This is a genomic window from Nocardia sp. NPDC051929 (genome assembly GCF_044548645.1).
GTDB lineage: Bacteria > Actinomycetota > Actinomycetes > Mycobacteriales > Mycobacteriaceae > Nocardia > Nocardia sichangensis.
In genome coordinates this window covers 1-57,671 of sequence record NZ_JBIUCG010000020.1, presented here as the reverse complement: position 1 = coordinate 57,671, position 57,671 = coordinate 1, and the positions used below count along the sequence as shown (strand labels likewise).

Here is a 57,671-nt window from a genome sequence, read left to right as displayed (position 1 = left end):
CAGACAGCAGCTGGCCGAGGGCTTCCGGATCGACGTGCGCGGTGTACCCGCGGATCACACCGCGCGCCTCTAATCGGCGGACCCGTGACTGCACCGCGGACACCGACAGACTCGCCTTTTCGGCCAGGTTCGACAGAGTGGCCCGTCCATCGGCCATCAGTTCACGAATCAGCAGGCGATCGATGTCATCGAGTACGGGTCTTGCCGGTGTATCCGCCATCAGCGAAGGCTAACTCAGGCAGCCCGCCTCGTGTCCGGAACCTGACCTCCACCCTCCCGCTATGTGGGACAGACACGCCGCGACGCGGCCGAAAGGTATGGCGGAACAACAGATGACCGATGTACTCGACGACCAGGCCACCCAGCGACTCGCCGCCCGCGCGGAAGCGGTGCTGCGCCAATTGGGCGCGCCGCCATCGGAACCCGGCGATCTGCCCGCACGCACTCCGATCACCGGAGGGCAGCTGACCACCGTGCGATCCAGCTCGCTCGACGAGGTCGACGCCGCGATCAGCCGGGCCGCTACCGCCTTCCGCGCCTGGCGCGGGGTTCCGGCGCCCGTCCGGGCCGGGGTCGTGCGCAGCCTCGGTCGGCTGCTCACCGCGCACAAGAGCGACCTGGCCGAGCTCGTCACGCTCGAGGCGGGCAAGATCCCCGCCGAGGCCGCGGGTGAGGTACAGGAGATGATCGACGTCTGCGAATTCGCCGTCGGTCTGTCCCGGCAGCTGTACGGCCACACCATGCCCTCGGAGCGTCCTGGCCACCGGTTGATGGAAACCTGGCATCCGCTCGGTGTGGTCGGGGTGATCTCGGCGTTCAACTTCCCGGTCGCGGTCTGGGCATGGAATACGGCGATCGCGCTGGTCTGCGGCGACACCGTGGTGTGGAAGCCGTCGGAGACGACGCCGCTGACCGCGCTGGCCTGTCACGCGCTGCTGCGGCGGGCGGCCCGCGAAGTGGACGCGGACCCCGAGATCCATCAATTGATCCAGGGTGCGAGCGCCGTCGGCTCCCGCCTGGTCGACGACGAGCGGGTAGCGCTGGTGAGCGCGACCGGCTCGGTGCGGATGGGTCGGCTGGTGGCGCCACGGGTGGCCGAGCGGCTCGGGCGCTGCCTGCTGGAACTGGGCGGCAACAACGGCGCGATCGTCACCGCGTCCGCCGACCTCGACCTCGCGGCGCGAGCCATCGTGTTCGCGGCGGCGGGCACGGCCGGGCAGCGCTGCACGACACTGCGCAGGCTGATCGTGCACCGAAGCGTGGCCGGCCCGCTGCTGGACCGACTCGAACGGGCGTACCGGCAACTGTCCGTCGGCGATCCGTTCGACGACGGGGTGCTGGTCGGGCCGCTGATCGACGGCAAGGCATACACCGGAATGCGCGCGGCGCTCGACAAGGCCGTGACCGACGGTGGCGAACTGGTCTGCGGCGGCGAGCGAGTCGATGGGTTCGGTGACGACGCCTACTACGTGCGGCCCGCCATCGTGCGCATGCCCGCCCAGACCGCGGTGGTGCGGGAGGAGACCTTCGCGCCGATCCTCTACGTGCTCACCTATGACGACTTCGATCGCGCGATCGCCCTGCACAACGAAGTGCCGCAGGGCCTTTCGTCCGCCGTCTTCACCACAGACCAGCGCGAGGCCGAACGCTTCCTCGCCGCCGACGGATCTGACTGCGGGATCGCCAATGTCAACATCGGTACCTCGGGCGCCGAGATCGGCGGCGCCTTCGGCGGCGAGAAGCAGACCGGCGGCGGCCGCGAATCCGGCTCGGACTCCTGGAAGTCGTACATGCGCCGAGCCACCAATACCGTGAACTACTCCACCGAACTCCCCCTCGCCCAAGGCATCGAGTTCGGCTGAACGCCACACCCCTCCCCGGCTGCCACATCTGCGGCGGCTGCCACATCCTGACCGGCTCGGCTGCCATGCGGGTGCCATAAACCGCATGGGCCGACGTTTCCCGAGCCCAGCGGGGGCACTATGGGATCCGCTGTGGGTGGGCAGCCCGGTTCGGACGCCACCCGGCCACCGGGCGGTAGCGCGCCCGAAGTCATTCAGGAGGGGAACTATGCGATCCATCATCCGCGCGGCCGCGGCACCGTTGGCCGGCTTCGCCATTCTGCTGTCCGGCATACCGTTCGCGGCGGCGGCTTCCGCCGTCGTTCCGGGCGCGAGTTCCGCCGTCGTCCTGAGCGAGCGGCCCGCGACGGTGACCGAGATCGACTTCGACGCGGTGGCGGGGCGCCGCCCCCACTACATCGCGGGATACACCGATCACGCACGCCAGCGAATGGCCGAGCGCCGGATCAACGAGGATCAGGTCGAGTCCGCCATCTACAGCCACTACGAGGGGCAATGGCAGCCCGAGCACCGCACCTGGCTGGTGACCTGGGGCGGAGTCTCCGTGGCGATCAACGAGGACGCCTACATCGTCACGGTGATGTAGCGGTCTTCCGAGCCGGCAACTGCCGATGACAGCCCGCATGTGTGTGGCGCTCGCGGCACCCGATGGCGAGTTCCCCGGAAAGGCTCGCCTCGAAGGACACCCGGATGGGGACGTACGACGAAAACCTCAACCGGATTGGTGACTGACTTGGATCGTCCGAACGACCGGATCCCGGCTGCTCCGGCCGCCGCCGGAACGTGGCAAATACGCTTCGAACCGGGGATCACGAAGGAGAACGTCGAGCGTATCGCGGATTACGCGGTCGCAGAGGGCATGGCCCCCGCGGACTCGGCGGCTTTCCTCCGGACGGGGCGAGACCCGCGGTTCTGGTTTTCGGGCGTCCTCGACAGCACCGAAGTGGATGCTTGCCGCCAGGTCTTGCGCAAGGTGGTGAACAACGAGCCGACGGCCGACCAGGACCTGGCACCGATCCGCGGGCTCATCCAACGGTTCGACGACTGGTTGCGAGACCTGGCGTATCCGCGCGAGGAAATCTATGACGCGGACGACAGTTTCTTCGACTTCGACTGACACGATTGGAGCACCATCATGGCCGAGCCCGCAGCGCAACGGTGGCAGATCCTCTTCCCGGACGGCCTGACCGAAGTGCAGGTGGCCCGGTTGGCCCGGTTCGCGGCCGACAACGGCATCGACGAGCCGATGCACGGCATCGACGACCGGGCGACGTTCCGCTATGACTACGACCGGGCGACGGTCGAGCTGTACCGCCACATCTTCCAGAAAGTCCTCGACGGCGCCGCACTCACCGCGAGCAATCAGCTCGTTCTCATCGACTTCCTGGCGGAACTCGACGACTGGCGCACGGCGTCCATCGCACCGGACTGACTCGCCCGCCCCGCGGGCGCTGACCGCGCTCGTCGGCACCGGCGAGCGCAGGATCGAGATCGAATGACGGTGATCATCGCTGCGCAGCCGCGTCAGGAACAAGACGATGCCCCGGCGGTGCGCGCGTGGCACCCACTGACGCGCATCGCACTCCGCTTCTGTTTCGGCTATTTCGCTCTCTACTGCTTGTGCACCCAGGTGATCAGCCCCTTGCTCGGGTTCGTGAGCAGACCGTCCGCGGGACTGAGCGCAGGACTGCTGCCCGCTCCCCTCGTGGACTGGGCCGCCGCGCATGTCTTCGGCGTGCACGAACCGCTGGTGCACGAAGCGACCGCGAGTAGCGACCGGACCTACGACTGGGTGCTGCTGTGCTGTCTGTTGGTCATCGCTGCCGTGGCCACCCTCGTCTGGTCCGTTCTGGATCGCCACCGAGCTGCCTACCCGGCGCTGCTCGTCTGGTTCCGGCTGTTTCTGCGGTTCACGCTTGCGGGGCAGCTGATGCTGTACGGCACAGCGAAAGTGTTGTTGACGCAGATGCCGTCACCACCGTTGACCACGCTGGTGACGCCGTTCGGCGAGCTGACGCCGATGGGGTTGCTCTGGTCGTCGGTCGGCGCCGCACCTGCCTACGAGATCATGATCGGCAGTTTCGAAGCCATCGGCGGCATGCTGCTCGTGCTGCCGCGTACGACGACCCTCGGCGCGCTGCTCGGCACCATCGGCTTGACCCAGGTCTTCGTGCTGAATCTGACCTACGACGTACCGGTCAAGTCGATGTCGTTACATCTGTTGTCGATGAGTGTCTTCCTGCTGGCGCCAGACCTCGGCAGGCTGCTGAACGTGCTCTTGTCCCATCGACCGGTCGGGCTGTCGACCCTGCCTGCACTGTTCGAGACCCGCCGATTGAACCGCATGGCATTGCTCGGACAGATACTGCTGGGGCTGTGGATCGCGATCCCCATTGCGCAGGACTGTATGGCCGCGTGGAGCGAACATGGCGGAGGGCGACCGAGGCCTCCGATGTACGGAATATGGCAGGTGGATCGGCTGGTATCGGACGGCCGTGAGGTGCCGCCGCTCGTCACCGATGACCGACGCTGGCGGCGCGTGTTCTTCGAATACCCCAGCGAGTTCAAGGTGCAGCGTATGGACGACTCCATCACCGTCTACCGAGCAACCGTCGACGTGGCCAACCATCGGTTGGATCTGAGCCGGTACGACTCGCCGAACGTCATCTCGACGCTGACGCTCGAAATCCCGACAGCGGACAGCGCGCGATTGTCCGGCACGCTCGAGGGTCACCGCGTGGAGATCGGGCTTCGGCATCTCGACACAGGCACATTTCCATTGCTGAGCCGCCGGTTCCACTGGGTGCAGGATTACCCGTACAACCCGAACAGCCGCTGAGCCACCCGACTTCCTAGCCCGCGAACTTGCAAAGCGCCAGCGCGCGGCTGCGCAGGGCGCCGAGACTGATCTTGTCGCCCCCGGCACCGTTCGCGCGAAGGGGTTCGATACTGGCCAGCCCGGCTTGTTCTGCTCTTTCGTTGAGCGCGTACGCCTTTCCGTCCGGAGCGACGAACACCGCAACCTCGCCCGCGCGGCATTCGATGGTGCCGTGCGCGATCGTGAACGGCCACAGGTAGCCGAGGTTCTCACTGGCCACCGCTTGGCTGTTGGATGTCGGCTCGGGCACCGGAACCGGATTCGGATGATCCGGGTCCTTGGCCCCCGAACCGCCACCACACGCCGCGACGGCCAATACACCGCAGGAAACCACACCGATCACTAGACGCCGAATCATCGTCCCCTCCTCCGAGCACAGTGGAATTCTTCTATCCATAACGTTGCGCACTGCCATCTTTCGGTTCATGAGCGGCGATGGCAGCCGCGGCGAATAAGGTCGAGAACAGGCCCCACCCGACCCAGGAGAGTTGTTGTCCGTTCACCGGCCGTCCCGGATCGATATCGTGTGCGCGACGTTCAACCGTTCCACGGCGATCCGGGCAACGATAGACAGCGTACTGGCGCAGACCGTCGCCGACTGGACGCTGCTCGTCGTCTCGGACGGCTCCACCGACGACACCGACGACGTCGTCCGCGCCTATCGCGACCCGCGGATACAACTGCTGCGCGTCGGCCCCTACGGGCACCCCGGAGGGCCGCGCAATGCGGGGGTCGCGGCAGCGACGGCGCCGTATGTCGCGTACCTGGACCACGATGATCGGTGGTCACCGACCCACCTCGCGACACTGCTCGGGCTGCTCGACGGCGGCGCCGCACTCGCTGCCACCGGCTGCATACGGGTCGACGAGTCCGACGCGGAGCTGGATCGCAGTGGCTTCACCGATCTGATCTGGCATCCCGAATTGCAGACCACCAATGCCATGTTCGAGCCGACCCGCGTCGGTCACGTGCGAAAGCTGCTGGCGGAGGTCGGTTACTGGACGACCGAACACGCCGGATACGAGGACTGGGATCTGTGGTTTCGCTCGGCCCGGCACGGCTTCGACTTCGCGGTCGCCGCCGAGCGCACCGCGCTCCTCACGGTCGGCCCGCACACGAGGCGCAACGGACTTCGCCCGCCGCAGGCGGTCGTACTGCAGTGGGTGGACAGCCAGGCCGAGGCCGAAGCGGTTCTGCAGGCCATCGGAACGGACGAACACCGCAGTGCCGCCCGCGCGATTCATCTCACCGAACTCCGCGATTGGTATGCGGCTCTTGCTGATTCCAGCCGCTACCGCACGGCAGAGGGCATAGTCCGCGACGAGGTCGACGACAAGCTACGCGAGTTCTTCGTTCAACAGGGGAAACACTGTCTGCTGGAGGAGCTGGCTAGCACGGCCGTGGGCGGCCGATACGCCATCCTGCTTCCGCTGTGGTGCGCCACCGACCAGCACGCACAAGCGATCGGTGGTGTGCTGCGTGCCCGGTTCCCACGTCAGCACGCTTACCTGAGGACACTCACCGGCGGCGCGACGGCGTGATCACGGCGTCCCCGCCCTGGCGGTTCGCAGCAGAGCGATATAGCCGTCGTCCAAGGTCGGAGCAACCGGACGCGAGCCGGGCGGCGGCGTCGGTCCGACGATCCGGTACTCCGGTCCCTCGGCGGTGCTGGTGACGTTCACCACGGTGAAGTCGCCGCGCGGCTCGTGGGAGGCGCGCACCAAATGCGTCCGGCCCTCGGCCAGGGCAACCAATCCGGGCGTCGTGCCGTGATAGGCCATCCGGCCTTCGGTCAGCACGGCCGCCATCGGGCAACTGTGCGCCACGTCGTCGAGGATGTGGGTGGAGAGGACGACGATCCGATCGCCGCCGAGCCGGCCGAGCAGAGCGCGAAAGCGAATCCGCTCCTCGGGGTCGAGTCCGGCCGTCGGTTCGTCCACGATGATCAGCTTCGGGTCCCCGAGCAGTGTCTGCGCGATACCGAGTCGGCGTTTCATGCCACCGGAATACCGGCCGATCCGTTGCGCACCGGCCGAATCCAATCCGACCCGCTCCAGCAAGCTGTCGATCTGGGACCACCGGTTCCGTTTGTCGTCGATGCCTTTGAGCAGAGCGACGTAGTCGAGGAACTCTCGTCCGGTCAAGTCCGCGTAGAGCGTGAGCTCTTGCGGCAGATAACCGAGCAGCCGCTTCGCGGCGGTGCGTCCCGCGGTGGTGGACAGGTCGTGGCCGCAGACCGATACCGTCCCCGAGGTCGGCCGAATGGTTCCGGTCAGGATCCGGATCAGGGTGGTCTTGCCTGCTCCGTTGGTGCCGAGCAGTCCGGTCATGCCGTCGAGGACGGTCAGGTCTATCTCGTGCAAGGCGACCGTGCCGCCTCGATAGACCTTGGTGACGTTGCGCAGGGTGATGGTCATCCGAACTCCATTCCAGCTCAACGGTTCTCGGCCAGCAGCAGATGGCCGACGAGAAAGGCGAGTGCCGTGGTCGCGAGGGTGATTCCGAGCGCGGCGACTCCATGGAGGAAACCGGGCGCCGGATGCAGCCAGTCGCCGTCCTGACGGGCCAGCGTGACGTCCAGCCATTGCGCCGCTTGGTAGTCGCCGAGCGGGGACAGCACTGTCCTGGCCACCGTCGGGAGAGGGATCAGTGGCGTCAGCACCGTAGCCCAGTACCAGAACGGTAAGAGCAGCACGCGGACGACGGTGCTGGGCAGCAGCAGGCTCGCGACGTTGGCCAGGACGGTGAGCAGCAGCGATCCCGGCGCCACGATCGTCAGCAGTCCGACTGCCGCCGCAACCGACAGCTCCGGCTCGCCGGTGGTGATAGTCAGCCACGCGCCCATGGCCGACAAGACGAGCGCGCTGGGAATCGACGCGACCAGCCATGGCCCGAGAAGGACACCGAGAGACCTGATCCCACCGCCTGCTGGGGTGGCCCCGAACAATTCACGCAGACCGGGTCTGCGCTGCCCGGCCAAGCGGTCGGCCAGCGCGATGGCGATGCCGAGGGAACCGAGGAAATTGATCAGCAGAGCGGTGTCACCGATCGCGGCCATCTCCCCGCTTCGGTTCCGGCCGTGCGGAAAGCCGCCGAGTACCATGATCAACGCGGTGAGCGGGAGCAGCGACAACCACAACACCCGCTGCCGGAGTGCGAGCGTCGCCTCATAGCGGATGGTCGCGCCCAGCCCCAGGAAGGCGCTCATCGGTGTGCTCCGCGCAACTGTGCCTCGCTGTCGGTGACGCGCAGGAGGGTCGGCCGGACGCACGACGCCGCGAGGGCGAGCAGTAGCACCGCCTGAGTGTGCCGCGCGACCTCGCTCAGCAGCAATAGTTTGACCAACCACACCGTCGTGACGACGGCGGAGGCTCCACTGGTGGAACCGAAACCGGCGCCGACCCAAGTCGCGATGCTGATCAGCGCGAGCGCGAAGACCAGATTGCCCGCCAGGACGGCGGGCCCATCGGTGATCATCGCGGACAGGCCGCTCAGCACCACGGCGCAGGCCGTCGTACCGAGGACGAGTGCGACCCGCCGCCCGACGGTCACCGGGTACGGCGTCGGCACACTCAGCTGCACCTCGATCGACCGCTCTCGCCCTACGGCTGTCGCACAAGCCAGTCCCGCCACCAGCGGGATGGCTTCGAACGCGGCGCTCCACAACACTTCGTCGGCGCCGAACACGGCCGACGCGAGGGCGATCAACGCGGCCACCAGCAGCGGAAGGGCCAGCACACCTCCCCCGCAGCGGCGAGCTTCGTACAGCCAGATCGGATTCATATCGTGGTGGTAGCGGGTCGGCGCGAATGGGTTCATCCGACCACCGCGTCGTATCGCGGCCTGCTCATCCCGACCGCGGCGACAACCAGCAGCAGCGCCGCGAGCACGAGCGATGCCGTCGAGGTGGACCACAGTGGCTCGATCAGCGCGCCGATTCGTCGCGCCGGACCGGCATCCGAGGACGCGGCGGCGCCGAGCAGCCATACGACTGCCCCGGCCACGGCCCCGATCTGCGCGGAACTCCAGACCGCGCAGACGACACCGACCGCCGAGGCGAACATCGCCGGACCGAGCCAGCCCGCGATCATGGCCGAGACGTCCGACGCCGCGCCCAGGCGGTTCGCCAGCACGGAGGTGAACAGCGCGAGCGCGGTGTCGGCGAGCAGAACCAGCACCAGCCTGCACGCGAACACCACGGCGGGCGGGATGGGCAGAGTGCTGAACAACTCCAGCCGCGGATCCGATCGCGATCGGCACGCGGTCAGGGTTCCGGCCTGGAACACCAGGGTTACCGCAAGGCCGAACACGGTCGGCGCGGACTCGCTTCGCTTCGTCAGCACGGCCCCGACGACGCACCCCACGAAGCCGAGCACGCTCAGCACGAGCAGCGCGCGCGGCAATAGGCGCAGCTGTGCGCGCACCAGCGCCGCGGCCACCGACAGCGCCCCGGGCCATCCGAGGGCCCGCGCTCGCCTCGGCGTGGACCACGGCATGCCGAGGGCATCGCCGAGCAGCGCATCGAAGGAAGGGGTGCGGAACACACCGGCCGATGCGGCGGAGACCTGCCGCGCGGCGACTGCCACGTTCTGCCAGCCCTCGGCGCGGGCCTGACAATCAGGACAGGCGCTCAGGTGCGCGGCGGCGGCATCGTCGCGTCCACCGACCAACTGGTCATCCGAAAGATGCGGCCCCCATGAGATCGGGGAAGTCACTTCTCACCTCCATATCGGGTGGACAGGTCGGCGGTGGTGCCGGCCAACGCCAGCGCCAACCGCTTACGGGCATGGGACATCCGGCTCTTCACCGTGCCGACCGGGATACCGAGGATCGCGGCGACGTCCGGATAGGACAGGTCGTCGACCAGGACGAGCAGCAACACCTCACGCAGATGCTCGGGCAGTTCGCGGATTCCCGCGACGAGATCGCCCCTGGCGGCATTGGCCAGGACGATGTCTTCGACGGTGCCGGTCCGGTCGGACAGTTCCGCGGTCTCGTCCAGATCGACCGTCACCAGCACGGACTTGCGCAAGTAGTTGTGGGCCTGACGCTTCGCGACGCCGAACAGCCAGCCGCGCGCCGACGACTCGCCGCGGAAGCTGTCCGCCGAGCGCCAGACGGCGAGCCAAGTCTCCTGCAGGATCTCCTCGGCGACCCCGCTCTGCGTCGTCATCCTGCGAACCAACCGCAGCATCGTCGGCGCGTGCCGCTCGTAGAGCACGCGCAAACATGCCTGGTCCCCCCTTGCCACCGCGGCCAGCAGCGCTTCGTCCGAGTCCACACCCACTTGTGTAGCGGTCGGGTTCCGAATGGTTCAACCGCGGCGGGGGCGACATCCGCGCGGCGGTGCCCGGCGCATGTTGGCAGCCCACGGCGCGGCTGCCAGATACCGATCGCGACGTTGTACCGCCGCAGGGGCGCTGCTTTTCTCGATACCCGGGGGGACAGCACCGGCCGCAGGGCCCGGTGGGATCGCTGGGCCTCCCTCGGCCGAGTCGTTCGATCGGCCGGGCACTCGCCTCAGAAGGGAGAACACCGTGAGTACGGCGTCTGTGGAACCGGTGGAGACAGTGGAAACCGTCGACCTGTTCGATCTCGACATCCGTGTGGGTGTCGGCAACATCCAGGGCAACGCGGCGGTCACCAGCTGGTCGTACTGCACCCCCGGCTGCACCAGCTCGGGTGGCGGCAGCGGCTGCAGCCACTGCTGTTGATCCGGAGGTCCGGGTCGAGCACCGCCGCTCGGCCCGGACACCCCACATCGTCGAACACTTCGAAGGAATTGGGCTGGTGTCGGATTCGATCTTCCGCGCATGGGACGTCTTCCTGCTCCGGGCTCCGCTGCGCGTCGGGGGCAGCGGTTTGCCGACGACGGGCAGCCACCTCGACATCGTGCGAGCCGCGGTGGCGGACCACGAGCTGCGCGCCGCGATCATGCTGGCGACGCCGAGTCTCGGCCGCCTGCTCGATCGCGTCCACCGTGGAGAGCACGCGGAGATCAAGGCGAGCCAGTTGCGTCGCGCCGCCCTGGCGGTGCTGCGCTACGACATCAGAACACGCACGCGACCGACTCCGTTCGGGGTTTTCTCCGGTGTGGCGGGCGGGCGCTTCGGCTCGTCGGCAAAGCTCGATCGCGGCACCGCCCACCGCACCAGGACGCACCTCGACATGCAGTGGCTCCTCGGTGTCGTGCACGACTTGCAGGACCTTCCGGAGTTGTTGCCCCGCTTGAGTGTTCGTGCCCACCCCGCGCTGACCCGCCGCGGCGAGCGGGTCGTGCTCGATTGTCCGTCCCCGCTGGGTGCGCCACTGGACGGAGCGACCCGATCGGTCGTCTCGATACGCGACTCGCCCGTGGTGGAGGTGGTGCTCAACGCGGCCGCGCGCACCGTCGCGGTAGGTGAGCTCACCGCGACGGCCGCCACGCGGTTCGGCGCCCCGCCGACACGTGTCGCCGAATTGATCCGAATGCTGGTGGAGCAGGAATTCCTGCTTACCGATCTGCGGCCGCCGCTGGACGGCGGCGATCCGCTGTGCCATGTGATCGAGGTTCTCGCCGAGATCGACCAGCCTGCGGCGCCGATCGCGAACGCGTTGCGCGCACTGCGCGACATCGACGAGCACCGGCGGTCGAGCGACCGGCTACCACTGGGTCCCGGTACCGCACGGCTGATCGAGACAGCCGACTTGGCGCGCGAATTCCACGCCCACGAGACGCCACTGCACATCGACACCGCCTTGGATGTCGAGGTTCAGCTCCCCGACGAGGTACGCACCGAAGTCGAGCGGGCGGCGGCGCTGATGTGGCGGATGTCGGCACCCAAGCTCGGGCTCGCAGCGCTGCGGGACTATCACGAGAAGTTCCTGGAGCGCTACGGTACCGATCGGATCATCGGCATCCGTGAACTCCTCGATCCCGCCCGGGGCCTGGGTGCGCCCGCCGGATACAGCTGGCCGAACAGTGAAGAGGCGGCGGAGCGGGCGATCGACCGTGACGCGTCCCGGATTCGGTTGTTGCACCGCCTGATCGGCACCGCCCTGCGTGATGGCGCCCGTGAGATCGAGCTGTCCGACGAGCTGCTCGACGAGCTGATTCCCGGCGACGAGCCAGCCGCCGACGTACCGAACTCGTGCGAGATCACCTTCCACGTCATCGCACGATCGCTGGACGCGTTGTCCGCCGGTGACTTCCGTGTCGTGGTAGCCCCGAGTCCAGGCTCGCACCACGCCGGAGCGACCCTGGCCCGGTTCGCGGACCTGCTGCCGCCGGACCTCCGCGCGGACGTCGCGGCGGAGTCCGGCGCGATTCCGGTCCATGTCACGAATGCGGCCCGGGTCGATCTGTCCTTCATGCCCCGGTCCGGCAAGGCCGCGAACCTCGCGCATTCCACGGCGCACAGCGGTGTCCGGATCAGCGTCGGTCTGCCCGATGCTCCCGGTATCGACGAAATCCCGCTCGCCGACGTGGCCATCGGCGCGACGACGGAGCGAATATGCGCGATACATTTGCCTACCGGCCGCGAGATCGTTCCAGTGCTCAACACCATGATCAGCCCGATGACGCAAGCGCCCAACGTCTCCCGGCTGCTCTGGGAGATCGGGCTCGAAGGCCAACGGTTGTGGGAGCCGTGGACCTGGGCCGGCTTGTCGGAGCTGCCGTTCGTGCCGCGCGTCCGGCACCGCCGCCTCGTCCTCGCGCCCGCGGTATGGCGTATGGACGCGCTGATCGATGTGCCCGAATCGGAATTCGCCGCCGCGGTCGATCAGTGGCGCCGCGAATGGCGGGTGCCGGATCGAATCCTGGCCGTACAGATGGATCAACGGCTGCTGTTCGACCTGACCGATCCGGCGCATCTGGAACTGCTGTGGGACGAGCTGCGCAAGGACCCGGCCATCGTCGCCCACGAGGTGCCCGGCGACGACGACTTCACCGACGGAATCCACGGACACGCGATGGAGGTGGTCGTCCCGCTGTCGCGCCGCGATGCACGACCGGCCCGATCGCCGCACGGCGGGTACCTGGAACCGGACCGCCGACCGGCCGGACTCGGAAGCGACTGGCTGTCTCTCGCGTTGTACCTGCCGGCGTCGCGCCAGAGCGACTTCCTCCGCGTTCACTTGCCGGAACTGGTCGAGCAGGCACGCGGGCATGGTTGCGACCGCTGGTTCTTCATCCGGTACACCGACCCCGACGGGCCGCATCTACGGGTTCGCTTCCACGGCGTGCCGGACGAGATCTGGGGCGCCGTCGTACGCCCGCTCGGCCGGCGACTCGACGACTTGCACCGCGGCGGTCTGATCCGAGCTCATCGCCTCGACCAGTACGACGCCGAAACCGAACGATACGGCGGTGCGGCGGCGATGGCCGCAGCCGAGCGGGTGTTCGAAGCCGACAGCGAGGCCGCGATCCGCTTCCTGGATCTGGTCGAGGAGCCTACGTGCACCCATTCGCTCGACGCATTCGCGGCGGTTTCCGTCGCTGCGATCGCTGACGCTTTCGGGTTGCCAGAGGCGGACCCGGCAGGTCACGGCGCCCGGAGCGACGACGCGGCGATGGCCTGGCTGTCGCTGACGGGCTCACGCAAGACCCTGCCCGGCACATACCGGCTGGATGCGCAGCGCTGGCGCGGGATCGTCGACCCTTACGGCGGGTGGAGCACGCTGCGCGCCGACCCGCACGGGGCGGCGGCGCTCGAAGCACTCCGGCCACGAGACGCGGCCGTCGGCGAACTGCGCCTCGCGTCAGCGGGCAGCAGGACACGGCCCCACCGGCTCATCGGCAGCCTGATGCACATGACCTGCAATCGGCTCTTCGGTGGGGACAGCGATCGGGAGCGGGCAGCCGTCGCCATCGCCCGCGGAGCGGTGCAGGACAACTTCAACAGGAGGAACTACGCGCGATGAGCAACGTCGATCAGCGGCAGGTCGGCTCGGTGGCCGAGCGGGCCGCCGAAATAGTGTCGCTCGTTGCCGCCCGTCTCCGCGACCCCGCCGCCGTCGCCGGCATAGCCGGCCGTCCGGACAACCGCGATCCCATCTACGGCGCCGGCATGTGGGGCCCGACGACCTTGTCCAACGGCCTGCCGGGTACGGCGCTGTTCTACGCGGAGTTGGCCGCGAGAATTCCCGATTGGTTCAGCGTCACTCATCGGCATGTGCAAGCGGCGGGGGCCGTGCTGCCCGATCAACCGAGCCGGGGCCTGTACGCGGGACCGGCTTCCTTGCTGGCGGCCACCCAGACCTGCCGCGACCACTATCCCGGTCTGCGGCGCAGGCTCGCCGCGTGGCTCGCCGCTGATCAACTGACCCGGCTGCGGCAGTGCCGAGCCGCGCCGGGACCCGGCATCTCCTGGGAGTGCTACGACATCGTCAACGGCTTGTCCGGCACGGCACGGCTGCTGCTCGATTCGGTCGAGGATCCCGTCGAGAACGACACGCAGGTCGAGCACGCCCTGCGGGAGACGCTCGGTTACCTGGTGACCATCAGCCGGCCGATCACCGTCGATGGCCATGAAGTACCTGGTTGGTGGGTCCCCGCAGCACGGCAAGCAGTCGAGCAGGACCGCCGCGACTACCCGCGTGGTGACTTCAATCTAGGTCTCGCGCATGGAATTCCAGGGCCGGTCATGATCATGTCGCTGGCCCTGCGCCGTGGCCACGAGGTGCCGGGACTGCGAGAGGCTCTGGTGCGAATGGTCACGTGGTTGATCCGGTGGATACGCACCGACGACCAGGGCACGTACTGGCCCTGCCGAGTCGGATTCGATGACGAAGTCGCCGCCGCACCGCCGCGCAGCCTGTTCACGCGGACCGCCTGGTGCTACGGCGCGCCGGGAGTCGCGGCGGCGGTACACCATGCGGGCGAAACCCTCGACATCGCCGAGTGGCGCCTGCACGCTGTCCGTGCTCTACACGATGCCCTCGCCAGGGACGAATCGCGCTGGACCCTCGCGGGGCCGACGGTATGCCACGGTTACGCGGGCTTGCTGCAGATCGTCCATCGAATCGGCACGGCAGAGCGGGACGACGTGCTGCTCGGCGCGAAAACCCGTCTCGCCTCCACCATTTTGGCCATGGCGGATGCCGACGCGCCATTCGGCTTCCGGCATCCGATGCGGTATCCGCGGTCGGCGCCGGGGCCTACGGAGTTCAAGTTGCTGGATGTCGCCGGGATCCTCGAGGGCTCCGCGGGGGTGGCGTGCGCGCTGTTGTCGGTGATTCCGGACGGGATGCTCGGCACTGCGGCCGAGGCTCCCGCGCGTCCGTGGGATCGCGTCCTGGCATTGAGCTGAAAGGTGCACTTCCGATGACGGTCAACGCCTTCGAACTCACCGAGATCGTCGTGCGGTACGGCGCCACGTCGGCCGTCGACTCGGTGTCGCTGAGTTCGGCCCCCGGCCGCCTGACCGCGCTGCTGGGGCCGAACGGTGCGGGCAAATCCAGCCTGCTCAATGTGCTGTCCACCGCGGCCCGGCCCGTATCCGGGTCCGTGCGTATCTTCGGCAACGATGCGCGCACCGCTCCGATGCGTGCCCGCGCGCAGCTGGGTCTGGTGTTCCAGGAACGAACGCTGGACAAAGAACTCACCATCGAGCAGAACCTGTGGTTTCACGCCCGGCTCTTCGGTATGCGCCGCGTCGACGCCGCGGCACAGATCGATCGGCTGCTCGCTTTGTTGGATCTGACCGAGCAACGGCGCGCCACCGTCGAACGCTTGTCCGGCGGAACCGCTCGGCGGGTCGAACTGGCGCGCGCCCTCTTGCATCGTCCCGGTCTGCTCATCCTGGACGAGCCGACAACGGGACTCGATCCGCGTTCTCGCCGGGTCTTCTGGCGCGATCTGCTTCGCATGCGCGACGAACTCGGTATCACCACGATCTATTCCACGCATTACCTCGACGAAGCCGAGTACGCGGACGAAATCGTGATCATGGCCGGTGGAAGGATCGGCCGATCGGGATCGCCGGTAGACCTCAAAGACGATTTGCACGTCTCCTGTGTGCGGCTGCGGACCCACGACGACGCCGCGGCCGGTGAGCAATTACGCGCGGCCGGGTTCGAGGTGGTCACCGGGCTCACGACGCTGGAGATCCGGTGCGCCGAGCCGGATCGGCGGGTCGCCGACATCGTGCGCGTGCTCCAGCTGCCGATTCTGAGTGTCACCGTGCACAACCCGTCGATGGACGACGTCTACGCCGCCGCGACTACACATACCGGGAAGGACATGCCGTGACCGCATCGCAGGCGACGACCGACCATCGGCCGGAACGCGTCATGGTCGGCAGCATCAGGGCCGTTGCGGTGATCGCGTACCGGGACCTGCAACGCCAGATCCGTCGTCCGGGACTACTGATCAGCAATGCCGCCCAGTTGCTGTTCTTCATCGTCATCTATGCCGTTGGTTTCGACGCCATGGTCGGCAACGTGGGCACGGTCTCCTTCAGCGCCTATATCCTGCCCGGCATCATCGCCATCCAAGTGGCGACGATCGGAATCGCCACCGGATTGTCGTACGCCTGGGATCGAGAGTTCGGCGTGCTGCGCGAGATGACCGTCGCGCCGGTGCCCCGGATGTGTCTGCCGATGGGCAAAGTCGCCGGCACCGGGGTGGTTGTCGGGGCGCAGAGTTCGCTGTTGCTGTTGTGCGCGCCGGTATTCGGATTGTCACCGACAGCTGCGCAGATCGCGGCAGCCGCGGCGATCTACCTGTTCGGGTCGGCGGTCTTCAGCCTGCTCGGATTGTTCCTGGCCACCGCGCTGCGGCAGATCCAGACGTTGCAGGCCGGCGTCCAGATCACGATGCTGCCGATGCTGTTTCTCTCGGGCTCGGTGTTCCAACCCGCCGGGGTGCCGTCCTGGCTCTCGGTGTTGATTCGCCTCAATCCGCTGACCTATCTGGTCGACATGGGCAGACAGGTATTGGTCGGCGGGCCAGGCTTCGCTTCGATGGGCGTGGACGCGCTGGTCCTGGTGTGCCTGGCGCTGTTCTTCACCGCCGCGATCCGCATCAGGATCGGGCGATGATGTCGGCGACCGGCCTGCACCCCGCCGAGGACCAGCGCGGCCGGGTCCACGGCTTTCCGCTATGGCCCGCAGTGGCCGCGGTCGATCACGAAGCGAGTACTCCGATACTGGAAGCGGCACTGGACTGGCTCGCCGCGAACCTACGCTGGTTCGATCCAGCACAGTGGGATCGTTTTCTGCCGGCCCGGCAGTTCCCAGAGGGCGCTGCGCTCGAACTGCTCGTGCTGTGCCGTGTGCTGTGTCGTGGGCGATGGCGCGATCACCCGCTCGTCGACGGCGCGACCGGGCTGGCGCGCACGCTGGTGGAAGCGGCCGCCTTCCACGACGCACTGGGGCGTGCGGACGACAAGTTCACGTATCGCGCCTACTTGGTGGCCTTGCTCGCTGACCTCGGCTTCCCGATACCAAGTGCTGCGCAACGGGTGCGCACGGTACTCGAAACGGGATGCGGTGGCCGGGACGGCGCTTGGCACCCGCCGCTGTCCCGTCTGGAGCTGCGGTATGCGCTCGAGCTCGGCCGGTTCCCGCATACTCTGCCGCCGATGGACGAGTTGGTCGGGGCGACCATTGCCGCCGCGGAGCCCGACCCGATCTGGCTGCGCGACGACGAGGTCTACGCGCTCACCCACGTTGTCTTCTATGCCACGGATTTCGCAGCGCGGCCGCTGCGTACCGCACCGGCGCTCGTAGCCACGATGCGGACCCTGCTGGGGACTTATCTCGCGGCCGGGGACATGGACTTGGCGGGCGAGCTGATGCTGTGCCTATTGGCGGTCACGCAGGACGACAGCGCGATCACCGCGCACGGATGGCAAACGCTGACTCGCCGCAGGCTGGCCGACGGTGCGGTGCCGGGTCCCCTGTTCGACCCGATCCGACTGTCGGGACTGAGCGGCCCGGTCGCCGAGGCATACACGTTCGGAACATGCCATCACACGACAATGGTTGCGGCGATGGCCGCAGCGGAGCGAGAACGGCATCGTGCACGATGAGATCCACTGATTCCGGTCCGGCGCTCGCCGACCGGTCTTTGGCGGCTGCGCGGAAGTGGTTGGCGGCCGAGACGTCAAGGGAGCATCCGGCCGCCCGAACACCGGAGCGCAACGCGCAACGGTCCGGTTCGCCGCCTCGAGAACCGCTGACCATGTTGTGCTCCGATCCGACGCGCTGGCGTGCGCTGGCCGCGGTCGACGCCGCAGCTGCCTCGGGCGCATCCGCGGCCGAATGGGCCGCCGTCCTGGACTCACTTCTGGTGCTGGCGATCCGCCGCTACGACCTCGACGCGCTTGCCACCTTGCTGCTGGGCTGCGCCGAGTTCGGACTGACCCAGCAGCCGATTCCCGCGCGGGCAGTGGGCTTCCTGCTAGCGCAGCAACAGGTCGACGGCGGATTCGGATTCGTGCCCGGGACCGAGGAGCCCGCCGACATGGCGATCCGAATCGCCCTCACCCGGCGCTGCGTGCAAGTGCTTCAGCGGATCTGCGAACCGCACGATTCGAGGATGCGGAAAAACCCCTCCTCGAGATCACCGTCGCCCGCGATCCCCTGAACGGTGCCCTCGTAGCGCGTCTTTCCGGCGACCAGAACGGCGACCCGGTCACACACCTGAGCGATCTCCGACAACTGGTGGCTCGATATGAAGACCGTTGTTCCGTTGGCGGCCAGAGTACGAATGAGTTCCCGCATCTCTCGGATGCCCACCGGGTCGAGGCCGTTGGTCGGCTCATCGAGCAGTAGGAGTTTCGGTCGCGCCAGCAAAGCGATCGCGATACCCAGACGCCAGCGCATTCCGAGGGAGTATGCCTGCACCTTGCGGGTTCGGACCTCGGTCAACTGCACGACGGCCAAGGTCTCCTCGATCCACTCCTCGGGCACACCGCGCAGTCGGGCGTGAATGCGCAGATGCGTCACCGCGTCCAGTTTCGGCCACAATCCCGGTGTCTCGATCAATGCGCCGACATCGACCAGCAGCGTCCGATCATAGGGTCGGCCGAACAACTGGATGACGCCGCTGGTCGGCCGCTGAAGCCCCAGAACGGTTTTCATCAAGGTGGACTTGCCCGCGCCGTTCGGGCCGAGCAGCCCGTAGACCTCTCCCGTGCGGACCGACAGATCGACGCCGTCGAGAGCGTGGTGTTTTCCGTAGTGCTTGTGCAGCTGCGCCACTTCCAAAGCAAACACGGTCAGATCTCCTTGCGCGTCATGTGGAGCGAGCCAAGAGCCAGAACCAGCACCGCGAGTCCGATCGAGAGCGCGATGGCCGGCAGTATGACACCGTGGTCCCGGACCGGACTGTCGGCCGGTAGGGGAACGCCGTTGGGGCCGATCCCGGCCAAGGGCAGGATCACGCGCATGGGCCAGGCGAACGGCACCGCCATCCACCAGCTCTTGTCCGCGATGAGCATGCCCGACATCATGCCGACGACACCGGTCGTGATGGTGGGGCCCAGGCCCCAAACCACCGAGACGACCAGGGCCACTGCCGCGGTACCGAGCCCGGCCAGCCAAGGCAGGTAGGACGCGGCGACGATAGTCGCGACGCTGGTCCCGAACCGGCCGCTCAATGCTGCCCCGACGCTGAGCAGCAACGCGAGCAGCGTAGTGGACACCGCGGTCAGCGCGGCCAGCCCGAGATACTTGGCGAGCAGGTACTTGTTGCGCGGCACCGCGTACGAGAAGAGCAACCGCCAGGCGTCCTGATCAGCTCGCACCGAGAGGGCGGCCAGCAATGCGGCCGTCATGGGGATCAGGACGCCCCAGCCTTCGAGAACCACGTCGCGAAACACCGTCCAGGTATGGCCCGACCGGCCTTCTGGCGATGCCAACGACATGGGATACAGCGGAACGGTGATGATGACAGGTACCAGGATGGCGAACCAGCCGATGAAGCCGCGACGCATCCTCGCCAGTTCTGTCGCGGTGACGTCCCACAAACTCGGCTGGTCTCGCCGTGGGCGAAGGTCGGGCCCGTAGCGTGCCACGGTGGCGGCCATATCTCTCCTCGAGTCGTTCGGTTCCATCGAGGTTGTAGCTGTCGAACGCGATGCGGTTCACGTCCGGCGCGATCGGGTCACTCGCCTTCCCCCGCGCGGGCCCTCCTCTTCAACGCCGCGCCGAGCTGGACGTCCGCGTTCAGCAACTCGATGCCGATGAGTTCGCCGTCGTCGCCGAAGTCGAGGGCGGCGACGATCTCGCCGCTGTCCTCGTCGCGTACGCGCAGGGTGCGGGCAGCGTGGCGCGCCCCCTTGTTGTTCTGCCGAAGCGCAAGATAGGCGATGTTGTGCTGTTCGTCCCAGGTCAGGTAGTCGAGATAGTCGAGTTGCATATCGTATTCCTTGTCGTCGTTACTTCTGGAAAAGCAAAATTCAGGTGGTGCTTCGTCACAGAACGACTCGCTGCTCTGGTGGAAGGAACAGTCGATCTCGCGGTGTGACGTCGAAGGCCGAGTAGAACTCCGATACGTTGCGGACAACTTGATTGGCTCGGAACTCACTCGGTGCGTGGCTGTTCGCGGCCAGCGCCGCGGCGGCGAACTGTTGTGTCTGTTTTACCCGCCAGCACCGCGCCCACGATAAGAACAGTGTGCGAAAGTCCGGCACGGTGCCCCGGCGGAGCGCGGCCCGTCGGTAGGCGGCGACCGCCACCTGGAGACCGCGTAGATCCGCCATGTTCTCGCTGACGGTCAGCCGCCCGTTCACCCGGTGTGTGGCACCGAAACCCTCGGGAACGAGGCTGTCGTACTGATCGACCAATTGCTTGGTCCTAGCGTCGAACGCGGCGCGGTCCTCGGCAGTCCACCACTCGCGCAGCCTGCCGTCACCGTCGTATCGAGCGCCTTGGTCATCGAACGCATGGCCGATCTCGTGCCCGATGATCGCACCGATCGCGCCGTAATTCACCGCCGGATCCGCGTCCTTGTCGAAGTATGGCGCCTGCAGGAAGGCGGCGGGAAAGACGGCTTGGTTCGTCGATCGGTTGTAGAAGGCGTTGACGGTCTGCGCGGTGGTTGTCCACTCGCCCTTGTCGACCGCAGTGGCAAGTCGGTCGAACTCCCGCCGCCTGGCGAGATCGCGGATGCTGCGCAGCGAATCTATCAACTTGTCCGGATCGACCGACGCGCCCGCACAGTCCGGTCGGTGCCGCGGGGAGCCGATCATCATCGTGATCTTGTCGAGTTTGGCGACGGCGGCCGAACGCGTGGACTGCGACATCCATAGCGAGTCGAGCAATGCCACACGGTAGGCCGCGAACAGATCGTCGACCAGCTCGCGCAGCGCGGCCTCGGCCGCGGCCGAAAAATGCTTCGCCACATAGAGTTTTTCCAGCTGGCCGCCCAACTCGGCATTCACCGTGGCGACCGCTCGTTGCCAGGGTTCGGCCGGCCGGCCCGCACCGCCGAGGAACTTGCGGCGAAACTCGAGATTGACGTCGGAGATTCCGGAGGGCAGGAAACGAGAGAACTCCTGGAGCAGACTCAATCGTAGGTAGTCACGCCAGTGCGCGATATCCGTATCGGCCCACAGCCGGCCGACCGCGGTGATGAAGTCGGGCTGCCGCACCACGACATGGGCGAACAGTTCCGGTGGCCGCGACGTTCGTCCGGCGCGCCACGCGTCGAAGTCGAAATCATCTGCCAGACCGCATACTTCGGACCAGCGCATCGGGTTGTAGGTAGCCGTGGCGTCCTGGTCTCGCACCGCGTCCCAGTGAGCGACGGCGAGCTGCCGCTCGAGTTCGAACACTCGGTCGGACATGCCCGCCGGATCCGCGAAATTCGCGACGGCCGCGACTCGCGCCAAGAATGCCCGGTACGCGTCACGGTGCGCGCCGAGATCGGAGTTCCGGTAGTACCGGCTGTCCATCCCGAGACCGGACTGCGCGAGGGTGGCGACATATCGGCGGGCATCCCTGGCATCGATGTCGACATACAGAGAGATGACTCCCGGAATCGGCAGCATGCCCATGACGCCGGCCAACTCGGATCTGGACGCGGCCGCGTCGATCGCCGCGAAGAGGTCGGCGAGCGGCGTCGTGCCGAGGCGTTCGACAGCCGCGGTGTTCAGGCAGGCCGCGTACAGGTCGCGCACCTGCTGCTCGGACGTACCGAGCCCGGGTTCGCGGATTTCCTGGATGACGGTCGAGAGTTGTTGTTCGACGCGCCGCATCACTTCGGTTATCGGGCTGCTCACCGATTGATCAGGAGGCAGCCGGTAGTCGCGCAACCACCTCCCGTTGACATGCCGGTAGAGATCGTCCTGCGGACGGACAGTCTCGTCGAGCCCATCCGGGCCGGGCACGCCGGGTGGTGCGGCCGGACGGCAAGCAGACGGAACAGCCACGGCGGCAACCACTCCGAACGTGCGCAATGCGATACGACGGCTCACTTTCGCGGGCGAATTCGACAGCACCGTCGCTACCGATCAGCCGCGCAGCACGGTGAGCGGAAAGGACACGTCCGCTCGATGTTCCGAACCGACCAATTCTGCCCGGCTGCCCACGCCCAAGGTGTCGTACAGGCTGCGGATGCGTCGATACATCGACCGCTCCGAAAGATAGTTCAGGCGCGCGATCTCGGCGACGGTCATCGACGTGCGCAGCATGCGCAGCAGCCGGGTGTCCGACTCGGTCAGACCATCTCGGCCGGACTGATCCGCGCCGGTGGCCGGTGTAGCGGACCGGCCGCGCAGGCGTTGCCGTGCCGGTTCGTTCGGTTCGCGGCCGGTCACCGCACCGAGCACCGCCGGGAGCGGCTTCCCCGGTGCCGAGCGCGTGCGGTCGAGGAGTTGCGCGCGAACGAGGTCGGCCTGACGCTCGACGGATATCGCGACGTTGATCACGAAGTTGGCGCCGGAGCGTATCGCGGCATAGGTCGAGTAACCACCGACGTCATCGGTGACCGCGACGATGAGCCCCATGGCGTGCCGGGCGCGAACCGACCGCAGGCTTTCGGCTTGGGTTTCACTGTTGACGGGTAGCACGATCGGGGCGCCGCCGGCGTCCCTGCGCATGGCCAGTTGGTCGTAGTCGGCGAACTCCAACTCGAAATGCGGCCCGAACACGCTCCCCCACGACCCATCCGCGGGATCGAGATAGTCGCGCAAGCCCGGATGGACGAATGCGACACGCCCGGTTGCTTGTTCGGAATCCCTACTGGTTCGAACGGCGTTCAAGAAAGCCCCCTTCACTTCGATCAGCGCGCTTCCGCGCGCCTCTTACCTATCCGCCGGCGCTACGCGCAGGACGGGCAGTACTCGAGCCCCCGACCGAGCGGCAAGCCTTCGACCCTGTACCTCGAGTACCGTCACAATAGGCGCGATGGTGCTTCGGCGCAGCCACGCCGGTCGCCGGGACCACCACCACACCGCGGCCCATCGGCCGGATCCTGCGGCCGCGCCGCTGACGCACCACGCTCTTGCAGCGGGCCACCCGGGCTCGTGCCACCGACCGCACGCTGGACGTCACCTTCCACTCCTCGTCTCGCAATCTGCGTCGGATACTTCTCGTCACATGGTTGGACGCGGCGTCGGCGCATTCGGTTCCACCCGTGCGCAAAAGATTGCCCAGGCCTCGCCGAGCCACCCGCAACATGCCCTCTCACCAGCACGATTGGGCTATTCGCGCCCACCATGTGTACTGTTGGAAAAGCCGACGCGGGGTGGAGCAGCTCGGTAGCTCGCTGGGCTCATAACCCAGAGGTCGCAGGTTCAAATCCTGTCCCCGCTACTGCGGAACGGTCCGGAGCACACGCTCCGGGCCGTTTCTCTTTTGCCGGGTCGAGTCGCGACCATGGTCCACGCACAGCGGGTCGTCCGAGCACTACACCTCTTAAACGCCGCGGCTTCCGGATCCGGCGAGGTCTCAGCGATGCACGGAGAGCCGGCGGTCCAGCGAGGTGGTCGGCGAGGATCCGACGCTGGGCGCATCGCGTAGACCCTTGCCGCTGACGTCGGGAACCCCGACAGTCGAAGTGCAGATTCTTTGACTGCTGATGTCGCTTACTCCGACGTGCGCAATCCTACGATACGGTTCGACGCTTGCCTGTTCCGTAGCTCACATCCGAATCTCCGGCAGAATGACCAGCCGTCGATCGCGGTTGCGAATCGGCGGTTAAAAGATGGTTACGGCACCGTCCTGGATTGGTGACGTCCGAGTTGTCATGTCACGATACTTTCGAGTCACCTGGACAAATCATCCCGAAGTGTTTTCCCGCAGGCAACCCCCGGTTCCCATCACCGCACCCGCCTTGTCTCCTTCGGCGTGTTCGTAATGATTCGATCGCCAATGTCGGCCATCTCTGCGTGCAACGACAACAATCTGTGAGGAAAGTTCCGCGTGAGTGATTTCTGGAATGTGAGCTCGTCTTTGGCGTGTCTCAGCGTCGGCATTTCATTGTTCGGCGTCATCGCGTACCTGGCGGGGATACTGGAAGGGGACACCCGGCCGCGCATCGCGTCGTGGGCGGCCTGGTGCACCGCGAACACGGTGTTCGCGGTGGTGGCGTACCTCGAGGGCGGCTATCTGGCCGCAGCCATCAACGCCGCCGCGGCGGCGATGAACGCGGCGGTCATCGTCGTCGGCATCACCCGCGGGTCCGGCCTGCGGCCGGAAGACAATATCGATTGGGCCTGCCTGGTCTCCTCGATCGCATGCGTGCTGGTGACGGTCGGCGTACAGGAAAAGGCATTCGGCGCGCTGTTCGCGATATGCGCCAATCTCATCGCCACCATTCCAACGCTCCGGCATGTGTGGTCCAAACCGCACGAGGAAACGTGGCAAACGTTCGCGGCGAACGCACTCGCGAACGGCCTCGGCCTGCTCGGCGTGCTCCTGGTGAGCGGGTTCGAATTCGTTTCGATCGCCGGTCCGATGATTTCCACGGCGGGCAATGCCGGTTTGGTCGCCCTTACCGTCGGTCGTGCTCGATTCGCCGCCGTCGCGGTCGTCCCGGTGAAAGTCGGCTGATCTCGCATGCGATCGGTCACTTCCAATATCGGCGACTGCTTCACCGATCCGGGCGAACTCACCGAGGGACAAGCCCGGCGCGCTCTCGAAATCCACGTCATCTGTTCCTCGCGCTGCCTCGTCCTGCGACGGGCCGAGCGAGTGCTGGGAGTAGATGACCCGACCGACGCGCCACCAGGCGGTCGTTGACCGCCGACCGGCAGGTTGCGCCCGACGCCCGCCTTTCGGCGGACGCGTCGGGCGCAGCCGCGCAGGTACGCCAGCGCGGCGTCTCCTACCGCTATCCTTCGATCTCAGCGACCCGATGACCAGCTGATTCGTTCCGGGCAAGAGTTCTACCGACGCCGCTACGGCCGCGACGCCGAACGCTTGCCACGAAGGCGAAGGAGAGCGCTGTGCGGCGCAGGGCGATGCTCGAGGGGTGTGTGGCGGCGGTTGCCGCACCGATGTTCGCCGCCTGCGGCCTGCTGAAAAGCGACGCGCAACCGGCGGACGAGTTGGCTTTCGACCCGGACGAATTCACGGTGCGGAAGAAGACCGTCGCCACCTTCGAGCGGGACAAGAACGTGACCTACCGGTTCTACGACAGCGTTGTCTACGTGGCGAAACCGGTGAACAAGACGTATCAGAGCTTGAACGTCAGCGTTCCCGTCGAGATCGACGGGAACACCGTCGACGCGAGCAAGGCTCCGATTCTCTTGAGCAACTCCATCGGCGGCTATCTGTCGTCGGCGGCCGAGGGCGGCAAGCCGGACGACGGCGGTGATCGGGACAGGAACCGCGAGCTCGCCCTCGCGGCGGGTTATGTCGTCGTCGAGCCCGGTGCGCGCGGGCGCGACCTGGTCGCCCCGGACGGCACGTACTACGGCGTGGCGCCCGCCGCCATCGTGGATCTCAAGGCCGCGGTCCGATACTTGCGGCACAACTCCGGCCGGGTTCCGGGAAACACCGACCGGATCGTCGCCACCGGGGTCAGCGCGGGCGGCGCGCTGACCGCGCTGCTGGCTGCCTCCGCCGACAACCGGATGTACGACCGGTATCTCGCCGAACTCGGCGCGGCGGACGCGAGCGACGCCGTTTTCGCCGCCGCTTCTTACTGTCCCGTGACCGATCTCGACCACGCGGACATGGCCTACGAGTGGAATTGGGGCGCCAACCCGCTGCGCTCCGGCGAACTGGACGCGACGGCCTCGCGCGAACTGAGCACCGCGTTCGTGGACTATCAGGCATCGTTGGAACTGCAAGGGGCGGACGGATTCGGGCCGATCACGGCCGACAACTACGGCAACTACCTCGTGCGGACCTACCTCGAACCGGCGGCGACCAGGTATTTGACCGCTTTGCAGGACTCCGAGCGTTCGAGCTACCTGGCGGCGAACACGTGGATCACCTGGTCGGGCGACCGGGCGGAGTTCACCTGGCCGAACTTCCTCGCGCACGTGGGCGAGCGGAAGAAGGGCGTGCCCGCGTTCGACGCCTTCGACCTGTCCTCTCCGGAGAACAACCTGTTCGGTGCCGGCACCGTCAAGGCCAGGCACTTCACCCCGTTCAGCCTGCGGCGAGCGACGGGCGACCCGGGCGCGCAACTCGACAGCGACCTGCCCGAGAAGATCAGCATGATGAACCCCATGTTCTTTCTCCGCCAACGCAATCCCGCCCGGGCGAAGCACTGGTGGATTCGCGTCGGCACCAAGGACACCGATGCGTCGCTGACCATCGTGGGCAATCTCGCCGCGAGCCTGGCGAATCTGGGCGACCAGGTCGACGCCGCGATGTATTGGGACGCGGGGCACGGCAGCAACGAGGACGCCGCGGATTTCGTCGCGTGGATCGGCAAGGTGACCGGCTACACCGGCTGAGGCGTTCGCCGACGGGTGGCCTTTCCACGAGCTCGCCGGGTCACAGGTGGCACACCGGACTCGGTTCGCGGCGAAGACCTGCTGAGGCGTTGGTCCCGGCAACGCCCGCGCGGCGCTCCGACCGGCCACCGGCGTCGGAGCCCACTAACAGCGCGGCGGCTCGATGCCGAGCTCCCGCAGACGTTCGATGTAGACCGCCACGCCGGCGAGTTTGATCTCCTCGTATCCGCGCACCACGTCGGCGAGCGCGGCCGCCCGCACGGCGCGGTCGTAGCCCGACCGGTCCAGCCCCTCGGCGAGGTCTGTCACCATCGCGGTGTAGTGAGTGCGCAACTCACGTTCCACGCGTCGCACGTGCGCGTATCCGAACGGGTCGAATCTCGTGCCGCGCAGCCGCTTTCCCTTGGCCAGCAAGCGCAGGGCGAAGTGGCTGCCCGGCCCCATTCCGATCTTGTCCTTCCGTCCCAGCGCACGCAGGACCGGCGGGTGCAGCCGATAGGTGAGGTTCGCCCCCTCGGGTACCTGCGCGGCGACCTCGGCCAGGAACGACGGATCGGTGAGCCGTCGCGCCACCTCGTACTCGTCCTTGTATGCCGTGAACTTGTACAGCCCGCGCGCGACCTGCTCGCTGAACTCGGTACGGTCGGTCACCTCGCGCTCGGCAGCCCAGACTCGTTGCATCGTGGCCACGTAGTCGCGCGCCATCGCAACGCTCTGGAAGCCGATCAGCTCGACGGCCCGCAGCTCGACCAGCCGCCGCGTCTCGCCCGTCGCGGTCAGCTCGTCGAACAGGTCCGCCGGCACCGGTACCGGAGTGCGTTCGGCCGTGCGACGCGTGGTGGCGGCGGCGAACTCCTCCGGCCGAGCTATCGCGACCCGGCCCCAGCGGAAGGCCGCGAGGTTGGCGTCCACGGCCACGCCGTTGATCTCGATGGCCTCCTCGATCGCCGTGCCCGGCAGCCGCAGGCCACCGAGTTCGTAGGCTGCGCCCACCAGGAGGAAGTTCGCGGCGGCAGTGTTGCCGAAAAGCGCCTCCGCGGCGGCGAGAGCATCGAAGGACCGCACCGAGCGCGAGACCTGTTCCAATCGCCGCAGCAACGTCGCCTCGCCGGGGTAGGTGACGGACCGGTCGTAGACCATGTCCCCGGTCGGGGTCTCGCTGGTGGAGGCGACCGAGACGGTCGTCTCGGCGCAGCCGTAGGCCAGGTTCTTGTTGTCGGTGGCGGCCAGCAGGTCGAACGCCACGATGCAGTCGGCCGAGGCCGGGGCCAGCCGGTTGGCCGGCTCCAGCGCCCCGACGGCGAAACGCAGATGCGAGACCACCGGCCCGGCCTTCTGGCTCATGCCGATCTGGTCCAGGCTCGCCACCTCGTACCCGGCGCGCATCGCGGCGGTCGCCAGGACCTGGTTCACGGTGACGATGCCGGTGCCGCCGATACCGGCGAGAAAGACGTTCTGCGTGGTCGTCGGCGGTTCGTGCATCAGGTCCGGCAGCCGCGGCGGCTGCGGCGCGCGAACGGCTCGGCGCGGCTTCCGCGCGGCCGGGTCGGGCAGTTCGACCGTGACGAACGCGGGGCAGTCGCCCTTCAGGCAGCTGTAGTCGGTGTTGCACGAGGTCTGGTCGATCCGCGTCTTTCGCCCGAACTCGGTGTCCACCGGCTGCACCGACAGGCAGTTGCTCTGCACCCCGCAGTCGCCGCAGCCTTCGCACACCGCCTCGTTGACGACCACCCGGGTGCGGCGCACCGGCAGGGCGCCCCGCTTGCGCTGCCGCCGCGCGTCGGCCGCGCAGTGCTGGTCGTAGATCAGCACGGTGACGCCGGGGATCTCGCGCAGTGTGCGTTGCGCTTCGTCGAGGCGGTCGCGGTGCCATAGGAGGGCGCCGGGAGCGAGATCGCGCTTGCGGTAGCGCTCGGGCTCGTCGGCGCAGACGATGATCCGCCGGACGCCCTCGACGGCGAGTTTGTGGGTGAGCATCGGCACCGTGAGCGCGCCCTCGGCGTGCTGCGCGCCGGTCATCGCGACCACATCGTTGTGCAGCAGCTTGAAGGTGATGTTCACGCCAGCGGCGACGCACGCCTGCACGGCGAGCTGGCCGGAGTGGAAATACGTTCCGTCACCGATGTTCTGGAACAGGTGCGGCACGTCCGTGAACGGCGCTTGACCGATCCACTGCGCGCCTTCGCCGCCCATCTGGGTCAGCCCGGTGACCTTGCTGTCGGCGCGGCCGGACATGGTCACCAGGGTGTGGCAGCCGATGCCGCCGCCCGCCAGTGAGCCCTCCGGAACGGCGGTGGAACGATTGTGCGGGCAACCGCTGCAGAAGTAGGCCGCGCGCTTGGCGGGCAGCACCGACAGCGACAGCGGCTGCGGCAGCGGACGTTTCAGTTCGAGGTGCCCGTCGAGCACGCGGCGCAGCGGTGCGGCGACGCGCCCGGAGGTCAGTTCGCCGTCGGCGCCGAACAGCGGGCGGTCCGCCTCGTCGCGCTTGCCGAGGATTTCCGGCGCGCCCGCGACCCCGTACAGGATGTCGCGGATCTGGGTTTCGATGAAGGCGGTCTTGTCCTCGACGACGATCAGCTGGTCGAGCCCGGCGGCGAACTCGCCGACCCGGTCGGGTGCGAGGGGAAACGGCATTCCGATGCGCAGCAGGCGGATCCCCGCGCTGTACAGCGCTTCGTCGTCGGCGCCGAGGTCGATCAGCGCTTGGCGGACCGCGTCGAAGGTGGTCCCGGTGGCGGCGATGCCGATCGTGGCGCGGGCCGGGTTCACCTCGATCACGTCCAGGCCGTTGCGCGTGCTGTAGGCGCGCACCATCTCCCAGCGGGGACCGTAGAGGTCCGCTTCGGCGAGCAAGCTGTCGGCGGGCGCGGCCATCGGACGCTGCCGGTAGTGGAACCGCTGACCTTCCCAGTCGATTTCGGGCACCACGATGTCGATGTCACCCACCGAACCGTCCACGGTCCACGCGCCGTCGGCGACGTCGGCGACGATCTTCAGCGCCACGAGGCAACCCGAGGCGCGCGACAGGGCGACGCCGTGCAGGCCCATGGTGATGATCTCGCGGGCGTTGCGCGGGAACAGCACCGGAATGTTCATCGCGGCCAAGGAGCGCTCGCTCACCGCGGGCACGGTGGAGGACTTGGCCGCCGGATCGTCGCCGACCAGCAGCAGGACGCCGCCGCGCGGATGCACGCCGTACATGTTGGCGTGGCGCAGCGCGTCGGTCGCGCGGTCCAGGCCGGGGCCTTTGCCGTACCAGACACCGACGACGCCGTCGTGGGTCGCCGCGCCCGCGGGCAGCTCCGCCTGGCTGCCCCACACGGAGGTCGCGGCCAGTTCCTCGTTCAATCCAGGGACGAACGAGATGTCGTGCTCGGCGAGCACCTCCGGCATGCCGGACAGCATCTTGTCGACGCCGCCGAGCGGACTGCCCTGGTACCCGGACACGAACGTGCCCACTCGCCGCCCGGCGCGCAGATCACGCACATGCTGCTCCACCAGCTGCCGCGCGATGGCCTGCACGCCGGTGAGGACAACGGTCCCCGAGCCGACGCGGTAACGGTCGGCGAGGTCGTAGGGAGCTGCGATCAGATCGCGGTCGGCGAGCTCGGTCATCCGGATCCACCCGTCCGCTCAGCGCCGATCCGGCGCTTCGCATTGTTGAGCACTTGGTGCCGATATCGTGTCTCCGAAGATCTGAACGCACAACCTTTGAATACTAGGTTGAGCAATCTGCTCAATTCGACGTGTCATAGATGGGCACCGGCTAAGCACTGTGCGAGGTCGCTGTGACGACGCGCACACTCTCGCGTCGAGGCGTCCGGTCATTTCCGCGAGCCGCACCGGTGCCACACCGCGCATCCTCCGCCGCGCCCGCGCCTACCTGTGTGAAGGTGGAGAGGTGGCACTGCGCAGGATGGGTACGGCGATCGTCGCCGCCATCACGTTCGGAACGCTGACCGCGTGCGGGCAGCAGGCGGACCCGGCCGTGCCCGCCACTCCGGAGCGCACCGCGGAAGCGGCGGCGGGGATGCGGGCCGATCCGGGTCCCCGGCGATACGCGGGCGGGACGATGGTTGTCATCCCGCATGCCGCGGACCTGGAATCCAGTTCCGCCTTACCCTTCTCGGAGTACGACGTCGAGGACGGGACGGACAAGCTCGGGATCCACATCCCCGGCCCGGTCGGCTGCCCGAGCATAGGATTCACCGCGCGGGTGGAGGAATCGGCCGACCTGGTGAGCGTGCGATTGATCCATGGCCTGCATCGCGGCATGCCGCCGTGTCAGGGCGCGAACCCGGAGCAGAAGCGCGAGTACGGCGTGGTCGTCGTCGACCTGCAACGCCCGCTGGGCGGACGGGCGGTGCTCAGCTTCACATGAGCCGGATCAGCGCGCGACCGGGTAGGCCACCTCCGTTAGTGATCTTGTCGAATGGCGGGCCGCGGGCTTTGTGACTTGTCCGGTTCGCCTGTTCCGAAGCGGCGTCCGGAGAATGTCGGGCGCTATCTTCGCAGCGGATGGTGCCGCCTTCGCGGCTACCGGCGGTCCCGGAGTCGAAGGAGGTGCGGCAGTCCGCCATGATCGACTCAGGGTGCCCACGGCGGCGGTTCCTTCTGCTCCGCCCCGCAGTGAAGGTTCGCTGCGGTTCTCGTGTAGTGCCGGTGCGTCCGAAGCACCGACGTCGCGGCGTGCCCGCGGGGCGGTGGGTCGGTGACGGCTGACTTTCGAAGGAAACCCGTGTCCAGAGTTCCGTTCAGGATCGCGATCTTGCTGGTGAGCATCGTCTCGCTCGGCCTGCTCGGCCTGCCCGCTACTGCGCAACCCCTCTATCCCACTCCCGATCCCGATCCCTTCTACACCGCGCCGCCCGACCTGGGGGCGCTCACCCCGGGCGACGTCGTACGGAGCCGCAGGATCGACACCGGTATGTATGTCGGGACCGAGGGCTGGCAAGTCGCGTTCCGCTCCACCAATTCGCAGGGCAAGCCCGTCATGGGCATCACAACGGTCCTGATGCCCGCCGGGGTGAAGAATCCGCCGCTGGTCTCCTACCAGGCGCTGATCAATTCCCTCGGCACCCAGTGCAATCCGTCGCGCTCGCTGTTCAACGGCGAACTACAGGACGCGGTCGGCGCGATGTTGCCCATCGGACGCGGATGGGCGATCTCGCTGCCGGACTATCTGGGCCCCACCTCCGCCTACGGCGCCGCGCGCCTGGCCGGAATGATGACCCTCGACAGCGTGAAGGCCGTCCGCAAGGTCGCCGAACTGGGGCTGTCCGACTCCCCCGTCGCCATCGCGGGCTACTCCGGCGGCGGCATGGCCACCGCGTGGGCCGCCGCCATGCAACCCACCTACGCGCCGGATCTGAAACTCACCACCGCCGTGGCCGGTGGCATCCCCGCCGACCTGGAGGAGATGGCGATGGCGCTCGGCTTCGAGCCGCACCCCGGATTCGGCCTCGCATTCGCCGCCGCCATGGGGCTGGAGCGGGAGTACCCGGACCGGCTGCCGATCTCCGATCAGCTCAACGAGAACGGTTTGTGGTTCCGGGAATTCACCCACGACGCCTGCCGCCGATTCCTGCTCTTCCACGGCGCCTTCCGCAGCGCGGAGCAGATGGCGGCGTCCAAGAGCCTGATGGACAGCCCGGAGGCGCACGCCGTCCTGCGGGAGAACAGCCTGAAGTACTTCGACGGCGTTCCGACTGTGCCGACCTACATGTGGCAGGGCCGCTTCGACACCCTCACCTTCTACAACCCGGTCGCCGAGGTCGCCGACCGGTACTGCAAGGCGGGTGCGCGGTTGACGTTCCATACCGTCGACATCTCCGAGCACCTGACCGCGGCCGCCGCCGGATTCGCGGACGCGTGGAACTACGTCGAGGCCAGGTTCCGCGGCGAACCCGCACCGACCAGCTGCTGAACCCAGAAGACAAGCGGGCCCGGGAGTGCTTCTCCCGGGCCGCTTTTCGTTGCATCAGCTGATGGAACGCACCTCTTTCTCGTACTGCGCGCGGACCTTCTCGTCGGCCGGGTGCAACGCGCGATCCCCGTCGAACAGGCCCCGGATCAGGCGCACCGCGCGTTCCGGCGCGGCCGCCAATGCGATGTCGAGCGGGCCGAGGTAATTCGGCACGGCCACCTCGGCTTTGCGGGTGACGCAGGTGCGCACGATCGCGCCGGCGACGTCTTCCGGGTCGACGGTCGGCATGCCGTGGCCGAGTGTCAATCCCGAGGAAAGGCGGGTTCGCACGGCCGACGGCAGGACGCAGCTGACACTGACGCCATGCCCGGCGAATTCCAGGCGGGTCGCCGCCGAGAGACCGACCGCGGCGAACTTGCTCGCGTTGTACACGGCCAGCCCCGGAATCGGGACCTTGCCCGCCAGCGAGGCGACGTTGACGACATGGCCGCGACCACGCTCGATCATGCCCGGCGCGACGGCGCGCATGCCGTGGATGAGACCCCAGACGTTGATATCCAGCGTGGCCTGACCGACCACGTCCGGTTCGTCCAGGAACGCGCCCGCAGGCATGACACCGGCGTTGTTGACCAGCACGTCGATTCCGCCGACCGCAGCGGTCACCGCGTCCCATTGCCCGCGCGAACGCACGTCGAGTTCGAACGCGCTCGCCCCGATCGCGGCGGCCGTCTCCTCGGCGGCGGGTTTGTCCACGTCGGCGATTACGACCCGGGATCCTTTCGCGGCGAATAATTCCGCGGTGGCCCGGCCGATTCCCCGCCCGCCTCCGGTGATCAGGACTGTCGCCTCGCGCAGGTCGATCGCGGGGTAACCGGATCCGAGGATTCTCATACGAATGCTCCTTGTTCGAGCGTGCGACGGGTACTGCGCAGGCCGTGTTCGAAGGTGGCGAGACGGCGGCGGCCGTCCATGAAGTTCGGTCCCGTCACCGCGAGGTCATCGGCGGTCGCGCCAACGAACAGCACCTTCGTGCCCGCGGCGCGCAGTCGTGCGATCTCGGTGCGGAGCTTGTCGCTCATCCGGTTGCGCAGCTGCCGTTCCAGCAGGTGCCCAGGGCCGGTCGCCGGGATCCGGGCCGCGGAGGCCATCGGAGCCAGCACGAGGAGTTCGTCCAAGTTCTCGGCGACGAGCAGGTCCACCGAGGCCGTGGAGCCCGCGCCGCCGTCGACGAAGCGGCGGCCCCCGATGGTGACCGGAGGGAACCAGCCGGGCACAGCCCACGATGCCCGCAGTGCCGCGCCGATGGTCGCGGCGGGCGCACCGGGCGCGCCGAACGCGACGCGCTCGCCCGTCGCGTAGTCCATCGCCACCAGCCGGGTCGCCGGATGCGGCACCCAGTCGCGGCCGGGGTTCAGTCGTTCGGCCAGCCGTTGCAGCCAGCCCGGGTCGCCACCGCCGACCGGCAGCAGTCCGCTGCCCGCGGCCAACAGCGCCTGGCCCGGCTCCTGGCGACGCAGCGGCAGTCGGGGCGAGCCGAGCCGCGGGCGCGGCAGCGGCGGAAACCGGCCTGGCTCGGCGGCGCGGTGCTCGCGCAGGATCGGGTCGGTCGCGGTGCCGCGCTGCAACGCGACCAGGTCGTCCACCGAAACGCCACTGCCGAGCATCGTCACCGTCTCCGCACCCGCCGACGTGCCGAGCAGCACGTCCGCCTCGCGCGGATCCCAGTCGAGCACGTCCCGGGCGGCGACGAGGGCGGCGACGATCCAGGCCGCCCCCACGGTGCCACCGCATCCGATGGCCAGGCCGCGCCGCTGCGACCCTTTGTTGTTACTCATAGTCTCAGACACTAGCCCGGCTCGGCCCGAAAGCCACCCCCTCGAGCGGTCGGTATCCCGGCTCAGGCCGTGAAGTGCAGCGTCCATTCGCCGCGATAGTGCAGGCGGGTGACGCTGCCGGGCGGGATATCGATGCGCCAGAACGACTTCGGTGGAGCGTCCAGCGTCACCAGCAGCGCGGCCCGGACGACCGCCGGGTGGGTGACCGCGATCGTGGACACCGACCGCGCGGCGACCTCGGCCATCCAGAGCCTGGTCCGTTCGATCACGTCCAGCACGGACTCGCCGCCGTGCCCGCGGAACGCCGGGTCGGTCAACCAGGCGTACAGCTCATCCTGGGGCACCGACATAAGTTCGCCGCCGCGCCACGCGCCCGCGTCCAGGTCGCGCAGCCGGTTGTCCTCCTCATCCGGCAGCAGCCCCAGCAACGCGGCGGTCTCCACCGTCCGGCGTTCCGGGCCGGTGAGCACGCGCGCGGCGGTGAGCGGCCCGCATCCGGCCACCGCCCGCCTGCCCGCCTCGGTGAGCGATTCGTCCACCGGGAACCGTGCCTTCCGCATCGCCTCGGTCATCCCATGGCTGACCAGGTCGAGTCTGAGCACTTTTTGCACCTGTCGAAGCGTACGGCCCGGCGTCGACGGCCGTTGTTCGATTGCTCCCGCTTCGCTCGTGAAACGGTACGGGCGTGCTTGTCGGTGGGCCGGTGCACACTTGAATCCATGGCCCCGTTCTCCCGCGCGACCCAGGAGTGGTTCGACGGCGCGTTCCCCGCGCCGACCTCCGCTCAGCTGGGCGCGTGGAAGGCGATCGCGGCGGGCGAGCACACTCTGGTCGTCGCGCCCACGGGGTCCGGCAAGACGCTCTCGGCGTTCCTGTGGGCGATAGACCAGCTGGCCGGCCGGGAACGGCGGCCGGAGCGGGCAGGCACTTCCGTGCTGTACGTGTCCCCGCTGAAGGCGCTGGCGGTGGACGTGGAACGCAATCTGCGAGCGCCGCTGGTCGGCGTCACGCAGACGGCGAAACGCCTGGGACTGGAGCCGCCGGAGATCACCGTCGGGGTCCGTTCCGGCGACACCAGCACGTCCGATCGGCGGTCCATGCTGCGCACCCCGCCGGACATCCTGATCACCACGCCGGAGTCGCTGTTCCTCATGCTCACCTCGGCGGCCCGCGAGACGCTGCGGGACGTGCGCACGGTGATCGTGGACGAGGTGCACGCGATCGCCGGTTCCAAGCGCGGTTCGCACCTGGCGCTGTCGCTGGCCCGGCTGGATCTGCTGACCGAGCGGGCCGCCCAGCGCATCGGGCTGTCGGCGACCGTCCGGCCGCCGGAGGAAGTCGGCCGGTTCCTGGTCGGCAACGCGCCGATCACCCTGGTCGCGCCGCCCGCGCCCAAGACGTTCGACCTGTCGGTGCGCGTGCCGGTGGCGGACATGACCGAGCCCGGCGACTCCGACCAGCCTGGATCGATCTGGCCCCACGTGGACGAGGCGATCGTCGAACTCGTGCTGGAGCACCGGTCCTCGATCGTGTTCGCGAACTCCCGCAGGCTGGCCGAGCGGCTCACCGCCCGGCTGAACGAGGCCTACGCGGCGCGGCTGGGCGAGCCGGTGGAGACCGGGCACAAGCCGCCCGCCCAGCTCGGCCCGTCCACCGAGGTGATCCACGGCGCGGGGCCCCTGCTGGCGCGCGCGCACCACGGTTCGGTCAGCAAGGAGCAGCGAGCGCTGATCGAAGACGATCTCAAGAGCGGGCGGCTGCGCTGCGTCGTCGCGACCAGCAGCCTGGAACTCGGCATCGACATGGGCGCGGTCGACCTGGTGGTCCAGGTGGAGGCGCCGCCCTCGGTGGCCAGCGGATTGCAGCGGATCGGGCGGGCCGGGCACCAGGTCGGCGAGATCTCCCGCGGGGTGATCTTCCCCAAACACCGCACCGACGTCATCCATTGCGCGGTGGCGTCGCGGCGGATGACGGCCGGACAGATCGAGGCGATCCAGATCCCGGCGCATCCGTTGGACATCCTCGCGCAACAGACCGTCGCCGCGTGCGCGCTGGACCCGATCGACGTCGACGCGTGGTTCGACGTCGTGCGCGGCACCGGCAGCTACGCGTCGCTGCCGCGCTCGGCCTACGAATCGGTGCTGGACCTGCTCTCGGGGCGGTATCCGTCCGACGAGTTCGCCGAACTGCGTCCCCGGCTGGTCTGGGATCGCGACGCGGGCACGCTCACCGGGCGGCCCGGCGCGCAACGGCTGGCCGTGACCTCGGGCGGAGCGATCCCCGATCGCGGCATGTTCGCGGTGTACATGGTGGGCGAGAAGGCCTCCCGGGTGGGGGAACTCGACGAGGAGATGGTCTACGAGTCCCGGGTCGGCGACGTGTTCGCGCTCGGGGCGACGAGCTGGCGGATCGAGGAGATCACCTTCGATCGGGTGCTGGTCACGCCCGCGTTCGGACAGCCGGGGCGGTTGCCGTTCTGGCACGGCGACGGGCTCGGTCGGCCCGCCGAACTCGGCGCTGCGCTCGGCGAATTCGTGCGCACGGTCGCGCAGGACCTCGCCGCCGAGGCGTCCACGGGTGCCGGGAAGACCGCACGGCGCGATGCGGGCACACCTCCGAAGGCGTCGAAACAGACTCGCGCGCAGGCGGATTCGATACCCAACGGCACGGGTCGCGCGCCCGCGGTACCGGAGCGCGTCGCGGATATCATGCTTTCCGCCGGTCTCGACGACAACGCGACCGCCAACCTGCTCACACTCCTGGACGAACAGCGCACCGCGACCGGACATCTGCCCACCGACCGCACGCTGGTGGTGGAGCGGTTCCGCGACGAACTAGGCGACTGGCGGCTGGTGCTGCACTCCCCCTACGGTCTTCCGGTCCACGCCCCCTGGGCGCTGGCCATCGGGGCGCGGCTGCGCGAACGGTTCGGCGTGGACGCCGCGCCGAACGCCTCCGACGACGGCATCGTCGTGCGGCTGCCCGATACCACCGACGATCCGCCCGGCGCCGAACTGTTCGTCTTCGAGTCCGACGAGATCGATGACATCGTCACCGAGCAGGTGGGCGGCTCGGCGCTGTTCGCCTCGAGGTTCCGCGAATGCGCCGCCCGCGCATTGTTGCTGCCGCGCCGCGACCCGGGCAAGCGAGCGCCGCTGTGGCAGCAGCGGCAGCGCTCGGCCCAGTTGCTGGACGTGGCGCGCAAGTTCCCCGAATTCCCGATCCTGTTGGAGACGGTGCGCGAATGCCTGCGCGACGTCTACGACCTGCCGTCGCTGCGCGACCTGCTCGGACAGGTGGGGCGGCGCCGGATACGGCTGGTCGAGGTGGAGACCGCGACGCCGTCACCGTTCGCCAACGCCCTGCTGTTCGACTACATCGGGCAGTTCATGTACGACGGCGACAGCCCGCTGGCCGAGCGGCGCGCCGCCGCGCTCTCGCTCGATTCCGGTCTGCTCGCCGAGTTGCTCGGCCGGGTCGAGCTGCGCGAACTGCTCGACGCCGCGGTCATCGAGCAAACCGAGCGAGAACTGCAGCGGCTCACTCCGGAGCGGCACGCGCGCGACGCCGAGGGCTTGGCGGATCTGTTGCGGCTGCTCGGGCCGCTCACCGCCGCCGAAGCCGCCGAGCGCTCCGACGAGGATCCCGTCGCCTGGTTCGAGAGCCTCGTGTCCGCACGCCGTGCGCTGGAGGTCTCCTTCGCGGGGCGCAGCTGGTGGGTCGCGGTGGAGGACGCGGCCCGGCTGCGCGACGCGCTCGGGGTTCCGCTGCCGATCGGCACACCATCGGCGTTCATCGAGCCGGTGGCCGATCCGCTCGGCGATCTGGTCGGCCGCTACGCCCGCACACACGGCCCGTTCGGCACGGAGGCGGTGGCAGCCCGGTTCGGGCTCGGCACCGCGGTCGCCGCCACCGCACTACACCGGCTCGCCATCGAAAAACGGGTGGTCGAGGGGGAGTTCACGCCCGGAGCCGCCGGGGCGGAGTGGTGCGACGCGCAGGTGCTGCGCCGGCTGCGCCGCAGATCGCTCGCCGCCGCCAGGCACGAGGTCGAGCCGGTCTCGACCGCCGCGTTCGGGCGCTTTCTCCCGTCCTGGCAGCACGTCGGCAGCGGCGAACTGCGCGGCGTCGACGGCGTGGCGGCCGTCGTGGAACAGCTTGCGGGCGTGCCGATCCCGGCGTCCGCCTGGGAATCGCTCGTCCTGCCCGCGCGGGTGCGTGATTACACCCCGGCCATGCTCGACGAGCTCATGGCGACGGGTGAGGTGATCTGGTCCGGGCACGGCGCCATCACCGCCAAGGACGGCTGGATCGCCCTGCATCCGGCCGAGCAGGCGCCGTTCACCCTCGCGCCGCCGGACGAGGTCGATCTCACCGATGTCCAATTACGCCTGCTCGCCGCGCTCGGCGCGACCTTCGTGCCATGGACGCCACCCGGCCCCGCGGAAACCGTGCCGGATCGACCGCCCGTGCCGTTGGACGAGCCGGATCCGCCGACCGGCAGTGCGTCCGACGGTCGCGGCGCGCGCAGGCGATCCGCCGAGACGGCCGGTGGCGCCACACCGAACGAGTCGGACAACGGCCGACGTGGCCGACGATCACCGGTCGGCTCGGAAGACGCGGCCGGTGCGGGACATTCGATCTCCGGCGCTCCCGCGGAACGACTGATACCCGTGCCGCAGGGCGGCGGCGCGTACTTCTTCCGGCAACTCTCGGATGCCACCGGCCTGCTCGACGACACCGCTGCGGCCGCAGCACTGTGGGAATTGGTTTGGGCCGGAATGGTTTCCGGTGACACGTTCGCGCCGGTACGGGCGTTGCTTTCCGGCACGGCCCGGACCACGACGGCCCACCGCACGCCCCGCCGCGCCCCGCGAGGACGGGCCTACCTGCCCCGGCCGAGCATGCCCACCCGTTCCGGCCCGCCCTCGGCCGCCGGGAGATGGTCTTTGCTCCCGGAGCGAGTCTCGGACAACACGCTGCGCGCCCACGCGACCGCGGACCTGCTCCTGGAGCGGTACGGCGTGCTGACCAGGGGCTCGGTGCAGAACGAGGGCGTGCCGGGCGGGTTCGCGCTGATGTACCGGGTGCTCACGGAGTTCGAGGACCGAGGACGCTGCCGCCGCGGTTATTTCGTCGATTCGCTGGGCGGCGCGCAGTTCTCCACCACCGACGTGGTGGACCGGCTGCGCTCCTTCGACCCGGAACGCGCCCGTCCCGAGTCCAGGGAGCCGACCGGCACGGTACTGGCGCTGGCCGCGTCCGATCCGGCGAACCCATACGGCGCCGCTCTGGCTTGGCCGAAGAGCGACGTGGAGGGCGGGCATCGCCCCGGACGCAAAGCCGGAGCGCTCGTCGTGCTCGTCGACGGTGAACTGGTGCTGTATCTGGAGCGGGGCGGCAAGACCCTGCTCACCTTCACCGAGGACCCCGGCGCCCGCCGCGCCGCCGCCGCGGCGCTCGCCGGCCTGGTCCACCGCCGCCGGGTGGACTCGCTGGTCATCGACCGGATCAACGGAGACACCGTGCATGGCAACACGTTCGCCGGGTTCCTCACCGAAGCCGGCTTCTCCGCCACCCCCCGCGGCCTGCGCCTCCGGAGCCGCCCGTGAGCCCGCGATTCCGCGCCGACTCGGCGGAGCTGCCGTATGCCTGAGGGGGACACCGTCTTTCTCGCCGCGAAACGGCTTCGCACCGCGCTGGAGGGCAAAGAACTGACGCGCAGCGACTTCCGCGTACCGCGATACGCGACGGTGGATCTGCGCGGACAGGTGATCGAAAGCGTCGGCAGTTACGGAAAACACCTGTTCATCCGCACGCCCACCGTGAGCGTTCACACCCACCTGAAGATGGAGGGCAGCTGGCGCGTGTTCCACTGCGGACAGCGCTGGACGAAACCGCGCGTCGCCGCACGAGTCGTCTTGAGCACCGCGGACGTCGAAGCCGTCGGGTTCTCCTTGGGCACCGTCGAGGTCGTGCGGGTGGGCCACGAGCACCGCATCGTCGACCATCTCGGACCCGATCTGCTGGGCCCGGATTGGGATGCGGCGGAAGCCGTCCGGCGATTGGCGCGGTATCCGGATCAACCCATCGGCGTCGCGCTGCTGGATCAGCGCAATCTCGCCGGTATCGGGAACATCTTCCGCAGCGAGGTGTGTTTCCTGCGCCGCGTCCACCCCGCGACCAGGGTCGGCGACGTCCCGGACCTGTTGGCCATGGTCAATGAAGCACACCGCATCCTCGCCGAATCGGTGGCCAAGCCGCCGCGGCGCGCTCTGGCCTACGGCCGAACACACCGTCCGTGCCAGCGCTGCGGCACCCCACTCGTCGCCGACCTACTCGGTGACACCGCACCGGATCACGACCGCGTGGTGCAGCGAGAGCGGGGCATCTTCTTCTGCCCTCGATGTCAGCCCATCCCGGCCGATTGATCCGATGCCGCGAGTCCCGGTTTCCGACACGGCGATCCGCCACGCCGCGCGCTAATTCGCTGCCTTACAGCCGATATCGGCCGACAACTCTTGACGAGCACTTCCCGCCCACCTAACTTACAATTTGTCAGTTATGGCGGGAGGCGGCATGGGCGACCCACGGCGATACGTGGTGATCGGGGGCGGCCTGGCCGGGCTCGCCTCGGCGGTCTGGCTGGCGGAAGCGGGCAAGCAGGTCACCCTGCTCGAACGCAGAGGCAGGCTCGGCGGGCGCACCCACGCCATGCGCGCCGCGGCGGTGGACGATCCACCGGACAACGGCCAGCACGTGATCGCCAGCGGATACGACCACCTGTTCCGCTATCTGAACAGCGTCGGCACACGGCAGTACGTCGCTTTCCCACATGGCGGCACACTGCGCTGGCCCGACGGCCGCAGCGTCACCATGCGCACCAAAGGAATCGCCGCGCTGCGCACGCTCTCCGGCGCGCATCCCGATGCGAACCCGCTGGAGCGCGTGCGCGCGACGATCGCCACGCTCCGGCTCGGCTGGCAGTGCCTGCGTCAGCCCGCCGACCTGCCCGGCCTCACCACCGAGCAATGGTTCGACCGGGTCGGCATGCCCGCCAAAGCCCGGGAAGCACTGTGGGATTGGCTGGCGCTCGGCATCGCGGCGGAGCCGGTCCAGCGGGAGTCGGCGAAGGTGTTCGCCGATGTGATGGCCACGGGCATCCGGCTGGGCCTGCGGCACCGGCAGGCCGTCGACATCGGTTATCCGACCACCGATCTGGACACGTTGTATGTCACCGGGGCGTTGCGTGTCTTCGAGAAGCACGGCGTGCAGGTGCGCTATCGAGCCGTGGCGCGCCGGATCCACATCGTGGACGGGAAGGCCAGCGGCGTCGCGTTGGCGGACGGCAGCACGATCCCGGCCGACGCGGTGGTGTGCGCCGTGCCCAACTCGAACATCGGCGGCCTGCTCGACGATCTACCCGAGCACGCCGAGATCTACGCGGCGGCCGACAAACTCGGCTACACGCCGATCGTCAGCACCAACCTCTATCTCGATCGCCCACTGGGGACCACGGCCGAGTTCGAGGCGCTGATCGGCGGCACCGGCGTCATCGACGAGGTCTTCGATCGCCAGCGGATGACCGGGCGCAGTACCGCGAAGGCCTGGCTGTACTGCCTGACCACCAGTGGCGCCTACGAACAGATCCACAAGTCCGGCGACGAGATCGTCGCCGAGCAGATGGCGCTGCTGCGCCGCTACTATCCGGCGGCGCGAGCGGCGAACGTGGTACAGGCCCAAGTCGTCCGCATGCCGAAAGCCACCTTCTCCCAAGTCGTCGGCAACCACGCGTTGCGCCCGAGCCAGCGCACCTCGGTGCCCACTTTGACCCTCGCGGGTGACTGGACCGCCACCGACTGGTCGGCGACGATGGAAAGCGCGGCGCAGAGCGCGGCGCGGGCGGTCGAGCTGCTGCTCGAGCTACCTTCGACGGCGTGACCACCGACCGCTCCACGGCCGAGCGCGGTACCAGCGAGGCGCGGCCGAAGCGCCGGATGTCCGCCGCCGACCGCCGTACCCAGCTGCTGAACGTGGCGCGCGACATCGTCGCCACCGAAGGCTTCGGCGCGGTGAGCATCGACCGGGTGGCCCGCGAAGCGCGGGTCGCCCGTGCGCTGGTGTACCAGCAGTTCACCGACCTGTCCGGGCTGACGTCGGCGCTGCTGGACCGCGAGTCGGCCATCGCCTTCGCCGGTGTGCGCAGCGTGGACTGGGACCACGGTGACATGGACCGGGTCGGTCGCGGCATCCTCGCCTACCTGCGCGCCGCGCCGACCAGTTGGCGGATCATGCTCAGCCCGTTCGACGGCGGGCCGCCGGAGCTGCGCGAGCGACTCGCGCTCGGTCGCGCATACGCGCGGGCGATCGGCGCGCGTCATCTGTCCAGATACCTCGGGGTCACCGTGGATCCGAATGGTCCGACAGAGCGAATCCTGTTGGCCGCCATGGAGGAACTGGCCCGGCTGCACCTCACCGACCCGAGCGCGTATCCGGACGAACTGGTGCTGCGCTACCTGCGCTCGCTGGTCGGCTGGGCCATGGCGATGGAAGCGCCCGACTGACCACACTCAGCCCTCCGACGGCACCGGCTCCAGGATCTGCGGGCGCGGCTCGGGCGCGGCGATCCGCAGGGCATCGGCGGAGGCGTCGTCCGGTTGGGTCTGCGATTGGATCTCCGCCTCGACCCGCGCCTGATAAGTGCGTACCTCCCGGTCGATCTCCTCGTCGTCCCAGCCCAGGACGGGCGCGACCAGCCGGGCCACCTGCTCTGCGCAATTGGCTCCGCGGTGCGGGTACTCGATCGAGATCCGGGTCCGCCGGGCCAGGATGTCGTCGAGATGCAGGGCGCCCTCGGCCGCCGCCGCGTAGACCGCCTCCACCTGGAGATAGGACGGCGCGTCCGTGATCGGTTGCAGCAGTTCGGGTTGGTCCTCGGCGAAGGCCATCACATCGGCGATCAGCGAGCCGTACCGATCCAGCAGGTGCTTGATCCGGTACGGATGCACCCCGTAGGTCTCGGCCAGCTGCACCGTCTGGTTGACCAGCGCGAAATAGCCGTCGGCGCCGAGCAGCGGCACCTTCGCCGTGATCGACGGTGAGACCCGGGCCGGTATGTCCTGCGCCGCTTCGTCCACCGCGTCGAGAGCCATCACACGATAGGTGGTGTACTTGCCACCCGCGATGCCGACCAGACCGGGTGCGACCCGGGCGACGGCATGTTCACGTGAGAGCTTGGAGGTCTCGTCGCTCTCCCCGGCCAGCAACGGGCGAAGGCCCGCGTACACGCCGTCGATGTCGTCCGGCGTGAGTGGCTGAACCAGTACTTGGTTCACCCGTTCCAGCAGATAGTCGATATCGGCCTTGGTCGCGGCCGGATGCGCGAGGTCGAGATTCCACTCGGTGTCGGTCGTGCCGATGATCCAATGCGCGCCCCAGGGAATGACGAACAGCACCGATGTGGCGGTGCGCAGGATGATCGCGGTGTCGCTCACGATCCGGTCGCGTGGGACCACGATGTGCACGCCTTTGGAGGCCCGCACATGGAACCGGCCGCGCTGATGCGACAGAGCTTGGACTTCGTCGGTCCACACGCCGGTCGCGTTGATCACCACATGTCCACGGACCTCGCCCGCGCGACCGTCCTCGGTGTCGCGCACCTTCACGCCGACCACCCGGTCGGCTTCCCGCAGGAACCCGACGACCTGGGTGGACGTGCGGATCACCGCACCGTAGTGCGCGGCCGTGCGCGCCACCATCATGGTGTGGCGTGCGTCGTCGACGACCGTGTCGTAGTAGCTGACACCGCCGATCAGCGAATCGCGCCGCAACCCGGGCGCCAGCCGCAACGCGCCCGCGCGCGTGAGATGCCGTTGCCCGGGAACGGATTTCGCCCCGCCCATGGTGTCGTACAGGACCAGGCCCGCCGCCACGTACGGACGCTCCCACACGCGGTTGGTCAGCGGGTACAGGAAGCGCAGCGGCTTGACCAGGTGCGGCGCCAGCATGGACAGCGCGAGCTCGCGCTCGCGCAGCGCCTCGCGCACCAATCCGAACTCCAGCTGCTCGAGGTAGCGCAGTCCGCCGTGGAACATCTTCGACGACCGGCTGGACGTCCCGGACGCGAAATCGCGGGCTTCGACCAAAGCGACCTGTAAGCCCCTGGTCGCCGCGTCCAACGCGATGCCGGCCCCGACCACGCCCCCACCGACGACGACCACATCGAAATGATCTTTGCCGAAGCGCTCCCAGGCCGCACTGCGCTGCTCCGGCCCGAGAAGCTGCGATTCCGGTTTCTTCGCCATGCTCGACTCCTCCAGCGGATGTGTCCGATCGAGCGTTCAGATCCAGGCTAGGCGAACCGCCGCGAATCGACCGCCCGCGCCCCGGCCCGTGTCGCCCCGTCCTACTCGTCGGTAACAATCCCAACCCTAGCCGAGCGGCGACCCGTCCCCACCGCCCAGTGAGCCACACAACAGCACACTCCCGCACTCACAACCCCGCCGCCACAACGACCGGATCGCCTCATCAGACCCAGCACAATTGCGACCGAACCGAGACCGAGCAGCCGCCCAGGCAGGGCAAAACACCCCGGCGGACCGGCAACTACTGCGGCCTCATGCACAACGTCTCGAATTCGCCCCACGAGTCGCACGCGCCCCGCCACAGCCCGAACGGCCAACACGCCTGCCCCTCCGGGCAGTCCCGGACGAGTCACACGCGCCGGCGGCCAACACAGCCGACTCGTACCCGACAACTCGCCGAACCGATCGAGCCGACACCAGAGCTACCACCAACCGCTCGCACCCGGTAGCAAGCCTCGACCCTGACGCACCCACGCCTTCGAAGCGAAGCGAGACCGAGTATCCACCCTTCGCGGCCCGGCTCGCGTTTGCGCGGCCGCCGCGTACACGACGAAAGGAGAAACAGACCGCCGGACCCGCAGCCAGCACTACAACCGCGTGCACCTGGTAGCGAGTTCCTACACCGACGCGCCCAGCGCACCCCAACCACGTCTTTCGAGCGAAGCGAGACCGAGCATCCGCCGTTCGCGGCCCGGCTCGCGTTTGCGCGGCCGCCGCGTCCGCGACGAAGGAGCAAGCGGCGGTCGCGCAAACGCGAGCCATAAGGGGCCGCGAACACCCAGCGCCGCAGGCGCTGGAAAAACAAACACAGCCGCGACGAAGTCGCGGTTAAATACACTGCCAGCATGCGTCGCTATGTGGCCGCCATCGACCAGGGCACGACCTCGAGTCGGTGCATCGTCTTCGACCGGCAGGGGCGCGTCGTCGGCGTCGCCCAGCGGGAGCACGAGCAGATCTTCCCGCAGCCGGGTTGGGTCGAGCATGATCCCGAAACCATCTGGCGCAATACCGAATTCGTCCTCGGTGACGTTCTGGAGCGCAACGGCCTCGGCGCGGACGACATCGCCGCGGTCGGCGTCACCAATCAGCGTGAGACGACCGTGGTGTGGGACCGCGAGACCGGTCGTCCGGTGTACAACGCGATCGTCTGGCAGGACACCCGTACCGACCGGCTGTGCGCCGAATTGGGCGGCGACGCGGGACCGGGCCGCTACCAGGATCGCACCGGCCTGCCGCTGTCCACCTATTTCGCCGGGCCGAAGCTGCGCTGGATCCTGGACAACGTGCCTGGCGTGCGGGAGCGCGCCGAGGCGGGCGAGCTGTGCTTCGGCACCGTCGACAGCTGGGTGTTGTGGAAGCTCACCGGCGAGCACATCACCGACGTGACCAATGCCTCCCGCACCATGCTGCTGGATCTGCGCTCGTTGCAATGGGATTCGGCGATCTGCCGGGAGTTCGGCGTGCCGGAGTCGATGCTGCCGCAGGTGCGCAGTTCCTCGGAGGTCTACGCGCCGATCGATTCCGGGCCACTGGCCGGGGTGCCGGTGGCGGGCATCCTCGGCGACCAGCAGGCCGCCACCTTCGGCCAGGCGTGCCTGTCACCCGGCGAGGCCAAGAACACGTACGGCACCGGCAATTTCATGTTGCTGAACACCGGAACCACGCCGGTGTTCAGCAAACACGGCCTGCTCACCACGGTGTGTTATCGCCTGGGTGCCGCGGACGCGGTGTACGCCCTGGAGGGCTCCATCGCGGTCACCGGTTCGCTGGTGCAGTGGTTCCGCGACAATCTCGGCATCATCTCCTCCGCCGACGAGATCGAGCCGCTGGCCCGTAGCGTCGACGACAACGGCGGCGCCTACATCGTGCCCGCCTTTTCCGGGCTGTTCGCCCCCCGCTGGCGTCCGGACGCGCGCGGCGTGATCGCCGGGCTCACGCGTTTCGTCACCAAAGCGCACCTGGCGCGGGCGGTGCTGGAATCCACCGCGTTCCAGACCCGCGAGGTGGTCGACGCGATGCGCGCGGACGCCGAGTCCCAGCGGCTCGGCCTGGAGCTGACCACGCTGAAGGTGGACGGCGGCATGGTCGCCAACGACCTGCTCATGCAGTTCCAGTCCGACGTCCTCGACGTGCCCGTGGTGCGCCCGGTGGTCAACGAGACCACCGCGCTGGGTGCGGCGTACGCGGCCGGGCTCGCCGTCGGCTACTGGTCGGGCACCGACGACATCCGCGACAACTGGACCGCCGACAAAACTTGGCACCCGACCATGCCGGAGGCGGAACGGGACGAGCGCTTCGCCGCGTGGAACAAGGCGGTCGAGCGCACGTACGGCTGGGTGGACTGACGGGCGGACCGGGCACGCTCCTCGACCTCGCGAAGCGTCGCGGCACGGGTCGTCACAGTAGACCTGCCACCGACGAACACCTACCCCGGCAGGGGCAAGGCAAGCGACGCCCCGCGTGAGCGAGACGACGACTACGCTCGCACGTCCGCGACATAATCGCGCGAACCATCCGGCGGCAATCGAAAGTGGTTGTCCCTGGATCTATTCACCTATCGCGCGCGCCAACCGCTCGATCGCCTCACGCAGCGTCGCCGCGTCGGAGGTGGTGAAGCACAGGCGCATCGAATTCCGGTGGCCGCCGGACACCGCGAATGCCTCGCCGGGGACGTAGGCGACGCCGAGATCGATGGCGCGGGGCAACAAGTCCACGGCGTCGGTCCCATCGGTGAAGTCGACCCACACGAACATGCCGCCCGCCGCATCGGTGCTCACCAGGCGGTCACCGAAGCGGGTGCGCAGCTCGTCGACCAGGACACGCGCCCGCGCACCGTAGACCCGCCGGATCTCCTCGACCTGCCCGGTCAGCCAGTCCGCATCGGCGAGCAGATCGGCGGCGATCTGTTGGGTCAGGGCCGACCCGCACAGGTCCGCGCCCTGCTTCAGCAGTTCCACACCCCTGCACACCGCGTTCGGCGCGGTCATCCAGCCCACCCGCAAGGTCGGCGCCAGAATCTTCGACACGCTCGACAGCCGGATCACGTTGGGTGAATACGTCGCGATCGGTTCCGGCGACGGCCGGTCGAACCACAGTTCGCCGTAGGGATCGTCCTCGATCACCCAGAATCCGAACCGGTCGGCGAGCTCGGCGAGTTCCTGCCGACGTCGCGGGCTCATGGTGACACCGCGCGGATTGTGGAAATTGCTCACCGTGTGCACCACCGCGGGCCGCTCGCCACGGCCGAGCAGTTCGGCCAACGCGTCGACCCGCATCCCTTCGGCGTCGAGCGGGACCGTCACGATGCGCGATCCGGCGGCCCGGAACACCTGCAACGCGCCGACGTATGCCGGATCCTCGACCACGACGAGCGCGCCCGGATCCAGCAAAACCTCGGCGAGCAGCGACAACGCCTGCTGCGAACCGTGCGTGACGAACACCTCCTCGAGCGGCACCGGCCGCCCCAGCCGCCGCGTCTCACGTGCGGCGAGCACGTCACGCAGCGGCCCCCACCCGGCCGATTCGGTGTACTGCAGTCGCGCGCGGTCCGCCAGCGCCGACTCCGCCGCCTGCGCGATCCGGTCTCGCGGCATCAATTGCTCGTCGGGCAGGCCACCGGCCAGGCTGATGACGTCGTCGCGCGCGGCTACCTTCAGCAGATCACGAATCGCCGAACTCGTCAGGCCCTCGAGACGCCGGGCCAGGGGTGGAGTGATCGCCGTCATGAAACCTCCAGAAAAGGACGCCACGGTACGCGTTGTCCTCACTGTTTCACATCGACTACCAAGATATGAAATTCTATTCTCATTATGTGAGATAACTCGAGGCGTGGAACGGGCCGTCGGACGCAACAAGACTGGACCGACCGACTCACTGCCCGACATGCACCCGCCGCAGCGTCCCGACGCAACGACCTTGCTATCGGCGCGTTGACCACCGGCGTACTGGCCTTTGTGGCGCCGTCGGCGAACGCCGCTCAGCCTGGTCAGAAGTGCACGGTTCCAGGAGCGACGGCGCAGGACTATGTGGACGTGGGCAATGGAGTCCAGCGCAAAGCGGTTCTCGGCTGCGTGCGCTCCGGCGGTGGGTACGTGTGGCAGGTCACGAACTACCTGCAGCCGGGCGTCAACGACGGCTGATCCGTCGTCCGCGGCCGCGGCGTGCGCGGTTTGCGCACACCGGCGGTCGCGGCGCACCCGTTCCACCACGCACCGCGTTCATCGCTGGAGCGAACCCCGGTAGCCCGACCTACCGCGAGGCAGACTCAATCGATCAGATAGATGAGGGTCCGCCCGTCCAGGGTCACCGTCGTGATCACCGGGAAGTACTGTGCCTCGGTGCCATCGGGATGGCGCTCGGTGATCTCGACGTTGAAGCGATCGGGAGTGATCTCCGCGATCCGCAGGCAATAGGCCGTGCCGTGCGGGATGTGCTGGTCGATGGTTTTCTGCAGGTCCGCGGGTGGCTCGACGTTCGCGCCCGGCGCCACGAACGTGTGCGCGCGGGCAGCGCTGCGCTCGGAATAGTAGGCATGCTCGAAGCCGAGAATCGCCCGGATCCCGCTGCTCGTGTCACCCGAACCATTGCCGAAGGTGACCTTGCCCTCGGTGCGGGTCGGGCAGTCCACCGCCGCGGTGCTCGGGCCGCTCGAAGCCGCCGTGCCGTCCTGGTCCTCATCGCTGCCGCTGGTCACCACGATGGTCACGGTCAGCGCGATCAGCGCCACGACCGCCGCGACCGCACCGAGCACGATCCACCGCGTCGAGGAGCCCTTGCGCCGGGCGGGCGCCGGTGTTGTGGGGACGCGCAGCGCCAGCCGCATGGCGATCGGGTCCTCGGCCCAGGACAGACCCGATTCGGACGGCGCGGGAGGTTTCGGCACGCCCCCCTCGGCGGTCGGCTGGTTCCACCAGGATTCCCGCGGCTCGCCGTCCTCGGGCTGCGAGCGCTCGACGCCGGAAGAAGGCTGCTCGGGCGTGGCGGAGGCAGGTCCGGCGTAAACCGTGGAATCCGGCGCGCGGAACTGCGACGGCAGTGCGGGTGTCGTTTCCGGCTCGCCCGCGGGCCGCCAAGTCAGTTCCGGGTGATCGGTCGGCTGCTGCGGCACCTGCCAGCGCGGGCCGGTGTCGGCCCCCATCGGCGGACCGAATTCCGAAACAGGCGGACCGAATTCCGAGACGGGCGGTCCGAATTCGGACACCGGCGGCCCGAATTCCCCCAACGGCGGACCGAACTCCGAACCGGACTGGTCGGATTCGTTCTCCCTCGCGTCACCCTCGGAGGTCACACCCAATCCTTTCCCGGACACACAAGCGGGGCGGCCGCGAACGACCGCCCCACCCGTCGAAACAGCACGTGTCAGTACTGGAGTGAACCACCCCACTGGGTGGTGACACCACCCACGTCGGCGGTCTGCGGAGCGAAATCGCCCGGCTGAAGCGGAAGCTTAACCTGTGCGGCGGCATCCAGGGCGGCCGATCCGCCCGGCTGCTCCCGGATCCAGTCCTCCACCGCGGCCTTGGCCTGGTTCAGCTGGGTGGTGTCGAACACCGTGGTGGTGTTGTTCGCGGCCAGGCCCTCGCCACCGGTGTAGGTGGTCAGCTTGACCGTGTTCTTGTCGACGAACTCCACCGAGACGCCCGCTTCACCCGAGCCGGTCGGCGTGCGGTAGCCGATGGTGCCGACGTAACCGGCCTCGTTGCTGAAGTGGTGGGTGTTGGCCACGTGACCCGGCAGGACGGTGCCGCCGTCGATGTTGGCGCCGATCTCCGCGTGCGGGCCGGTCATCTCCACGACCGGAGCCGCCGGGGCCGCCTCCATACGCGGGGCCTGCCAGCGCGGCTGCGCCTGCGGCTGCACCAGCGTGGAGCTCTCCGGCTGCCGCGCCTGGGCGTTGTCGTTGTCGCTCTGCGTACCCAGCTGCGGAGTGGCCTGCTGACCGGGCTGCGGCGCGGCCTGCTGCTGGCCCGGCTGCGGCGCGGCCTGATCCGGCACGACCGCGGGCAGCGGCTCGCTCGGCTTCTGCTGACCGGGAACCGGCAGCGGCGCGACGCGCGGCGGGGTCACGCCCGGCTGGGTCGGCTTGGCCAGCTTCGGGTCTTTCTGGTCCGGCGCGGCATGATCCGACTCCGGGGTGGTGACGCCTGGCTGGCTCGGCGTGGGCTTGCTCTCCGGCTTCTGCGGATCCTGCTTGGATTCCGGCTTGCCCGGCTCCGGCGCAGTGGTTTCCGGGGTGCTCGGCGACTCGTTCACGCCCGGCTGCGTCGGAGCAGGCGTCGGCGGAGTGGTCGGATCGTTGGGAGCCGCCCCCGCCGGCGCAGCGAAGAGAGTGGCCACGGCAGCCGCTGTGGCCAGTGGCAACGAGGTGCTCGCCATCGCTCGCTGCGCCCGACTCGGCTTACGATGTTTCACTTTTCGCAATTCCCTTCCCGGGTGCGGCCCGGCAGGCCGCATTCAGTTGTCCCTGGGTGAGACGCCTGACCGTCGAACGACCCGGGCCGTTCGGTCGTGCCGATTTGGAAAGGACCCATCCCCCCACACCGAACTCCGCGACCGTCCTTCAATCGCATCTCTGCCGAGAGTGAACCACATGTGCGCATATTGGGCAACGCAGCGAATAGCCAAGGGTGGCAAGAGCGCCCGCGTCCCACGCCCGCACCGAGTTAACCGGGCCTGATGTCCGGGATCGGACACGGCACCGGATGCGCCGAACCGAGCTCAGTCCAGGTCGTCGTGTCGCATCAGCAAACGCGCCGCCTCGGTCACCGAACCGGTGAGCGACGGGTACACCGAGAAGGTCTGGGCCAGGTCGTTGACCGTCAGGTTGTTCTGCACCGCAAGGGCGATCGGCAGGATCAGTTCCGAGGCGATCGGCGCGACGACGACACCGCCGATCACCACGCCGGTCGCGGGGCGGCAGAAGATCTTGACGAAACCGCGGCGCAGCCCGGACATCTTGGCGCGCGGATTCGTGTTCAGCGGCAGCATCACCGTGCGCGCGGGCACCTCACCGTTGTCGATCGCGGTCTGGCTGACGCCGACGGTCGCGATCTCCGGCCGGGTGAACACCGCGGAGGCAACGGTCTTCAGACGGACCGGGCTGACGCCTTCCCCGAGCGCGTGGTACATCGCGATGCGTCCCTGCATCGCGGCAACCGAGGCCAGCGGCAGCAGGCCGGTGCAGTCCCCCGCGGCGTAGACGCCCGGCACCGACGTGCGCGACACGCGGTCCACCCGCAGATAGCCGCCGCGGTCGAGTTCGATGCCGACTTTCTCCAGCCCGAGGCCCGTGGTGTTCGGTGTCGAGCCGACGGTCATCAGCGCGTGCGAGCCGGACACGGTGCGCCCGTCGGAAAGCTTGACCACGATGCCGTCGGCGGTGCGCTCGACGGCGTCGGCGCGCGCGTGCTTGACCAGTTCGACGCCGCGCTCGGCGAGCGCGTCCTCCAGCACGAGCGCCGCGTCGGCGTCCTCGCCGGGCAGCACGCGGTCGCGGCTGGAGACCAGCTTCACCCGCACGCCCATCTCGGTGTAGGCGGAGACGAACTCCGCACCCGTCACGCCGGAACCGACGACCACCAGGGTCTCCGGCAGCTCTTCGAGGTCGTAGAGCTGCCGCCAGTTGAGGATCCGCTCGCCGTCCGGTTCCGCGCCCGGCAGCACCCGCGGGCTCGCGCCGGTCGCGATCAGCACGACCTCGGCCTCGATGATCTGCTGTGCGCCGTCGGCCAGCTTGGCCAGCACGCGGTGCGCGGCCACGCCGCTGCCCGGATCGATCAGCTCGCCGTATCCGGCCAGCACGGTCACCCCGACGGTCTGCAGTTTCGAGCGGATGTCGGAGGACTGCGCCAGCGCCAGCGCCTTGACGCGCGCGTTCACCTCGGACAGCTGCACGTGCGCCTGGGCCGGGTCGAGGGTGATGCCCAGATCGCGAGCACGGCGCAGGTCGGTGCGCACGCCGGTCGAGGCGATGAAAGTCTTGGAGGGAACGCAGTCCCACAGCACGCACGCTCCGCCGATGCCGTCGGAATCGACCAGCGTCACCGACGCTCCGTGCTGGGCGGCTACCAGGGCCGCCTCATAGCCGGCCGGTCCGCCACCGATGATCGCGATGCGGGTCATTGATACCTCCGCTCGTGCTTCGCGCCGGGATCTCCGGCACGGGGTAAACGTTATCCGGCAACCACCTCGCACGATCGACCGCGTTACCGGTGCGCAACAGTTCCCCGCCGGGCGGCGCGCCGCAGGTGCGGCAATCGAACGCGGTCTGCGAAGGTTATTGGCTACCCTTTGCTGGTGCCGATCTATGCCGCCTATGGGTCCAACATGGACTCGACGCAGATGCTCGAGCGCTGTCCGCACTCCCCCATGTCCGGGACGGGCTGGTTGGAGGGCTGGCGGCTCACCTTCGCCGGTGACGATATCGGCTGGGAAGGGCCTCTCGCGACGGTCGTCGAGGATCCCGGTTCCCGGGTGTTCGTCGTGCTCTACGACGTGTCCCCGGAGGACGAGCAGCGGCTGGACCGCTGGGAGGGCTCGGACTTCGGCATCCACAAGAAGATCCGCCTTCGCGTGACTCGCAACGGCGACGGTGGCGACCCCACGCTGGCCTGGCTATACGTGCTGGATGCCTACGAGGGCGGCCTGCCGTCCGCCCGCTACCTGGGCGTGATCGCCGATGCCGCCGAAAAGGCCGGTGCGCCAGAGGATTACGTGCACGCTCTACGCACCCGCAACAGCCGCAACGTCGGCCCGGGCAACTTCGGCTGACCGCGCGTCACGCCGCAACGCCTGCGGTGTGGCCATACCCTCTCGGTCGGGCCGGACCACTGTCACGCTCACGGCCTCGTCGAGTGCGAGGCCATCGAGCACCGTTCGCGGCCCGGCTCGCGTCCGGGGGGGCGAAGCGCATGCGCCGCACGCGCGAGTCTCGCCCGCTCGAACGCGAGCCATAAGGGGCCGCGAACACCCAGCGCCGAAGGCGCTGGAGGTCAGACAGAGCTCGCGCCGAGCGCGAGGTTGCTCAGCACCCGGACGCCGACCGCGAGCGCCCGCTCGTCGATGTCGAAGGTCGGCTGGTGCAGATCCAGCTGCTCCCCCTCGCCGGACCAGACGCCCAGGCGCGCCATCGCGCCCGGCACCTCCTCCAGATACCAGGAGAAGTCCTCGCCGCCGCCGGACTGCGGAGTGTCGGCCAGCGCGTCGGGGCCGAGTGCGCGAATGGCGTCCTCGAAGATGCGGGTGGAGTGCTCGTCGTTGACCACGGGCGGCACGCCGCGCCGGTAGTTCAGCTGGTAGCGCACGCCGGTCGGGGCGAGCAGGCCGTCGACGATCTCCCGCACCATCGGCTCCAGCAACGACCAGGTCGCGTGGTCTCCGGTGCGGATGGTGCCGGTGAGCATGCCGGTCTGCGGAATGGCGTTCGGCGCCTTCCCCGCGCTCACCGCGCCCCACACCATCACGGTGCTGGTGCGCGGGTCGATACGGCGGCTGAGCAGGCCGGGCAGGCCCGTGATGACCGAGCCGATGGCGTAGACCAGGTCGCTGGTCAGGTGCGGACGCGAGGTATGGCCGCCCGGCGAGTCGAGCACCAGCTCGATGGTGTCGGCGGCGGAGGTGATCGCGCCGACGCGGATGCCGATCCGGCCGACCTCCAGGCGCGGATCGCAGTGCAACGCGAAGATTCGCTCCACCCCGGCCATCGCGCCGGCGGCGACCACGTCGATCGCGCCTCCCGGCATGACCTCCTCGGCGGGCTGGAAGACCAGCCGCACGCCGACCGGCAGCTCCGGCACCTCGGCCAGCGCCAGCGCCGTGCCGAGCAGGATGGTGGTGTGCGCGTCGTGGCCGCACGCGTGCGACACGCCGGGGACCGTCGACGCGAAGGGCAGTCCGGTGAACTCCTGCAGCGGCAGCGCGTCCATGTCGGCGCGCAGGCCGACCCGCGGTCCGTCCGGTCCGAGGTCACAGATCAGGCCGGTGCCGCCGGGCAGCACCTGCGGCGTCAATCCCGCCTTGGTCAGCCACGCCGAGACGAACTCGGTGGTGCCGAACTCGGTACGGGACAGTTCCGGGTTGGCGTGGATGTGCCTGCGCCACTGGACGAGGTCGACCGTGTGATCGGCCAGCCACGACTCCACCGCTTCCCGCCCTGATCCCCCGGTTTCCGACACTGCGGAGCTGCCGGGGCCCTCCGTGGCCACACGGATGCCCGCTGCCGGGCCCGTCGCCGGCGCCGCAGAACGGCCGGTTGTGCTCACCGAATGTCCTCCTGTCGTTGAACTAGCCGTTGCAACAACCTGTCTCTATGGATGTCATCGCGGGCGACGGTGATTGCGGTACGCGTGAGCGCGAGCGCACCGTCGAGGACCGCACGATCCGCCGAGGCGTTGACGCTGGCCGCGGCGAAGCCTGGCTGATGTGTCACCGCACCACCGGCATCAATGCCGATGACCGGGTGAATGCCCGGAATGACATTGGTGACGTTTCCCATATCGGTGCTGCCCAGCGGCCGCTGCGCCTCGAACTCCGGAGCGAGCGGCACGCGTCCCAATCCGGTGAGCTGCTCGCGATAGACGAGCAACAAGTCCGGATCCGGGGTCAGCTCGGTATACGTCGGCGCGAGCGTCCGGATTTCGTGGGTGCAGCCGGTCGCGAGGGCGCCCGCCTCGAAGCAAGCCGACGCTCGTCGCATCAGATCGTCGAGGGATGCGGAGTCGACTGCGCGTAGGTAATACAGCAGTTCCGCACGTCCGGGCACGATGTTGGGAGCTACGCCACCGTCGCCGACTATACCGTGCAGTTGCTGGCCGGGCAGGAGATGTTGCCGCAGCAACCCAAGGGCCACCTGCGCGACGGTGACCGCGTCGCCCGCGTTGCGGCCCTGCTCCGGCGCCGCGCTTGCGTGCGCCTCGCGCCCGTGGAAAACCACCGACACGTCGGCCAGAGCCAGCGAGCGGGCGCCGACGATGTCGAGCGGACCCGGATGCACCATCATCGCCATCGCGACGTCGTCGAACACGCCGCGTTCCAGCATGAGCACCTTGCCGCCGCCGCTCTCCTCGGCCGGTGTGCCGAATACCAGCACGGTGAGATCCAGTTCGTCCGCGACCTCGGCGAGACCGAGCGCCGCGCCCACCGCGGAGGCGGCGATGACGTTGTGCCCGCAGGCGTGGCCGATCTCGGGCAGCGCGTCGTATTCGGCGCAGATGCCGACGGTCAGCGCGCCGCTGCCGTAGCGCGCGCGGAAGGCCGTGGGCAGCTCGGCCACGCCCAGCTCGATCTCGAAACCGCGCTCGGCCAGCGGCACGATCGTCTTGGCGACGCTGCGGGTCTCCTCGAACGCCAGCTCCGGTTCGTCGTGAATCGCGTGCGAGAGCGCGATCAGCTCGGCGGACGCGGCGCGGATCGCGGCGTCACCGCGAGCGGTGGCGTCGACCTCGCAGACTGCGTTGCCGTCGTGCTGCGCTTCCTGGCGCCCGCTGCGCGATGGTGGCATGCAACACAGTCTCGCACTGTGTTCGATTTGCCGCGCTTTCGCGCGGCGTGTTCGCGGCCCCCTTGTGGCTCGCGTGCGCGGACCTGGGCTGTCCGTGAAGGCGGGTCAGTTCGTGGCGAAGGCCAGGTTTTCCGGAGTGGTCGGTACCGCGAGGCCGGCCAGTGCTTTTGCGTGTAGGGCGCGCTTGATCACCGGCAGGTTGGGCCTGCGGTTGCCGGCCAGCGACGCCGCCCGCTGGACGGCGGTCGCGAGCAGCTCGTCGGCTTCGGCCTTGCCGTCCACAATGCCCGCTGCGATCGCCTCGTCCGCCGGGTAGCGGTGGCCGGTGGTCATCGCCTGCACGCAGACCTGGTTGCTCAGCCGCTCGGTGAGCAGGGCGTTCATCCCGATGGTGAACGGCATGCCCAGGTGCACCTCGGGCAGGCAGTAGAAGCCGCGATCAGCGCGCATCACCCGGAAATCGTGTGAGGTGGCCAGCATGGCGCCCGCGCCGAAGGCATGGCCGTTGATCGCGGCGACGGTCGGCAGCGGGAATGCGAGCAGGCGGGTGTAGAGCGAGTGCACGCGGTCGAGGTAGCCGTGCATCTTGTCCAGGTTGCCGAACAGCCAATCGGTGTCCAGACCGTTGCTGAAGAACTTCCCGGTCGCCGTCGTCACCAGCGCGGCGGGCCCCACGGAACTCTCGACCTCGTCCAGCAGCCCGTGGAACGCGTCGATCCAATCCGGGTGGAAACGGTTCTCGTTGTCCGTCTCGCCCTCGGACCCGAGGTAGACGACGAACACTTCCCCTTGGCGTTCCAGATACGGCATGCGGTGCAGCGTAACGGGCCCCGCCCGATCCCCTACTCACGGGTAGCAGTCGACTGCCGACCGCGACGATCGACCCCTCGCAGTATCCACCCGACCGACCTTCGGGCAAGCGAGCAGTCCGTCGGATAACCGTCCCACCCCACCGCGCGGCCTCCACTCGCGCAGACCGAGGCAACCCCGAGCAGGCGCTCTTCGCGGCCCGGCTCGCGGAAACCAAGCGCCGCAGTCATTGGAACGACCCAGCCCCGCTCACGTTTGCGGTAAGCGGGCCGAGCCGACAGCCGGCCAGCCCACTCCAGAACGCATGCGGGGTAGCGAGCTCCGCCACCGACGCGCCCAGCGCACCCTAACCACGTCGTTCGAGCGAAACGAGACCGAGCATGCGCCGTCACGGCCCGGCTCGCGTGTGCGCGGCCGCCGCGTCCGCGACGAAGGGGCAAGCGGCGCAGCCGAGCCGACATCCAGCCCACTACAAACTCACTGAGTAGCGAGCTCCGCCACCGACGCGCCCAGCACACCGCAACCACGTCTTTCGAGCGAAGCGAGACCGAGCCTGTCCGTTCGCGGCCCGGCTCGCGTGTGCGCGGCCGCCGCGTACGCGACGAAGGAGCAAGCGGCGGTCGCGCACACGCGAGCCATAAGAGGGCCGCG

The 57,671-nt window shown here is 68.6% G+C and carries 49 protein-coding genes and 1 tRNA gene (1 of these 50 running past the window's edge); 26 read left to right on the top strand and 24 right to left on the bottom strand.

What is annotated here, in order from left to right:
- Positions 1–220: the beginning of an Lrp/AsnC family transcriptional regulator gene (locus ACIHAX_RS26240; RefSeq protein WP_039796222.1), read on the bottom strand. The gene continues 233 nt to the left of window position 1, outside the view; 220 of the gene's 453 nt are visible here — the first part of the coding sequence; it begins with the start codon at positions 218–220; its stop codon lies beyond the left edge, outside the window.
- 112 nt (positions 221–332) lie between these two features.
- Between ACIHAX_RS26240 and ACIHAX_RS26235 the strand changes: the two genes are divergently transcribed.
- From ACIHAX_RS26235 to ACIHAX_RS26210, 6 genes are all read left to right on the top strand, one after another.
- Positions 333–1,862 carry an aldehyde dehydrogenase family protein gene (locus ACIHAX_RS26235; RefSeq protein ID WP_397280116.1) on the top strand — a complete coding sequence of 510 codons (1,530 nt, stop codon included), beginning with the start codon at positions 333–335 and terminating at the stop codon, positions 1,860–1,862.
- A 208-nt stretch (positions 1,863–2,070) separates the two neighbouring features.
- On the top strand, positions 2,071–2,448 hold the full coding sequence (locus ACIHAX_RS26230; protein WP_355073518.1) for a DUF4258 domain-containing protein: 378 nt from the start codon (positions 2,071–2,073) through the stop codon (positions 2,446–2,448).
- 62 nt (positions 2,449–2,510) lie between these two features.
- Entirely contained in the window at positions 2,511–2,594 is an 84-nt protein-coding gene (locus ACIHAX_RS26225; RefSeq protein ID WP_364433334.1) for a toxin C-terminal domain-containing protein, read from the top strand.
- A 1-nt stretch (position 2,595) separates the two neighbouring features.
- Positions 2,596–2,979 carry a hypothetical protein gene (locus ACIHAX_RS26220; protein ID WP_364433241.1) on the top strand — a complete coding sequence of 128 codons (384 nt, stop codon included), beginning with the start codon at positions 2,596–2,598 and terminating at the stop codon, positions 2,977–2,979.
- Positions 2,980–2,997: 18 nt separating this feature from the next.
- Positions 2,998–3,294, top strand: coding sequence for a hypothetical protein (locus ACIHAX_RS26215; RefSeq protein WP_397280113.1), 297 nt, complete (start codon positions 2,998–3,000; stop codon positions 3,292–3,294).
- Between the two features lie 63 nt (positions 3,295–3,357).
- Positions 3,358–4,701, top strand: a complete 1,344-nt coding sequence (locus tag ACIHAX_RS26210; RefSeq protein WP_397280111.1) for a DoxX family protein — start codon at positions 3,358–3,360, stop codon at positions 4,699–4,701.
- Between the two features lie 13 nt (positions 4,702–4,714).
- Here ACIHAX_RS26210 and ACIHAX_RS26205 read toward each other — a convergent pair whose 3' ends face one another.
- Positions 4,715–5,155, bottom strand: a complete 441-nt coding sequence (locus ACIHAX_RS26205) for a DUF2511 domain-containing protein (RefSeq protein WP_397280109.1) — start codon at positions 5,153–5,155, stop codon at positions 4,715–4,717.
- 76 nt (positions 5,156–5,231) lie between these two features.
- Between ACIHAX_RS26205 and ACIHAX_RS26200 the strand changes: the two genes are divergently transcribed.
- Complete coding sequence (locus ACIHAX_RS26200) at positions 5,232–6,281, top strand: glycosyltransferase (RefSeq protein ID WP_364433249.1); 1,050 nt, start codon at positions 5,232–5,234, stop codon at positions 6,279–6,281.
- Here ACIHAX_RS26200 and ACIHAX_RS26195 read toward each other — a convergent pair whose 3' ends face one another.
- From ACIHAX_RS26195 to ACIHAX_RS26175, 5 genes are read right to left on the bottom strand one after another with little or no spacing between them, the layout of a single operon-like run.
- On the bottom strand, positions 6,282–7,157 hold the full coding sequence (locus ACIHAX_RS26195) for an ATP-binding cassette domain-containing protein (RefSeq protein WP_397280106.1): 876 nt from the start codon (positions 7,155–7,157) through the stop codon (positions 6,282–6,284).
- 17 nt (positions 7,158–7,174) lie between these two features.
- Entirely contained in the window at positions 7,175–7,948 is a 774-nt protein-coding gene (locus ACIHAX_RS26190; RefSeq protein ID WP_397280104.1) for a hypothetical protein, read from the bottom strand.
- The gene (locus ACIHAX_RS26185; RefSeq protein WP_397280102.1) at positions 7,945–8,559 is read right to left on the bottom strand and encodes a hypothetical protein; all 615 of its coding nucleotides are present in this window, start codon (positions 8,557–8,559) and stop codon (positions 7,945–7,947) included. Before ACIHAX_RS26185 ends, ACIHAX_RS26190 begins: the two co-directional genes overlap by 4 nt.
- Positions 8,556–9,455 (bottom strand): hypothetical protein, encoded by a 900-nt coding sequence (locus tag ACIHAX_RS26180; protein WP_355073498.1) that lies wholly within the window; start codon positions 9,453–9,455, stop codon positions 8,556–8,558. Before ACIHAX_RS26180 ends, ACIHAX_RS26185 begins: the two co-directional genes overlap by 4 nt.
- Complete coding sequence (locus ACIHAX_RS26175; protein ID WP_355073496.1) at positions 9,452–10,021, bottom strand: RNA polymerase sigma factor; 570 nt, start codon at positions 10,019–10,021, stop codon at positions 9,452–9,454. The genes ACIHAX_RS26180 and ACIHAX_RS26175 overlap by 4 nt, the downstream gene beginning before the upstream one ends.
- A gap of 256 nt (positions 10,022–10,277) precedes the next feature.
- On the opposite strand from ACIHAX_RS26175, the gene ACIHAX_RS26170 reads away from it, so the two are divergent.
- The 7 genes from ACIHAX_RS26170 (at position 10,278) to ACIHAX_RS26140 (ending at position 18,313) form a co-directional block, all read left to right on the top strand.
- Complete coding sequence (locus ACIHAX_RS26170) at positions 10,278–10,454, top strand: gallidermin/nisin family lantibiotic (RefSeq protein WP_281875328.1); 177 nt, start codon at positions 10,278–10,280, stop codon at positions 10,452–10,454.
- Positions 10,455–10,530: 76 nt separating this feature from the next.
- Positions 10,531–13,644, top strand: coding sequence for a lantibiotic dehydratase (locus ACIHAX_RS26165; RefSeq protein WP_397280099.1), 3,114 nt, complete (start codon positions 10,531–10,533; stop codon positions 13,642–13,644).
- The gene (locus ACIHAX_RS26160; protein WP_364433266.1) at positions 13,641–15,032 is read left to right on the top strand and encodes a lanthionine synthetase C family protein; all 1,392 of its coding nucleotides are present in this window, start codon (positions 13,641–13,643) and stop codon (positions 15,030–15,032) included. The genes ACIHAX_RS26165 and ACIHAX_RS26160 overlap by 4 nt, the downstream gene beginning before the upstream one ends.
- A 14-nt stretch (positions 15,033–15,046) precedes the next feature.
- Complete coding sequence (locus tag ACIHAX_RS26155; RefSeq protein ID WP_364433268.1) at positions 15,047–15,973, top strand: ABC transporter ATP-binding protein; 927 nt, start codon at positions 15,047–15,049, stop codon at positions 15,971–15,973.
- The gene (locus tag ACIHAX_RS26150) at positions 15,970–16,764 is read left to right on the top strand and encodes an ABC transporter permease (RefSeq protein WP_355073488.1); all 795 of its coding nucleotides are present in this window, start codon (positions 15,970–15,972) and stop codon (positions 16,762–16,764) included. Before ACIHAX_RS26155 ends, ACIHAX_RS26150 begins: the two co-directional genes overlap by 4 nt.
- The gene (locus ACIHAX_RS26145) at positions 16,761–17,756 is read left to right on the top strand and encodes a DUF6895 family protein (RefSeq protein WP_364433272.1); all 996 of its coding nucleotides are present in this window, start codon (positions 16,761–16,763) and stop codon (positions 17,754–17,756) included. Before ACIHAX_RS26150 ends, ACIHAX_RS26145 begins: the two co-directional genes overlap by 4 nt.
- A complete protein-coding gene (locus ACIHAX_RS26140) occupies positions 17,753–18,313 on the top strand; it encodes a hypothetical protein (RefSeq protein ID WP_364433275.1) in 561 nt (186 codons plus the stop codon). Before ACIHAX_RS26145 ends, ACIHAX_RS26140 begins: the two co-directional genes overlap by 4 nt.
- On the opposite strand, the gene ACIHAX_RS26135 is transcribed toward ACIHAX_RS26140, so the two are convergent.
- From ACIHAX_RS26135 to ACIHAX_RS26115, 5 genes are all read right to left on the bottom strand, one after another.
- Positions 18,235–18,945, bottom strand: coding sequence for an ATP-binding cassette domain-containing protein (locus ACIHAX_RS26135; protein WP_364433278.1), 711 nt, complete (start codon positions 18,943–18,945; stop codon positions 18,235–18,237). The two genes, ACIHAX_RS26140 and ACIHAX_RS26135, sit on opposite strands and share 79 nt — an antisense overlap.
- Positions 18,946–18,947: 2 nt before the next feature.
- Positions 18,948–19,757 carry an ABC transporter permease gene (locus ACIHAX_RS26130; protein ID WP_397280095.1) on the bottom strand — a complete coding sequence of 270 codons (810 nt, stop codon included), beginning with the start codon at positions 19,755–19,757 and terminating at the stop codon, positions 18,948–18,950.
- Between the two features lie 77 nt (positions 19,758–19,834).
- On the bottom strand, positions 19,835–20,089 hold the full coding sequence (locus ACIHAX_RS26125; RefSeq protein ID WP_397280093.1) for a DUF2283 domain-containing protein: 255 nt from the start codon (positions 20,087–20,089) through the stop codon (positions 19,835–19,837).
- Positions 20,090–20,144: 55 nt separating this feature from the next.
- Positions 20,145–22,103 (bottom strand): M13 family metallopeptidase, encoded by a 1,959-nt coding sequence (locus tag ACIHAX_RS26120; RefSeq protein ID WP_364433287.1) that lies wholly within the window; start codon positions 22,101–22,103, stop codon positions 20,145–20,147.
- 81 nt (positions 22,104–22,184) lie between these two features.
- Positions 22,185–22,934 (bottom strand): hypothetical protein, encoded by a 750-nt coding sequence (locus tag ACIHAX_RS26115; protein ID WP_397280091.1) that lies wholly within the window; start codon positions 22,932–22,934, stop codon positions 22,185–22,187.
- Between the two features lie 479 nt (positions 22,935–23,413).
- Between ACIHAX_RS26115 and ACIHAX_RS26110 the strand changes: the two genes are divergently transcribed.
- The 3 genes from ACIHAX_RS26110 to ACIHAX_RS26100 all read left to right on the top strand — a co-directional run bounded on the left by ACIHAX_RS26110 (position 23,414) and on the right by ACIHAX_RS26100 (position 26,585).
- Positions 23,414–23,487 (top strand) — tRNA-Met (locus ACIHAX_RS26110).
- Between the two features lie 609 nt (positions 23,488–24,096).
- Positions 24,097–24,726: a hypothetical protein gene (locus ACIHAX_RS26105; RefSeq protein ID WP_355073472.1), complete on the top strand. Its 630-nt coding sequence runs from the start codon at positions 24,097–24,099 to the stop codon at positions 24,724–24,726.
- 395 nt (positions 24,727–25,121) lie between these two features.
- On the top strand, positions 25,122–26,585 hold the full coding sequence (locus ACIHAX_RS26100) for a subtype B tannase (RefSeq protein WP_364433294.1): 1,464 nt from the start codon (positions 25,122–25,124) through the stop codon (positions 26,583–26,585).
- 144 nt (positions 26,586–26,729) lie between these two features.
- On the opposite strand, the gene ACIHAX_RS26095 is transcribed toward ACIHAX_RS26100, so the two are convergent.
- On the bottom strand, positions 26,730–30,203 hold the full coding sequence (locus tag ACIHAX_RS26095; protein ID WP_397280089.1) for an indolepyruvate ferredoxin oxidoreductase family protein: 3,474 nt from the start codon (positions 30,201–30,203) through the stop codon (positions 26,730–26,732).
- Positions 30,204–30,489: 286 nt separating this feature from the next.
- On the opposite strand from ACIHAX_RS26095, the gene ACIHAX_RS26090 reads away from it, so the two are divergent.
- Complete coding sequence (locus ACIHAX_RS26090; protein WP_355073468.1) at positions 30,490–30,969, top strand: hypothetical protein; 480 nt, start codon at positions 30,490–30,492, stop codon at positions 30,967–30,969.
- Between the two features lie 390 nt (positions 30,970–31,359).
- A complete protein-coding gene (locus tag ACIHAX_RS26085; protein WP_397280211.1) occupies positions 31,360–32,514 on the top strand; it encodes a lipase family protein in 1,155 nt (384 codons plus the stop codon).
- A gap of 54 nt (positions 32,515–32,568) precedes the next feature.
- Here ACIHAX_RS26085 and ACIHAX_RS26080 read toward each other — a convergent pair whose 3' ends face one another.
- From ACIHAX_RS26080 to ACIHAX_RS26070, 3 genes are all read right to left on the bottom strand, one after another.
- Complete coding sequence (locus ACIHAX_RS26080; protein WP_364433300.1) at positions 32,569–33,405, bottom strand: SDR family oxidoreductase; 837 nt, start codon at positions 33,403–33,405, stop codon at positions 32,569–32,571.
- Entirely contained in the window at positions 33,402–34,349 is a 948-nt protein-coding gene (locus tag ACIHAX_RS26075; protein ID WP_364433303.1) for a patatin-like phospholipase family protein, read from the bottom strand. The genes ACIHAX_RS26080 and ACIHAX_RS26075 overlap by 4 nt, the downstream gene beginning before the upstream one ends.
- 62 nt (positions 34,350–34,411) lie before the next feature.
- Complete coding sequence (locus ACIHAX_RS26070; RefSeq protein WP_039796212.1) at positions 34,412–34,960, bottom strand: histidine phosphatase family protein; 549 nt, start codon at positions 34,958–34,960, stop codon at positions 34,412–34,414.
- A gap of 108 nt (positions 34,961–35,068) precedes the next feature.
- On the opposite strand from ACIHAX_RS26070, the gene ACIHAX_RS26065 reads away from it, so the two are divergent.
- The 4 genes from ACIHAX_RS26065 (at position 35,069) to ACIHAX_RS26050 (ending at position 42,913) form a co-directional block, all read left to right on the top strand.
- Entirely contained in the window at positions 35,069–39,961 is a 4,893-nt protein-coding gene (locus tag ACIHAX_RS26065; protein WP_397280086.1) for an ATP-dependent helicase, read from the top strand.
- A gap of 36 nt (positions 39,962–39,997) precedes the next feature.
- Entirely contained in the window at positions 39,998–40,780 is a 783-nt protein-coding gene (locus ACIHAX_RS26060; RefSeq protein ID WP_397280084.1) for a DNA-formamidopyrimidine glycosylase family protein, read from the top strand.
- Between the two features lie 148 nt (positions 40,781–40,928).
- Complete coding sequence (gene hpnE, locus ACIHAX_RS26055) at positions 40,929–42,290, top strand: hydroxysqualene dehydroxylase HpnE (RefSeq protein WP_364433311.1); 1,362 nt, start codon at positions 40,929–40,931, stop codon at positions 42,288–42,290.
- A gap of 56 nt (positions 42,291–42,346) precedes the next feature.
- On the top strand, positions 42,347–42,913 hold the full coding sequence (locus tag ACIHAX_RS26050; protein ID WP_397280209.1) for a TetR/AcrR family transcriptional regulator: 567 nt from the start codon (positions 42,347–42,349) through the stop codon (positions 42,911–42,913).
- A gap of 6 nt (positions 42,914–42,919) precedes the next feature.
- Here ACIHAX_RS26050 and ACIHAX_RS26045 read toward each other — a convergent pair whose 3' ends face one another.
- Entirely contained in the window at positions 42,920–44,653 is a 1,734-nt protein-coding gene (locus ACIHAX_RS26045; RefSeq protein ID WP_364433314.1) for a glycerol-3-phosphate dehydrogenase/oxidase, read from the bottom strand.
- Between the two features lie 905 nt (positions 44,654–45,558).
- On the opposite strand from ACIHAX_RS26045, the gene glpK reads away from it, so the two are divergent.
- Entirely contained in the window at positions 45,559–47,058 is a 1,500-nt protein-coding gene (gene glpK / locus ACIHAX_RS26040; protein ID WP_364437718.1) for a glycerol kinase GlpK, read from the top strand.
- Positions 47,059–47,259: 201 nt separating this feature from the next.
- Here the strand turns inward: glpK and ACIHAX_RS26035 are convergent, their stop codons facing one another.
- Positions 47,260–48,438: a PLP-dependent aminotransferase family protein gene (locus ACIHAX_RS26035; protein ID WP_364437721.1), complete on the bottom strand. Its 1,179-nt coding sequence runs from the start codon at positions 48,436–48,438 to the stop codon at positions 47,260–47,262.
- A gap of 204 nt (positions 48,439–48,642) precedes the next feature.
- Between ACIHAX_RS26035 and ACIHAX_RS26030 the strand changes: the two genes are divergently transcribed.
- Positions 48,643–48,852: a hypothetical protein gene (locus ACIHAX_RS26030; protein ID WP_364437724.1), complete on the top strand. Its 210-nt coding sequence runs from the start codon at positions 48,643–48,645 to the stop codon at positions 48,850–48,852.
- 125 nt (positions 48,853–48,977) lie between these two features.
- Here ACIHAX_RS26030 and ACIHAX_RS26025 read toward each other — a convergent pair whose 3' ends face one another.
- The 3 genes from ACIHAX_RS26025 to ACIHAX_RS26015 all read right to left on the bottom strand — a co-directional run bounded on the left by ACIHAX_RS26025 (position 48,978) and on the right by ACIHAX_RS26015 (position 52,834).
- Positions 48,978–50,000, bottom strand: coding sequence for a hypothetical protein (locus tag ACIHAX_RS26025; protein ID WP_364437727.1), 1,023 nt, complete (start codon positions 49,998–50,000; stop codon positions 48,978–48,980).
- 71 nt (positions 50,001–50,071) lie between these two features.
- The gene (locus ACIHAX_RS26020) at positions 50,072–50,965 is read right to left on the bottom strand and encodes a hypothetical protein (protein WP_355081360.1); all 894 of its coding nucleotides are present in this window, start codon (positions 50,963–50,965) and stop codon (positions 50,072–50,074) included.
- 465 nt (positions 50,966–51,430) lie between these two features.
- A complete protein-coding gene (locus ACIHAX_RS26015) occupies positions 51,431–52,834 on the bottom strand; it encodes an NAD(P)H-quinone dehydrogenase (RefSeq protein WP_355081358.1) in 1,404 nt (467 codons plus the stop codon).
- Positions 52,835–53,008: 174 nt separating this feature from the next.
- Here ACIHAX_RS26015 and ACIHAX_RS26010 point away from each other — a divergent pair, with 174 nt between their 5' ends.
- The gene (locus tag ACIHAX_RS26010; RefSeq protein WP_195088143.1) at positions 53,009–53,482 is read left to right on the top strand and encodes a gamma-glutamylcyclotransferase; all 474 of its coding nucleotides are present in this window, start codon (positions 53,009–53,011) and stop codon (positions 53,480–53,482) included.
- A gap of 221 nt (positions 53,483–53,703) precedes the next feature.
- On the opposite strand, the gene ACIHAX_RS26005 is transcribed toward ACIHAX_RS26010, so the two are convergent.
- From ACIHAX_RS26005 to ACIHAX_RS25995, 3 genes are all read right to left on the bottom strand, one after another.
- A complete protein-coding gene (locus ACIHAX_RS26005) occupies positions 53,704–54,852 on the bottom strand; it encodes a M20 family metallopeptidase (protein WP_397280207.1) in 1,149 nt (382 codons plus the stop codon).
- Positions 54,853–54,968: 116 nt separating this feature from the next.
- Positions 54,969–56,210: a M20 family metallopeptidase gene (locus ACIHAX_RS26000; RefSeq protein ID WP_397280079.1), complete on the bottom strand. Its 1,242-nt coding sequence runs from the start codon at positions 56,208–56,210 to the stop codon at positions 54,969–54,971.
- Positions 56,211–56,315: 105 nt separating this feature from the next.
- Complete coding sequence (locus tag ACIHAX_RS25995; protein ID WP_355081354.1) at positions 56,316–57,020, bottom strand: enoyl-CoA hydratase-related protein; 705 nt, start codon at positions 57,018–57,020, stop codon at positions 56,316–56,318.
- Positions 57,021–57,671: the final 651 nt, after the last annotated feature.

What these genes read in the sequence shown, in the direction of transcription:
- ACIHAX_RS26190 (WP_397280104.1), bottom strand. Translation starts at nt 7,948, where the DNA reads ATGAGCGCCTTCCTGGGGCTGGGCGCGACCATCCGCTATGAGGCGACG.
- ACIHAX_RS26000 (WP_397280079.1), bottom strand. Translation starts at nt 56,210, where the DNA reads ATGCCACCATCGCGCAGCGGGCGCCAGGAAGCGCAGCACGACGGCAAC.
- ACIHAX_RS26130 (WP_397280095.1), bottom strand. Translation starts at nt 19,757, where the DNA reads ATGGCCGCCACCGTGGCACGCTACGGGCCCGACCTTCGCCCACGGCGA.
- hpnE (WP_364433311.1), top strand. Translation starts at nt 40,929, where the DNA reads ATGGGCGACCCACGGCGATACGTGGTGATCGGGGGCGGCCTGGCCGGG.
- ACIHAX_RS26045 (WP_364433314.1), bottom strand. Translation starts at nt 44,653, where the DNA reads ATGGCGAAGAAACCGGAATCGCAGCTTCTCGGGCCGGAGCAGCGCAGT.
- ACIHAX_RS26155 (WP_364433268.1), top strand. Translation starts at nt 15,047, where the DNA reads ATGACGGTCAACGCCTTCGAACTCACCGAGATCGTCGTGCGGTACGGC.
- ACIHAX_RS26015 (WP_355081358.1), bottom strand. Translation starts at nt 52,834, where the DNA reads ATGACCCGCATCGCGATCATCGGTGGCGGACCGGCCGGCTATGAGGCG.
- ACIHAX_RS26050 (WP_397280209.1), top strand. Translation starts at nt 42,347, where the DNA reads ATGTCCGCCGCCGACCGCCGTACCCAGCTGCTGAACGTGGCGCGCGAC.
- ACIHAX_RS26215 (WP_397280113.1), top strand. Translation starts at nt 2,998, where the DNA reads ATGGCCGAGCCCGCAGCGCAACGGTGGCAGATCCTCTTCCCGGACGGC.
- ACIHAX_RS26145 (WP_364433272.1), top strand. Translation starts at nt 16,761, where the DNA reads ATGATGTCGGCGACCGGCCTGCACCCCGCCGAGGACCAGCGCGGCCGG.
- ACIHAX_RS26095 (WP_397280089.1), bottom strand. Translation starts at nt 30,203, where the DNA reads ATGACCGAGCTCGCCGACCGCGATCTGATCGCAGCTCCCTACGACCTC.
- ACIHAX_RS26060 (WP_397280084.1), top strand. Translation starts at nt 39,998, where the DNA reads ATGCCTGAGGGGGACACCGTCTTTCTCGCCGCGAAACGGCTTCGCACC.
- ACIHAX_RS26235 (WP_397280116.1), top strand. Translation starts at nt 333, where the DNA reads ATGACCGATGTACTCGACGACCAGGCCACCCAGCGACTCGCCGCCCGC.
- ACIHAX_RS26160 (WP_364433266.1), top strand. Translation starts at nt 13,641, where the DNA reads ATGAGCAACGTCGATCAGCGGCAGGTCGGCTCGGTGGCCGAGCGGGCC.
- glpK (WP_364437718.1), top strand. Translation starts at nt 45,559, where the DNA reads ATGCGTCGCTATGTGGCCGCCATCGACCAGGGCACGACCTCGAGTCGG.
- ACIHAX_RS26125 (WP_397280093.1), bottom strand. Translation starts at nt 20,089, where the DNA reads ATGCAACTCGACTATCTCGACTACCTGACCTGGGACGAACAGCACAAC.
- ACIHAX_RS26185 (WP_397280102.1), bottom strand. Translation starts at nt 8,559, where the DNA reads ATGAACCCATTCGCGCCGACCCGCTACCACCACGATATGAATCCGATC.
- ACIHAX_RS26140 (WP_364433275.1), top strand. Translation starts at nt 17,753, where the DNA reads ATGAGATCCACTGATTCCGGTCCGGCGCTCGCCGACCGGTCTTTGGCG.
- ACIHAX_RS25995 (WP_355081354.1), bottom strand. Translation starts at nt 57,020, where the DNA reads ATGCCGTATCTGGAACGCCAAGGGGAAGTGTTCGTCGTCTACCTCGGG.
- ACIHAX_RS26195 (WP_397280106.1), bottom strand. Translation starts at nt 7,157, where the DNA reads ATGACCATCACCCTGCGCAACGTCACCAAGGTCTATCGAGGCGGCACG.
- ACIHAX_RS26205 (WP_397280109.1), bottom strand. Translation starts at nt 5,155, where the DNA reads ATGGCAGTGCGCAACGTTATGGATAGAAGAATTCCACTGTGCTCGGAG.
- ACIHAX_RS26210 (WP_397280111.1), top strand. Translation starts at nt 3,358, where the DNA reads ATGACGGTGATCATCGCTGCGCAGCCGCGTCAGGAACAAGACGATGCC.
- ACIHAX_RS26075 (WP_364433303.1), bottom strand. Translation starts at nt 34,349, where the DNA reads ATGAGTAACAACAAAGGGTCGCAGCGGCGCGGCCTGGCCATCGGATGC.
- ACIHAX_RS26035 (WP_364437721.1), bottom strand. Translation starts at nt 48,438, where the DNA reads ATGACGGCGATCACTCCACCCCTGGCCCGGCGTCTCGAGGGCCTGACG.
- ACIHAX_RS26065 (WP_397280086.1), top strand. Translation starts at nt 35,069, where the DNA reads ATGGCCCCGTTCTCCCGCGCGACCCAGGAGTGGTTCGACGGCGCGTTC.
- ACIHAX_RS26080 (WP_364433300.1), bottom strand. Translation starts at nt 33,405, where the DNA reads ATGAGAATCCTCGGATCCGGTTACCCCGCGATCGACCTGCGCGAGGCG.
- ACIHAX_RS26225 (WP_364433334.1), top strand. Translation starts at nt 2,511, where the DNA reads ATGGCGAGTTCCCCGGAAAGGCTCGCCTCGAAGGACACCCGGATGGGG.
- ACIHAX_RS26230 (WP_355073518.1), top strand. Translation starts at nt 2,071, where the DNA reads ATGCGATCCATCATCCGCGCGGCCGCGGCACCGTTGGCCGGCTTCGCC.